We start from the raw sequence: 57671 nt of genomic DNA on the forward strand, positions 1-57671 counted from the left end.
CGAGCTGAGCATTCTGAAAAACGGCATCAACGCCATGGCGATGTCGCTCACCGCCTATCACGAAGAGATGCAGCAGAACATCGATCAGGCGACTTACGATCTACGTGAAACGCTGGAGCAGCTGGAGATTCAGAACGTGGAGCTGGATCTGGCGAAGAAGCGCGCGCAGGAAGCGGCTCGCATCAAATCAGAGTTTCTCGCCAACATGTCGCACGAGCTGCGAACGCCGCTAAATGGCGTGATCGGCTTTACTCGCCAGATGCTGAAAACCGGGCTGAGCACCAACCAGCGCGACTATATGAGCACCATCGAGCGTTCGGCGAATAACCTGCTGAGCATCATTAACGACGTGCTCGATTTCTCGAAACTGGAAGCCGGCAAGCTGGTACTGGAGTCGATCCCGTTCCCGCTGCGCGCCACGCTGGATGAAACGCTGGTGCTGCTGGCGCCGTCCGCCCACGACAAAGGGCTGGAAATTACCGTGTGCCTGGAAAAACAGGTGCCGGACAACGTGATTGGCGATCCGCTGCGTCTGCAGCAGATCATGATCAACCTGATTGGCAACGCGATTAAATTCACCGAGCACGGACATATTGATCTGCGCGTTGAGCTGCGCAGCATCAGCAACACGCGTGCTGAGCTGGAGATTCAGGTGCATGACACCGGCATCGGTATCTCTGAACAGCAGCAGTCACAACTTTTCCAGGCGTTTCGCCAGGCCGATGCCAGTATTTCACGTCGTCATGGCGGCACCGGTTTAGGGTTGGTGATCACGCAGAAACTGGTGAGCGAAATGGGCGGCGAAATTGCCTTCCACAGCCGTCAAAATCAGGGTTCCACCTTCTGGGTGCATATTCATCTCGATCTCAATCCGAACGCACCGGCCATTCCGCGCATGCTGGATGATTTACGTGCCACGCCGCTGGCGTATATCGAGCCACATCCGGCGGTGGCGAAAGCGGTGCAGGAGATGCTGAGCATCACACCGTTGCAGGTGCAGCACTTCTCCAGCCTGGAAGAGATGCCCGATACGCACTTTCCGCTGCTGCTGATGGGCTTGCCGGTCACCGAGCCGCATCCCGCGACGCTGTCGGATGCGTTGATTACGCGTCTGCATGCGCGTGCCGATTCGGTGCTGTTGGCGCTGCCGAGTGAAATGATGCTGTTTGCCGACGACTTGCGCGCGCGCGGCATTGCCGGTTGTATCGCCAAGCCAGTTTCGTTGACGCGTTTGCTGCCAATGCTGCTGGACTTACATGACTGGCAAAGCGATGCGCTGCCGCGTGGCGCACGTCAGCCGTTGACGGTAATGGCGGTGGATGACAATCCCGCCAACCTGAAACTGATTGGCGCGCTGCTGGAGGAGCAGGTGCAGCACATCATTCTGTGTGATAACGCCGAGCAGGCGATTCGCCAGGCGCGCCTGCACAAGCTGGACGTGATTCTGATGGACATTCAGATGCCGGATATCGATGGCATCCGCGCCAGCGAAATCATCCGCAGCCTGCCGCTGCACGCCACCACACCGATTGTCGCCGTAACCGCGCATGCGTTGGATGGCGAACGTGCGCAGCTTATCAATGCTGGCATGAATGACTATCTGGCGAAGCCGATTGACGAGGACAAACTGAGCCAACTGCTGCAACGCTACGCGCCGAACCGGGTCACGCCGCAGCAGCAACCGCCTGAAGTTGCGCCGTCGCTGGATTGGACACTAGCACTGCGTCAGGCCGCCAATAAACCTGACTTAGCCCGCGATCTGCTGCAAATGTTGCTCGATTTCCTGCCAGAAGTGGAAGAGCGCGTTGAGAGTGCGATGGCAAGTAATGATGTGGTGGGATTGCGCGAGATTATTCACAAGCTGCACGGCAGCGCCAGCTACAGCGGCGTGCCGCGCCTGAAGCAGCTGTGCCAGCAGCTGGAGAAGAGTTTGCATCAGGAGAGCGATATCGACGCGCTTGAGCCGGAGCTGCTGGAGTTAAGCGATGAGATGGCGAACGTGGGGCGAGAGGCGAGAAAATTGTTGGCGTTGGGTTAGTGCGGTGATGGACCAGGTCGGCATAAATGCCGACCCTACAACGGTATCATTCGTGCGAATTTGTAGGGTCGCCATTCATGGCGACCAGGCTTACAGCGCTTTACCCACCTTAATCACCGCCGCCACATTGCGCGCCGTCAAACGCACGTTCTGCGCCGCATTGGCCAGCGCGTCTTCCAGCGAACAAATGCTAAACAGCACGCTAAACACCGCATCCAGCCCATGTTGATGCACCACGCCGACATCCGCCGTCAAACTTCCGGCAATGCCAATCACCGGCTTATTAAACTGCTTCGCGACTTTTGCCACACCAATCGGCACCTTGCCGTTGATGCTTTGGCTATCAATGCGCCCTTCGCCGGTAATCACCAGATCGGCATCTTTTACCTGCTCAGCCAGGCCTAAGGCTTCGGTGACAATCTCAATACCGCTGCGCAACTCAGCCTGGCAAAACGCATGCAGCGCCGCGCCCATACCGCCCGCCGCGCCGCCGCCATCAATGTGTAAAACATCAATATCCAGATCGCGATGAATCAGGGTGGCGTAATGTTCCAGTGCTTTGTCCAGCTGCTGCACCAGTTCCGGCGTTGCGCCTTTTTGCGGACCAAAGATCGCCGACGCGCCCTTTTCACCGGTAAGCGGATTACTGACATCACAGGCCACTTCAAAGCGGCACTGCTTAATACGCGCATCCAGCTGTGCGATATCAATGTGCGCCAGCTGCGGCAATGCACCGCCGCCATAGGCAATTTCCTTGCCGTGCTCATCCAGCAGCTGTGCGCCCAGCGCCTGCATCATGCCGGAACCGCCATCATTGGTGGCGCTGCCGCCAATGCCGATGATGATGTGATCGACACCACGATCGAGCGCATCTTTGATCAGCTCGCCGGTGCCAAACGAGGTGGTAATCAGCGGATCGCGCTGTGCGGCAGGTACTAACTCCAGCCCGCTGGCCGCCGCCATTTCGATAAACGCGGTGCGCTCATCGCCTGACAAACCGTAGAACGCTTCCACTGGCTTGCCGAGCGGTCCAGTAACCGTCAGCCGGACAATGTTTCCCTGCGTTGCCGCCACCATCGCTTCAACCGTGCCTTCGCCACCGTCGGCAACCGGTATTTTCACGTAGTCAGCTTCAGGAAAGATCTCGCGGAATCCCGCTTCAATCGCCGAAGCCACTTCCAGGGCAGATAAACTCTCTTTATATGAATCCGGTGCGATGACAATTTTCATAGGCAATCCAGCGCGGTTGATGACGGACATCCGTCCTGCGAAGGCAGCGAGCCGCCCGGCATCCGCAGACGCCGGACGATTGCACTACCGGGTGATCTCAACTTTCGCTAATTTTTCATAATAGCAGGCCAGCGCGCTATGGTCGGAAGTGCCCTGTCCGTCCACCTTCAGCGCCTGCATCATCTCCATTACCGCAGCGGTCAGCGGCAGATGCGCGCCAATCTCGTGCGAAGTATCCAGCGCATTAGCCAGATCTTTGATGTGCAGATCGATACGGAAGCCCGGCTTGAAGTTACGATCCAGCACCATCGGCGCTTTGGCATCCAGCACGGTGCTGCCCGCCAGGCCACCACGAATCGCCTGATAAACCAGCTCAGGATTAACGCCCGCTTTGGTCGCCAGCGACAGCGCTTCTGACATCGCCGCGATGTTGAGCGCCACGATCACCTGATTCGCCAGCTTGGTGACGTTACCCGCGCCAATGTCGCCGGTGTGGACCACCGAACCCGCCATCGCTTTCATGATGTCGAAGCACTGATCGAACACCGCTTTATCACCGCCCACCATCACCGACAGCGTGCCTTCAATCGCTTTCGGCTCGCCGCCGCTGACTGGCGCATCAAGCATTTTGATGCCTTTCGCCGCCAGCGCATCATGCACTTCGCGGCTGGCTAACGGCGCAATGGAACTCATGTCGATAACAATCAGGCCCGGCTTCGCGCCTTCAATGATGCCGTTAGCGCCGAGGCATACCTCTTTAACCTGCGGCGAGTTCGGAACCATGGTGATCAGCACATCCACCTGTTCTGCTACCTCTTTTGGCGTCTTCGCCACGGTGGCGCCTAGCTCCACCAGCTCTGCTTCGTTGCCGACATTATGGTCGCGCACCACCAGCGAATAACCGGCTTTCACCAGGTTTTTACTCATCGGTTTGCCCATGATGCCGAGGCCGATAAATCCAATTTTCATTGCCTTTCCTCTCAGTCAGTTATTTTTTAAATTTGTCGCACAGCGCCTGCGTGGCGTTACGGAACACGCCCAGATCGCTGCCTACCGCCACAAAGCTGGCGCCCCACTCCAGATAGCGGCGCGCATCGGCTTCAACCGGTGCCAGAATCCCGCTCGGTTTCCCCGCCGCTTTGGCGCGTTCGAATACGTGTTTAATCACTTTCAATACTTCGGGATGCGCAGGCTGGCCGAGATAGCCGAGCGCTGCCGAGAGATCGCCCGGCCCCACGAAGATGCCATCGACACCATCGACTGCGGCGATAGCATCGATGTTGTCCACCGCCTGTTGCGTTTCGATCTGCACCAGCACCGTGATGTTATCGTTGATGGTGCTGTTGTAGTCCGGCAGCGTGCCGTACATGTTGCTGCGGTGCGAAACCGAGACACCGCGAATGCCAGCCGGTGGATAGCGAGTAGACGCCACCGCGCGAATCGCCTCTTCCTCGGTTTCCACAAACGGCACGAGGAAGTTGTAGAAGCCGATATCCAGCAAGCGCTTGATGATGATCGGTTCGTTGCACGGCGGACGCACCACCGGCGCGCTGTGGCTGCCCTTCAGCGCCATCAGCTGCGGTACAAAAGTGGTGATGTCGTTTGGCGCGTGTTCGCCATCCAGTACCAGCCAGTCAAAGCCCGCCAGGCCAAGCACTTCGGTGGTTAATGGATTAGCCAGCGCGCACCAGCTGCCAATCAGGGTTTCTCCTGCCAGCAAACGGCGACGAAAAGGGTTCGGCCAGGCATTGCTCATTGTCTTCACTCCTGTCGGTTACAGCAGGCTCCCGCGCGGGGAGCCGGAAAAGTTAGCGCACCAGGCACGGACGCTTGTTATCAAAGGTCCAGTTCGGTACGAGGAACTGCATGGCTTGCGCATCATCGCGCGCGCCCAAACCGTGTTTCTGATACAGCGCGTTGGCCTGCATCACCTGATCCATATCCAGCTCGACGCCGAGGCCCGGCTTTTGCGGCACCTGCACCATGCCGCCTTTAATCTGGAACGGCTCTTTGGTCAGGCGCTGATTGCCTTCCTGCCAAATCCAGTGGGTATCGATGGCAGTAATCGCGCCCGGTGCGGCGGCGGCAACATGGGTAAACATCGCCAGCGAGATGTCGAAATGGTTGTTAGAGTGCGAGCCCCACGTCAGGCCGAAGTCGTGGCACATCTGCGCTACGCGCACCGAACCCTGCATCGTCCAGAAGTGCGGATCGGCCAGCGGGATATCGACCGATTGCAGCGACAGCGTGTGGCCCATTTGACGCCAGTCGGTAGCGATCATGTTGGTGGCGGTCGGCATGCCGGTGGCGCGGCGGAACTCCGCCATCACTTCGCGACCGGAATAGCCTTGCTCGGCACCGCACGGATCTTCCGCATAGGCCAGCACGCCTTTCAGCTGCTTACCGAGCAGAATCGCCTCGTTCAGCGACCATGCACCGTTAGGATCGAGCGTTACGCGCGCCTGCGGGAAGCGCTTCGCCAGCGCCGTTACCGCTTCGGCCTCTTCGCCGCCGCGCAGCACGCCGCCTTTCAGTTTGAAATCGTTAAAGCCATATTTTTCATACGCCGCTTCCGCCAGGCGCACCACCGTATCCGGCGTCAGCGCTTCTTCGTGGCGCAGACGATACCAATCGCATTTGTCGTTTTCCTGGCTCTGATAAGGCAGCGAGGTTTTCTTGCGGTCGCCGACATAGAACAGGTAGCCAAGCATTTCCACGCGGTCACGTTGCTGACCATCGCCGAGCAGCGAGGCGACGTTCACGCCCAGGTGCTGGCCCAGCAGATCGAGCAGCGCCGCTTCAATGCCGGTCACCACGTGAATGGTGGTACGCAAATCAAAGGTTTGGTTGCCGCGCCCGCTGGAATCGCGATCGGCAAAGGTGCTGCGCACCAGGTTGAGGATGTTTTTGTATTCGCCAACGGTTTTCTGCACCACCAGCGCCGCCGCATCTTCCAGCGTCTGACGAATCTTTTCGCCGCCCGGAATCTCTCCCACGCCGGTATGTCCGGCATTGTCTTTAATAATGACGATATTGCGGGTGAAGAACGGAGAATGCGCGCCGCTCAGGTTGAGCAACATGCTGTCGTAACCGGCCACCGGAATGACCTGCAGCGATGTAATTTTCGGTGTCTGACTCATTTCCTGCTCCTTAGACTTAGCCGCGACCCAATGCTGGGCGCTTGCGGTCGAATGACCAATTGGGAACCAGATACTGCATAGCGGTGGCGTCATTACGTGCGCCCGCCGTCAGCGATTTGTACAAAGCGTTGGCCTGATGCAAGCGATCCCAATCCAGCTCGACGCCGAGGCCCGGCTTATCCGGCACGGCGATTTTGCCGTTGCGGATCTGCAGTGGCTCTTTGGTCAGGCGCTGATCGCCCTCCTGCCAAATCCAGTGCGTATCAATGGCGGTGGGTTTACCCGGTGCAGCAGCACCCACGTGGGTGAACATCGCTAGCGAAATATCGAAGTGGTTATTTGAGTGACAGCCCCAGGTTAATCCCCAGTCGTCGCACAACTGCGCCACGCGTACTGCGCCGCTCAGCGTCCAGAAGTGCGGATCGGCCAGCGGGATATCAACGGAATTGAGCATCACCGCGTGGTTCATTTCGCGCCAGTTGGTGGCGATCATGTTGGTGGCGACCGGCAAGCCCGTCGCACGGCGGAATTCGGCCATCACTTCGCGACCGGAATAACCCTGCTCGGCACCGCACGGATCTTCGGCGTAGGTCAGCACATCGCCCATGCCTTTACACAAGCGAATGGCTTCGTCGAGCGTCCAGGCACCGTTGGGATCGACGGTGATGCGCGCATCGGGAAAGCGTTTTTTCAGCGCTGCCGCCGATTCAATTTCCTGTTCGCCCGGCAGCACGCCGCCTTTGAGTTTGAAATCTTTGAAGCCGTATTTGTCCTGCGCCGCTTCCGCCAGCCGCACCACAGATTCCGGCGTTAGCGCCTCCTGATGGCGTAAGTGATACCAATCGTGGCTGGCATTTTCGCCGGTCAGATAGGGCAAATCGGTTTTGCGACGATCGCCGAGATAAAACAGATAACCCAGCACCGTGACTTCATCGCGCTGCTGGCCTGGACCGAGCAGTTCCGCCACCGGCACGCCGAGGCATTGGCCTAGCAGATCGAGCAGCGCGGCTTCCAGCGCGGCCACCGCATTGACGCGCAGCTCGAAGGTCCACGCGCCTTTGCCGAAGGTATCGAAATCCGCCGACTGATTGCCTTTGTGCACCTGCTGCACCAGACGATTCATGCGCGCAACCTGCTGACCTTTCACCTGAGGAATCGCCTCAATCAGCGTTTGGTAGATGGTTTCACCGCCCGGCGCTTCACCGACGCCGGTATGTCCGGCGCTGTCAGTGAGCACCACGATATTGCGGGTGAAGCAGGCGCTATGCGCGCCACCGATGTTGAGCAGCATGCTGTCGTAACCGGCAACCGGAATCACCTGCATGTCGGTGATGACCGGCGTACTTTGCGTAGTCATATTCCGTCCTTATGGCCTGGTTTTCAGTTCGACGCGTTTGATATCGCCGGCAATCACCAGGAAGCTAAATGCGGCGACAAAGGCATGGATACCGACATAAATCAGCGCGCCTTCGAAGGAACCGCTGGTGGCGATGATGTAACCGATAGCGATTGGCGTGACGATGCCGGAGAAGTTACCGAACATGTTGAACAGACCGCCGCTCAAACCGCTGATCTCTTTCGGTGCAGTATCTGCCATCACCGCCCAGCCCAGCGCGCCAATGCCTTTGCCGAAGAACGCCAGCGCCATGAAGAACACCACCACCCATTCGGTGTCGGTGTAGTTACACATCACCATCGAAATGGAAAGCAGCATGCCAAGCACAATCGGCGTTTTACGCGCGATATTCAGCGAACCGGTTTTGCGCATCAGGTAATCAGAAATCACCCCGCCCAATACGCCGCCGAGGAAGCCGCATACCGCTGGAATCGAGGCAATAAAGCCCGCCTTCAGAATCGACATACCGCGCGCCTGCACCAGATAAACCGGGAACCAGGTAATAAAGAAATAGGTTAAGGCGTTGACGCAGTATTGGCCGAGATAGATGCCCAGCATCATGCGGGAAGTCAGCAGCTGTTTGATCTGGAACCACTTCTCGCTCCAGCTCACTTTGCGGTCGTCCTTTTTGACGTCCATGTTGATCAGCGCGCCGCCCTGCTCCATGTACTCCAGCTCAGCTTTGTTAACGCCCGGATGATCGGTGGGATCGTGGATCACTTTCAACCAGATGAAGCTGAGGATGATGCCCAATCCGCCCATGAACCAGAACACGTGCGCCCAGCCCACTTCTGACACCAGCCAACCCATGATCGGCGCGAAGATCACCGTGGCGAAGTATTGCGCCGAGTTGAAGATTGCTACTGCGGTGCCGCGCTCCTGCGCCGGGAACCAGGCCGCAACGATGCGGCTGTTGCCGGGGAAGGATGGCGCTTCAGCCAGGCCGACCAGGAAGCGCAACAGGAACAGCGAAATGATAATGCCAAAGCCGCTGAACAGATCGACGAAGCCCTGCAGCAAGGTGAACAGCGACCAGAGGAAGATGCTCCAGAAGTAGACGCGTTTTGAGCCGAAGCGGTCGAGCAGCCAGCCGCCCGGAATCTGCCCAATAACGTACGCCCACGAGAAGGCGGAGAAGATGTAACCCAGGCCGACCGAATCAAGGCCGATATCTTTGGACATCGCCGAACCGGCAATTGAAATGGTTGCGCGGTCACCGTAGTTGAACGAGGTGACGATAAATAACATCACCACAATCCAGTAACGGGCATTGGTGCGCTTCTGCACCGCTTCCGCTGTCTGGCTGAAACTATTCATGATGCACTCCTGAAATATAGCGAACGCTACATCCACTCTGACTGCATACACATCGCGTTGGGTATCAGAATGATGTTGGGTTAAACACGGCGATTTTTATATTTGGCAATACGATGATGCGTCGTGACGAATAACCTAACGTTGAAGAACGAGAATCAGTATAGGAACAGCCTGGAGGCGAAACACTGGAAGAACGCATGAGGATTAAGGGCGAATGAGAATGATTTTATGGCATCTGCACATAACGCTGCGGCGTGGCTCACGGAACGCTTTTTTCCACCGCGATTTTGCCTGGTAAACGTACAGGCCAAGAGCAGTTTGTGAGTCCCTTCACTTGCGTTTGGATAAACGAACCAAAATCCTCTGATAAATCTCCTTAAAGCCAGTCAGTTGCACAATGCATACGGCAAATACCCCTGCATATACTGAGGCTGGCAAAAAACGATGACGTGATGGACGTATTTTAAACCGCGCTGCTAAGTACAGTGCGACGAACTGGAAGGTGAGCAATGAACCGTCCTCTGACAGAAAAACCGCTCTATATCAAAGTGCACGATGCCGATAACGTGGCGATCGTGGTCAACAATCAGGGATTGCCGTCCGGCACCCGTTTCGACGACGGGCTGCAACTGACTGAGCATGTGCCGCAGGGACATAAGGTCGCGTTGAGTGACATCCCGCAAGCGGGCGCGATCCTGCGCTACGGTGAAGTGATTGGCTATGCGCTGCGTCCGATCCCACAAGGTAGCTGGATTGAAGAATCACTGGTGGCGCTGCCCGAAGCGCCACCGCTCAACAGTTTGCCGCTGGCAAACAATGTGCCGCCCGCGCTGCCGCCGCTGGAAGGTTATACCTTCGAAGGCTATCGCAACGCGGATGGCAGCGTGGGCACGCGTAACCTGCTCGGTATCACCACCAGCGTCCACTGCGTGGCAGGCGTGGTGGATTATGTGGTGCAAATCATTGAGCGTGATTTGCTGCCGCGCTATCCCAATGTCGATGGCGTGGTGGCGCTGAATCATCTGTATGGCTGTGGCGTGGCAATCAATGCACCCGCTGCGGTGGTGCCGATTCGCACCATTCATAACCTGGCACTGAATCCCAATTTTGGTGGCGAAGTGATGATCGTCAGCCTCGGCTGCGAGAAATTACAGCCGGAACGTTTGCTGACCGGCACACCGGACGTGCAGGCAATTTCGCTGGATGACAACGACATTGTGCGTTTGCAGGATGAGCGGCTGGTCGGTTTTGGCGCGATGGTGGATGAAATCCTGCAGGTCGCTGAACGCCATCTGAAAAAGCTCAATCAACGCCAGCGTGAAACCTGTCCTGCATCAGAGCTGGTGATTGGCACACAATGCGGCGGCAGCGATGCTTTCTCTGGCGTAACGGCGAACCCCGCCGTGGGATTTGCTTCCGACTTGCTGGTGCGCTGCGGTGCGACTGTAATGTTCTCGGAAGTGACCGAGGTGCGTGATGCCATTCATCTGCTGACGCCGCGCGTGGTAGATGAAGCAGTCGGCAAACGGCTGCTGGAAGAGATGGCGTGGTATGACGATTATCTCAGCCAGGGCCAAACCGATCGCAGCGCCAATCCCTCGCCAGGCAACAAAAAAGGCGGGCTGGCGAATGTGGTGGAGAAAGCGCTGGGTTCGATTGCGAAGTCAGGTCGCAGCCCAATTGTTGAAGTGTTATCGCCAGGCCAGCGCCCTACCAAACGCGGGCTAATTTATGCAGCAACACCAGCCAGCGATTTCGTCTGTGGCACGCAGCAGATGGCATCGGGCATTACCTTGCAGGTGTTCACCACCGGGCGCGGCACGCCTTACGGTTTAGCCGCCATTCCGGTGATTAAGATGGCAACGCGCAATGCGCTGGCCGAACGCTGGCATGATTTGATGGATATTAATGCCGGAACTATTGCGACGGGCGAAGAGAGTATTGAACAGGTCGGTTGGCGACTGTTTGAGTTGATTCTGGATATTGCCAGCGGGCGCAAACAGACGTGGTCGGATCGTTGGGGGATCCGTAATCAGCTGGCGGTATTTAATCCGGCGCCGGTGACGTGATGACCAGGTTGGCATGAATGCCAACCCTACAACGCTTATGGAGGGTCGCCATTCATGGCGACCTCACCCATTACAGCAACTTACCCCAGCTCTCAACCCAAGGTGACGTCACTGATTCTGGCTCCGGATCTTCCGTCGCATCCACCAGCAGCACCTCGCCGATGCGCTGTGCACTCTGCTCCTGCAAAGTGGCATCGAAGGTTTTACCGGCACCGCAGAAATTGTCATAGCTGCTATCACCCAAGCCAATCACGCCGTAACGCAATTCGGGTTGATAACCCAGCTCATCACGCACCTTAACATACAGGCGGGCAATGTTATCCGGGAAGTCGCCCTGGCCGGTAGTTGAGGTGACAATCAGCACCACCTCTTTACTGTATGCCTGCCAATCCGCCATCGACGGATCTTCAAACACCTTCACCTCGTGGCCCTGCTCTTCCAGCACCGTCTGTGCTTCTTCAGCCACCAGCAGCGCATTGCCGTAAACCGTACCTGTAAAAATGCCAATCTTTGCCATCTTGCCGCTCCTTTATTCTGTTGGCTTATCCTGGACTGCATCAATGGCAAACTCAACCCTGGGAACATCAGGGATCTGATCCTGCCAGCCAAATTGATCAAGCATCTGCTGCCATACGCGATCCAACCCGGCGCGAATCACTAAGGGCTCGCCGGTGACGGGATGGGTAAAGCTAAGTGCGCTGGCGTGCAGCATCAGGCGATTAAGGCCAAAGTGTGCCGCCGCACCACGATTCTGGCGCAAATCGCCGTGCGCGCTGTCGCCAATAATCGGATGGCGCAGATGCACCATATGGCGGCGCAGTTGATGTTTACGGCCGGTGTGCGGAGCCATCTCCACCAGCGTATAGCGCGCGGTGTTATAACGGCTGATAGCGACCGGCATCTCAACGTGTGCCAGCGCCTGGTAATCCGTTACTGCCGGTTGGGCAACAGGCTCCTGAGTGGCGAATTTGTCAGCAATCTTATCCAGCTCTTCCACCAGCGGATAATCCAGCGTCGCGCCGCCTTCCAGCCAGCCGCGCAGCACCGCATGATAGGTTTTCTGCATCTGATGCTGTTCAAACTGCTGCGCCAGTAAATGGGCGACTTCACTCGATAAGGCCATCAGCAACACGCCAGAGGTTGGGCGGTCGAGTCGGTGCACGGTGAAGACATGCTGACCAATCTGGTCGCGCACCGTTTGCATCACCACCACTTTTTCGTTGCGATCGAGCCAGCTGCGATGCACCAGCCAACCGGCTGGCTTATTCACGGCGACCAGCCACTCATCTTGATAAAGGATTTCGAGCATCAGGCGGAAGGTTCCTGGAACAGCGCATCAAACTTATTGAGCGTCAGCAATAATGCCGCATAGCCCGCGGTTTCGGCTGGCAATGCGACTTCATAATAAGGTGTGATAGCGAAATTCTGCGGTAACGGCGCGCCACTTTCGAGCAGCGCATAAAAGCGCGGCATCAATACCCATTGCAGCCATTGCAGCGGCTCCATGGTATCAAGACAGAAAGGTTCGGTACTGGTGAAGGCGCTCGCCTCGGGGGATTGTGACTGCCAATGGCCGTGTTCGCGCATCACCGCTTCGACCTGCTGCAGGCGCTGAAAAATCATTTGCGACGACATGCGCCACCTCCAGAGAAAAATTGGGCGGCAAGCATACCATCAGTCACGCCCGGCGCAAAAATGGCATAAAAAAAGGGAGCACTGTGATTACAGTGCTCCCGGTTTTCGTTTGCAGCATTCCAGCTACTGCTGTGCTCCCTGCTCATCCATGACAACTTTTCCTGCGCTTTCCGTCGCTTGTCATCATGACATTGGTCCTTAGCATCCTGGCCCGCCACATTCCGCGTGGCTCTCATTCTCCGTCCTGGAGGTGTCCCTGACTCAATCCTGAGTGTCCTGCTTCGTCCTGAAGCCTTCCTTGTGCCGTAAACTCCGTTACGTTCCTGCCTCATGGCTGACATTCTCCTGAACGTCTCTTAATCCCCAGCATCCTGCCAGTGGTGACTATTCTCCCAGAAACCATCGCAATAACAAGCCAGTAAGAAGCGTTAATGGATTAAGCCCTGTCTTAATTTTCAGATTGATGCCATAAGTTCATGATTCACAATATTTTTACATTTACGGCTTCCAGAAGTCTGCACGATGATCTAGCGATCTCTCACACGAGACGTGAGAGATCTCTCACAAAGCGCAGCCTGAAAATCTGCAAATCACTGAGTAACCGGTTGTAAAGCATTAAGAAATGTCTTAACGGATGGCGCCAACACTTCACGCTTTTTAGTGCCAGGCTCCTCCAGAATGACCTCACCGGTAAGATTGCACAGCGCAATCACATCATTCTCTGAATCGGTGGTGGCAATAAACAAAGTTGGTGCCTGTCTTAAGCGGCGCTTCATAACCAGATGGCCAATCAGGTTCTCTTGCAGGCGGGTAAAATCCGCTTCACTCCATACCTGCAGCAGGGTAATTGGTCGCTGTTCTAAGGTTGCCGTCATATCGCCGGCAAATTGCGTGGTGTAAAACGCACTGATTTCCGGTTGCAGTTGCAGATCCAGTGCACGCTCTACCGCTTCAAGCGTGGCCGGTAACGTAAACGGCTGCGGCTGCCACAACACGCGGTCATCCAGCGTGCTGATGATGCAGTCGGAGGGAACGCCAAGCAGATCGGCGCTGGCGGGAAAATGTCCGGTTTGTTGCTGCCAATGTTCAACGTAGCGGGCGGTAAAATCACGCAGAGCATCTACGGTTTGCTGCATCATTCATATTCTCGCAGGTGTTAGGTTACACTTAACCACTTTGATGAAATTTAGTGGTAACCGTTATGTCTTCTGAAAACCGGGATCAGGCATTAAGCGGCCTGACCTTAGGTAAGCCCACGGCTTATGTCGATCGTTACGATAACACGCTGCTGCAATCCGTGCCGCGCAGCCTGAACCGTGAGCCGCTTGGGCTGTATCCCGATAATCTGCCTTTTACTGGCGCAGATATCTGGACGCTATACGAACTCTCCTGGCTCAACAGCAAAGGCGTTCCGCAGGTGGCGGTGGGCGAAGTAGTGCTGCGCGCCGATAGCCAAAACCTGATCGAGTCGAAGAGTTTCAAGCTCTATCTTAACAGCTTTAATCAGACAGTTTTCGCCGACTGGGGCGAAGTGCGCCAGACGCTAGAGCGCGATCTCAGCGCCTGCGCGAACGGTCAGGTCAGCGTGGCCCTGTTTCGTCTCAGCGAAGTGGAAGGCCAGCCAATTGGCCACTTCACTGGCGAAGTGATTGATGAGCAGGATATCGAAATCCACGATTACGCCTTCAACGCAGATTATCTGGCGCAGGCCGCAGGCCGCGAGATGGTTGAAGAAACGCTGGTTAGCCATCTGCTGAAATCAAACTGTTTAATCACCAATCAGCCCGATTGGGGCTCGGTAATGATCCGCTACAAAGGCCCGCGTATCGATCGTGAAGCGCTGCTGCGATATCTCATCTCATTCCGTCAGCACAATGAGTTTCATGAGCAGTGCGTTGAACGCATTTTCAACGATGTTCAGCGCTTTTGTCAGCCAGAAGCATTAACCGTTTATGCACGTTACACGCGGCGCGGCGGTCTGGATATTAATCCGTGGCGCAGTAACGTGCCATTCTCTCCCGGTTTTTCCCGCCTGGTTCGCCAGTAGCAGATTGCGAGACGCCTCGCAGGCCGCTGCACGGATGCGCGGTTCCTCTTGAGCATTCACGGCGGACAACGTTACTCTGTTGAAGGCGCGATTGAAGCATGCGCGACCAGGGATTTTCGTCGCTGCGTTAATAAGTTAAGCGCAGCGTCATCAGCCACGCATTTGCGTGTAAAGGAGTTCTCTTGATTACACATATCAGCCCGCTTGGCTCGATGGATCTGCTCTCCCAGCTTGAAGTCGACATGCTGAAGCGCACTGCCAGCAGCGACCTTTATCAGCTGTTTCGTAACTGCTCACTTGCGGTACTCAACTCAGGTAGCCAAACCGACAGCAGCCAGGAATTACTTTCCCGTTTCGAAAACTTTGATATCAACGTGTTGCGCCGTGAACGCGGTGTGAAACTTGAACTCATCAACCCGCCGGAAGAGGCGTTTGTTGATGGCCGTATTATTCGTTCGCTACAGGCGAACCTGTTTGCCGTGCTGCGCGATATTCTGTTTGTGAACGGTCAACTGGCGGCGACCGAACGCTGCCAGAATGATGAACCGGAAGACTCTGCGCATATCACCAATCAGGTGTTTTCGATTCTGCGTAACGCGCGTGCGCTGCATATTGGTGAATACCCGAATACCGTGGTGTGTTGGGGCGGTCACTCGATCAATGCGGTGGAATACCAATATTGCCGCAACGTCGGCACGCAAATGGGCCTGCGCGAACTCAACATCTGTACCGGTTGCGGGCCTGGCGTGATGGAAGCCCCGATGAAAGGTGCCGCCGTTGGCCATGCGCAGCAGCGCTATCATGACAGTCGTTTTATCGGCCTGACCGAACCCTCAATCATTGCCGCAGAGCCACCGAATCCGCTGGTCAATGAGCTGATCATCATGCCGGATATCGAAAAACGTCTCGAAGCCTTTGTGCGTATCGCCCACGGCATCGTGATCTTCCCTGGCGGCGTGGGCACGGCAGAAGAGCTGCTCTATCTGTTGGGTATTTTGATGAATCCACATAACAGCGATCAGGTACTTCCGCTGATTCTGACCGGACCCAAAGAGAGCGCCGACTACTTCCGCGTGCTGGATGATTTCATCGTCAACACGCTGGGTGAAGGCGCACGCAAGCACTACAAAATCATCATTGATGATGCCGCTGAAGTGGCGCGTCTGATGAAGAAAGCCATGCCGCAGGTGAAAGAATATCGTCGCGAAACTGGCGATGCCTACAGCTTCAACTGGTCGATTCGTATCGCCCCCGAATTGCAGGTGCCCTTCCTGCCGACGCACGAGAATATGGCAAACCTGAAGCTGTTCCCGGATCAGCCTGCCGAGCTGCTGGCGGCCGATCTGCGTCGCGCTTTCTCCGGCATTGTCGCGGGTAACGTTAAAGAGATCGGGATTCGTGAAATTCGCGAGAAAGGTCCATACAAGCTGCACGGCGATGCCAATCTCATGCACCGCATGGATGAGCTGTTGCAAGGCTTTGTCGCACAGCAGCGCATGAAGCTGCCGGGCAGCGCCTACACGCCTTGCTACGAAATCATCAAATAACCCACCAGGAAGGCAGCCTGCGGGCTGCCGCTATCGCTATGTCGTTTCATCTTCTTATCATTGATGCACTCAATCTGATTCGTCGTCTGCACGCCGTTCAGGGATCGCCGTGCCGCGATAGCTGCGTTGCTGCTTTGCATCAGTTATTAGGACATACCCAGCCCACGCATGTGGTGGCGGTGTTTGATAGCCATGAGCGTCAGCCTGGCTGGCGCCATCAACTTTTGCCGGATTACAAAGCGGGTCGCCCGCCAATGCCGGAAGATCTGCATCTGGAGATGCCCGCGCTACAGGACGCCTTCCGCGCCGCTGGCGTCAGCTGTTGGGTGGCCGATTTAGACGAAGCCGACGATCTCGCCGCCACGCTGGCGGTGAAAATGGCTGATGCCGGTCATCAGGCAACGATTGTCTCGACCGATAAAGGCTATTGCCAACTGCTGGCTCCCAACATTCGCATTCGCGATTATTTCCAGAAGCGCTGGCTGGATGTGCCTTTTATCGAGCAAGAGTTTGGTGTCTCGCCCGCGCAGTTGCCCGATTACTGGGGATTGTGCGGTATCAGCAGCAGTAAAATTCCTGGCGTGCCCGGCATTGGCCCGAAAAGCGCCCGTGAGCTGTTAATGCAGTTTGGTTCGCTGGATGCGATTTATCAGCAATGGGATCAGGTGCCGAGCAAGTGGCAGGGGAAATTGCAGGAACAGCGGGAAATGGCCGAAATCTGCCGAAAAGTCTCGACGTTAAAACGGGATTTGGTATTGCAAGGCAATCTCAATACATTGAGATATAAGGCGTTGTAGGGTGCGCATTCATGCGCACCAGGTCACCATAAATGGCGACCCTACAAAAACCCAGCATATCCTGCGAAATAATTTGTGCTACAGCAAGGCGGCAAGTGCGTGAGTCCCCGGAAGCATACATCAGTATGTGACCGGGGCGAGCAAACGCAGCCAACGCCGTTGTAGCGCAAAGTATGAAGCAGGCATCCTGCGAAATAATTTGTGCTACAGCAAGGCGGCAAGTGCGCGAGTCCCCGGGAGCATACATCAGTATGTGACCGGGGCGAGCAAACGCAGCCAACGCCGCTGTAGTGCAAAGTATGAAGCAGGACCGCTGTAGCGCAAAGTATGAAGCAGGATTAGCGCTCGTCGCGACGGCCGCCCACTGCCGCCCACAACCGGCGTACGTGAACGGTCACTTCTTCGCGGTCGTGATACAGCTGACGCGCCTGAATCTGGGCATTAATGCCCTGCGCTTTCAGCGCGTCATTAATCATCGCCAGGTTCTGCGTCACTTCTTCGTAGCGCTTTTTCATGGGCAGCTTGAGGTTGAAGATCGCTTCACGGCACCAGCCATTCACCAGCCATTCGGTCATCAGGCTCGCTACGCGCACCGGTTTTTCCACCATGTCGCACACCAACCAACTGATATTGGTACGCGGCGGACGGAATTTAAAACCATCTTCGCGGCAGTGCGTGACTTGTCCGGTATCCATCAGGCTTGGCGCCATTGGGCCGTTATCCACCGCAAATACCCACATGCTGCGTTTCACCAGTTGATAGGTCCAACCGCCGGGGCAAGCGCCGAGATCGACGGCGTACATGCCGCTGGCTAAACGCTCATCCCACTCATCCGCAGGCACAAACACGTGGAAGGCCTCTTCCAGCTTGAGCGTGGAACGGCTCGGCGCATCGGACGGGAACTTCAGGCGCGGAATACCCATGTAGAACGGCGAGTTGTTTTCCGGCAGCGAATAGCCAACGTAGCAGGTGCCCGGCGCAATAAAGAACACATGCACCACCGGACGCTTCGGCGTTTCGTAATTAAGCAGGATTTTGCTTTCACGCAGGCTGGCACGCAGCGGCACGGTTAATTTACGGCAGAACTTGGTGAGCTCTTTAGCTTCATTGGTATCCGGCACTTCAACCCGCAGTTCTCCGCCCTTCTCCACCACACCGGTCAGCATGCCGACAATCGGCGTGATGCGATCTTCTGGCGGCAAATCGCGCAGCAGCTCTCCCACCACCAGCATCTGACGAGCAAAGATCAGCTCGGCAAACGGCAGCGTTTGGATCAGCTTTTCAGCGTCTTCCTGCTGATAGCACTCATACAGCACGTAACCCGAATCATCTTTGACGCGCGGGAAACCGTAAATCTCACGCTCAGCCGCTTTCGCGCTGATTTCTGCCGCGCACTCTTTCTCAAATCCCGGACGGCAATAGAGTAAAACTTTATTCATGGCGATCTGCCTTTCGTTTCAGACGCAGTGCGCCAATCAACATCAAGAACCAGCCAATAAGGAAGCACAAGCCGCCCACTGGCGTAACAAAAACCCAAAACTTCATGTGCGACAGCGCCAGACAATAGAGGCTGCCACTGAACAACACGGTACCCAGCGCCATCGCGGCGCTACTCCAGTAAAACCAGATATTGGCGCGGCGCAGCATGGCGGCACCCAAGCCGATCACCGCCAGCGTGTGATACGCCTGATATTCGAGGCCGGTATGTATCCACGCCATTTCGGCCGGGCCAAGCGATTTGCTCAGCACATGCGCCCCGAAAGCACCAAACGCCACCAGTAAAAATCCACTGATAGCAGCAAAAACAAACATGGCACGACTGGACATCAAAGAATCCTCAAGGTAGTGCGCACATCACTGTGCAGCCATCGATGCATTAGTGATCGTAGCGAAAACGGAATTTTTCTTGTTCATTGGCCGCTTTTTCCAGGATCCACTGACGAAAGGCGGCTATTTTACCCAGTTCTGCCTGGCTGTCATGACAAACCAGATAAAAAGCATTTTTACTGACTAATACGTCATTAAAAGGACACACCAGGCGACCGGCTTCAATCTCACTCTGCGCCATCACATTATTCGCCAGCGCCACGCCCTGACCATGAATCGCCGCCTGCAATACCATGGCGCTGTGACTGAAGATCGGGCCCTGTTGCACATTAATGTGCTGCAAACCCAGCTGGCGCGTATAGGATTGCCAGTCGCGGCGCGATGCATCATGCAGTAGCGTGCAGTGCGCCAAATCAGCCGGTGATTTGAGCGGATTGTCGCCGGTCAGCAACATTGGTGAGCAGACCGGCAGCAAATATTCGGCATACAATTTCTCAACCCGCAGGCCTGGCCAATTGCCGCGACCGTAGAAAATCGCCACGTCGACGTCGTCCGCCAATTTCTCCTCATCGCGGTCCACCGCCTGGATACGCACGTCGATGCCCGGATAAGCCATATTAAAGCTGGAAAGGCGAGGCACCAGCCACTGAATGGCGAAACTCGGCAGCAAACTGACGGTAAGCGCACCTTTGGCGCTGCGCGCCTGCAACTTGCGCGTGGCATCGTTTAGGGCTGAGAAAATCTCCTTGATGTCTAAGTAGTAGCTTTGACCTTCTTCCGTCAGTAAAAGCGAACGATTCCTCCGGCGAAACAGCTTTAAACCTAAGAAATCTTCCAGAGATTTGATCTGATGGCTGACAGCAGCCTGGGTAACAAACAGCTCTTCAGCGGCTTTGGTGAAGCTCAAATGACGGGCAGCAGCATCGAAGACGCGTAAAGCATTGAGCGGCGGAAGGCGTTTAGACATGGTTTTCCGTATCCGGATTGACAAGGTAATACTTCAACTTATACAAAGTCGCTACGTATTAGTTTTTTTAATCCGAGACATTATAATTTGTCCGTTGAGGAAGCTCCAGCAAATACCTATAGTTGCCGCACTTCCTGAGCCGGAACGAAAAGATTTCTGGAAACGTGCGAGAGATCGCAGACTTTTGGAGAGCTTTTGGCTTGTGGTCGTGATGTTGTGTTTGCATTTTGATCTGCCGCTTGCAGATCAAGCTTTTAATTCCTGTAGATTTACCCTGTCTGTCCATAGTGATTTTAAATAGCACCGCAAATTGCGGTGCTTTTTTTTTATCTCTTACTGCCGTTTACTGCCCCATCTCTACCATCTCTTTGACGTCAGAGCGGTTAATCTGCTGCTTATTGCCATTGGCATCCTGATAGCTGATCATACCGGTTTCGTCATCAACTTTAGGTTTGCCATCGGCGACGATGGTGCGACCATCGTTAGTGTGCATCACGTAATTGCTGGAACATGCGGACAGGGTAAAGGCCAGAGTACATACGGCCAGCACTGCGGTGAGTTTATTCATCTTCTATCTCCTTGCAGATTGATTGCATTAAACCACCCGCATGCGCTCACCAAAGGTAGCGCCAGTGAAATCGACTGTGAATAGCGATGCGTTATGCGGGTTTCGGTTCAAACCTTGCAATAATTAGCATAACGCGCTTTTCCAGCTTTGCCAGGCAACGGGCCAGCTTTCAGCCTGGTCCTAATATGATTAACAGTGGGCTGAGTATGACCATTTTTTCCCCAGGCGCCTTCCGCCAGCAGTTCCCCGCAATGAGCGATGCCGGTATCTACCTCGATAGCGCCGCCACTGCGCTCAAGCCGCAGGCGGTGATCGACGCAACCGCACAGTTCTACAGCTTAAGCGCTGGCACCGTGCATCGCAGCCAGTTCGCTGCCGCCCGCGCGCTGACGGAAAAATACGAACAGGCGCGCGGTTTAGTGGCGCGCTGGCTCAATGCTGCGGACGATCGGCAGATTGTCTGGACGCGTGGCACCACCGAAGCGATCAATCTGGTGGCGAACAGCTGGTTGGCACCGCGACTGCAAGCTGGCGATGAAATCGTGGTTAGCGAAGCCGAGCACCACGCCAATCTGGTGCCGTGGTTGATGGTGGCAAAAGCGGCGGGCGCGAAAGTAGTGAAATGGCCGCTGGGCGCCGATCGTTTGCCGGATATCGCGCAGCTGCCGACGTTGCTCAATTCACGCACCCGATTGTTAGCCGTTGGCCAGATGTCGAACGTCACCGGCGGCTGTCCGGATCTGGCGCAGGCGATCCGTTTAGCCCATGACGTCGGCGCCAAAGTGATGGTTGATGGTGCACAAGGCGTGGTGCATTGTCCGCCGGATGTGCAGGCGCTGGATATTGATTTCTATGCTTTTTCAGGCCATAAACTTTACGGCCCGATGGGCATTGGCGTGCTGTATGGCAAGGCGGAATTGCTGGAGGCGATGGATCCGTGGCAAGGCGGCGGCAAAATGCTGACGCAGGTCGATTTTAACGGTTTCACGCCGCAGCCGGTGCCGTGGCGTTTTGAGGCTGGAACGCCTAACGTTGCGGGCGTGGTGGGTTTGAGTGCAGCGCTGGAGTGGCTGGCGCAACATGATGGCAAAAAGGCTGAGATGTGGAGCCAGCAACTAGCAAGCCTGGCAGAAGAGCAGCTGAGCGAGATCCCCGGTTTCCGCAGCTTCCGCTGTGGCAATGCCAGCCTGCTGGCGTTTGATATTGCCGGTATTCATCACAGCGACATCGTCACGCTGCTCGCCGAGCACGGCATCGCGTTACGCGCCGGACAGCACTGCGCGCAGCCGCTGATGGCGGCGCTTGGCGTCACCGGCACGCTGCGCGTCTCGTTCGCCCCCTATAATAATTTGCAGGACGTGGATGCGCTGGTGCGCGCCATGCGCCATGCCGTCGACTTACTGAGTGAATAAGCCCATGACATCAACTCTGCTCGCCCCGCATCCGTTCGGCGATCTGATTACCGCAGCCAGCCTGACGGAAAAATTCACCCATTTCCATCAGTGGGAAGATCGTTATCGTCAGTTGATCCAGCTCAGCCGCCAGCTGCCTGCGTTAGCGGAGGAGTTGAAAACGCCGGATATTGAGCTCACGGGCTGTGAAAATCGCGTGTGGCTCAGCAGCCAATTGTTGAACAACGGCACGCTGCACTTTTATGGCGACAGCGAAGGACGCATCGTACGTGGATTGCTGGCGGTGTTGCTGACGGCGGTGGAAGGCAAAACGCCAACCGATTTGCTACTGCAAGATCCGCTGGCGTTGTTTGATACCTTAGGGCTACGAGCACAGCTGAGTGCGTCGCGCAGCAGCGGCTTACAGGCGCTGGCGGATGCGGTGCAACGCGCTGCACGTCAGCATACTCAGGCCGTTTGACGCGCCGCCTTCGCCAGAAACTTCTTCAACGCATGGGAAACCGCCGCAAACCCGAAAGTGGCGGTAACCATGGTTGCCGCGCCAAATCCGGCGGCACAATCCATACGTTTCGGCCCTTCTGCGGTGGAGCGTGAAGTACACACGCTGCCGTCCGGCTGCGGATACATCAGCGCTTCCGTCGAGAATACGCAGTCGATACCGAGCTTGCCTTTGCTGTTCTTCACCACGCCGAAATCCCCTTTCAATCTTTCACGCAGCTTAGCGGCCAGCGGATCCTGAATGGTTTTCGCCAGATCGCTAACCTGGATCTGCGTGGGATCGATCTGGCCGCCCGCGCCGCCGGTGGTAATCAGCGGGATCTTGTTGCGACGACACCAGGCAATCAACGCGGCTTTGGGCCGCACGCTATCAATCGCATCAATCACGTAGTCGAAACCCGCCGATAACAGTTCGGCGGTATTCTCCGGCGTGATGAAGTCATCGATACAGATCACTTCGCATTCCGGATTGATGGCGCGCATACGTTCCGCCATCACTTCTGTTTTCGCCTGGCCCACTTTGCCCTGCAGCGCATGGATCTGGCGGTTGGTATTGGTGATACAGACATCGTCCATATCAATCAGGGTGATTTTACCGATGCCGGTGCGCACCAGCGCTTCCGCCGCCCATGAACCTACGCCACCAATACCAATCACGCAAAAATGCGCGTCGGCAAAACGCTGTAGCGCGTCCTGCCCATAGAGACGCGCCGTGCCGCCAAAACGTTGTCGCCAGGCGTCGCTTACTACTGTCATAACCAAACCTTTCCGCTAAAACGGGACCTTAATTAGAACCTAACAGCAGCGAACCGTTGTTGCCATTTTGTGGGTTGCTGAACACCGGCTGACCGGTGCCCGGCGCGGCTTTCAGCACCCAGACGCGACCATAATGGTTGTAGAAACCTGCCAGATGCGCCGCATCCGGGCCAACGCCCTGATAGATATCGAAGTGCTGGCCTTTAATCGCGCCGCCCACGTCCAACGCCACCATCAGGCGCATCTCATATTTGCCATTGAACTTGCCTTTCTCGTTCAGCTGCGGCACTTCCGCTAACAGCACGGTTCCGGCTGGAATCAGTGAACGATCGGAGGCAACAGAGGCTTTGGCAATCAACGGGACCGCGCTGGCACCGCGTACCGGCACATACTCTTCCGGCTTAAAGAAGACGAAGGATTGGTTGGTTTCCAGCACCGAACGCACTTCCTGTGGCGAATGCTCTTGCGCCCACTGACGAATCGCCTGCATCGACATATCTTCACGCTTCACTTCACCGCGATCGATCAACTCTTTACCAACGCTGTGGTAAGCCCAGCCATTTTTGCCGCCGTAACCAAAGAAGCGCAGCGGACGACCATCACCAAAATCAACGTAGCCGCTGCCCTGCACATCCATCATGAAGTTATCGATCAGCGAGTTGCTGTAGGCAATGATGTAGCGATCGTCGAGCCCACCACTATATATAGAAGCGCGACTCGGCAGCTTCTGTCCGCGCGGACGCGGCGGCATACGATAAATCGGATACTGGAACTCGCCCTGACGGGTATAACGCGCTTCCACGACCGGCGTGTAGTAGCCGGTGAATTGCACGTTACCGTAATTGTCGGTGCCTTCCATCTGGTAGGCATTCAAACCAAACTGATTAAGCTGACGCGTATCGGCGCCGGACAGCAGCCAGTTTTGCACCGCGCTGTAGGTGCCGTTGTTGCGCCCAAACAGGCCAGACGAGGCGGTTTGAATCTGCACCACCTGATCGCCAAAGTCCTTACCGTTCACCGGACGCCCTTTGGCGTTCGGCTGATTGACCAGCCCGAGCGGTTGCTCCAGCTTGCCATCAATATACTGTTGACCGCGATCGGTCGGTTTAGAACTACAGCCCGCTAACAGCGCGATAAATGCGCCAGTAAGTGCATACTTCGCCCAATGTCCTTTCATAACCTTCTCTTTTTATCGATTGTTTGCCCGGCGAAGATAGCAAAGGGACAGAGAGATTGAAATCTGCCCTAAGCGGTCACGCTCACATCTGTACAATAATTCGCCCGATGGCGAGTTTATTCATCAACTGACTGTAAATTTGGCGTTTTGTCTCAAAAAGGGGTTGCATCGCCGCGCGTCCAGAGTATAGTGCGCATCCACGGACGCGGGGTGGAGCAGCCTGGTAGCTCGTCGGGCTCATAACCCGAAGGTCGTCGGTTCAAATCCGGCCCCCGCAACCAATTCTTCTTAAATGAAGAGACAATGTGAAGTGTCGTGTAACGCGTCAGTCGGACGCGGGGTGGAGCAGCCTGGTAGCTCGTCGGGCTCATAACCCGAAGGTCGTCGGTTCAAATCCGGCCCCCGCAACCAATTGTCTTAAGAAGAATACAATGTGAAAAGTCGCTTAATGCGACAGACGGACGCGGGGTGGAGCAGCCTGGTAGCTCGTCGGGCTCATAACCCGAAGGTCGTCGGTTCGAATCCGGCCCCCGCAACCAATAATTTAAACACCTTAACGGGTGTTTTTTTGTTTTTACGAATGCCCTTCATCATCCTCAACACTCCTCTTTTTCTCTTTCTTCAATTCACTCCAACACATTTATTATCCTAAAAATTTCTTAAACAGCCTGATTTGTTTAATTAAAAACAACACTCTAAACATTTTAGTTAATTTTTATCGGGACAAATCTCAATCTCCCCAGCCTGAATAATTTACATACTTCTGGCATAGATAACACAAGGTGTGTTGTCATGACACAGTGAGAAATAAAAATGGCTTATACTAATGGATATAAATATTCCGGTTATTATCAAACACAGTTCGGTTGGAAGCCATATATTCCAAATGGTACAGTCTATCTCGATGACATTAGCCATAAAGTAGACTCTCTATGGTCATCTATTAACCCTGGTGCAGTTGATAACACCGGTACACTATCATTGTCAGGATTTGCCAATGGATATAAAAAAATTGAAATTTATGACAATGGCAAGTTAATCAAAACCGTTGAATCAAACAAGTTAGGCGTGTGGGTTGCTGATTTGTCAGATGTGCTTAATGCTGGACCTCACAACTTCACCATTAAGCAAGAAGGTTTCGGTTTTTCAGGCGGAGAACCTATTCACATTGTGGTTCAGGGAAATAATGGCCCTATTCCCGTTGAAATAACTCAAGTTTATGATGATGTCGGCATTCATAAAGGTATCATTGAGCAAGGCAAAACCACCGATGATTCACGTCCAACCTTTAGCGGAAAAGGTCCTGCAAACTCGCTGGTAACGCTTGTCAATGAAAGCAACAATGTTATTGCCCAGGGCTACAGTGATAACTATGGCAACTGGAAGATCACACCAGAATTTGATATTGCTGATGGCAGCCATAATATCCGCGCATTCGTTAATGGCAAATTTAGCTCAGATTTCAATATCACCATTGATACCGCGCCTGCTCAATATCCTGTAACGTTCACGGGTGCTTTTGATTATTTAACAGCAAGCACTATTCCTGAGAATGGTGTTACCAGCGATTCACGCCCAGGTTTTTCAGGTAAAGCATCACCTAACTCTTATGTTTATTTATTCATTGAAGGCAGTAATGAACCGATTGGTGGATCGGTTTCTAATGCGTCTGGTAGCTGGACCATTACACCATTTAAAGATCTGGCAGCAGGCACACACACTTTTGAAGTTCGAGTGAATGGTGAAACCGCTAAATATACATTGACCATCGGTGCAGATTCTTCAATTGAGCAACCGCTGGTGATTGATCATCTCATTGACGGTCAATCATTCGATATCATCCCTGAGAATGGTCAGTCTTCAGATACCACTCCGTGGATCAGTGGTAAAAGTGAGCCTTTCGCGAATGTTGTCTTATTAGAAGGTTCAAAATTCATTGGTTATGCGCAGGCTGATGCCAGCGGTAAATGGATTTATGAAATAAGCAGTGAGCTTGAAGCGGGTCAACATCTCCTGACCGCACACTCAAATAACCAGGTTAGCGAGCCATTCGCCTTCAGCATCGCGGCACCGCAGGCATCCGGTGGTTACTGGGGTTGGGGCAGCTTTAGCGTTAATGCGGTTACCGATGTTTATGACACTAATGACCAGCCAGAAATCGCTGCCGGTAAAGCATTCAACCAATTCTCTCTGAATGAATTGTTGATCAACGAAGAAGCATCGCTCTTCGCCGAGATCAGCGAGCAGCAAGAAGCACCAGCACTGATTCTGACCCAGGCAGAGTTGAGCACAGAAAGCCTTTCTACCGGCGTAGAACTTAACTCAGATTCCTTCACATCATCAATCACGGAAGAACCGCAGCACACGCAATACGCGTAAGTCCCGGTTTGAATGAAACTCAACGGATGGCATATGCCATCCGTTTTTTCATTATCTATGCGCCAGCGCCGCACCCTTATCAAAATACGCCTTAATCCCATGCAGAATCGCCTCAGCTACCTGATGCTGATAGCGCGACGTGCGCAACTTGCGCTCCTCTTCCACATTACTGATAAACGCGGTTTCCACCAGAATCGAGGGAATATCCGGCGCTTTCAGTACGGCAAATCCCGCTTGATCGACCGTGCGCTTGTGCAGGTGATTGATATGCCCCATGCGCGACAGCACCTCTTTACCAAACTTCAGGCTGTCGCTGATGGTTTGCCGCTGCACCATGTCGAACATGGTATGGTCGAGATAGCGATCGCCGCTCATGCTGACGCCGCCAATCAAATCGGCTTCATTCTGCGTTTGCGCGAGGAAGCGTGCCGCTGCAGAGGTAGCGCCGCTGGTTGAGAGCGCAAACACCGATGAACCGCGTGCGGCTCGGCTGGTGAAGGCATCGGCGTGGATCGAGATAAACAGATCCGCGCGCTGCTTACGCGCTTTTGCTACGCGGACACGCAGCGGGATGAACACATCCTCATTGCGCGTCATATAGGCTTTCATGTTGCGCTCTTTATCGATCAGCGCCTTCAGATAGCGACCAATCTTCAACACGATATCTTTCTCACGCGTTTTGTATTTGCCATGCGCGCCAGGATCTTCACCGCCATGTCCGGGATCGATCATGATGATAATCGGGCGATCGCGCCCTGCTTTCCCAGGCAGCGCCGCCTGCACCGGCTGATCGCGCTCCAGATCGCCCTGATTGTAATCCTGCAGTAATGCCAGTAGCGGATCCTCTTCCCGTGATTGCTGATTGGGATAGAGATCGACCACTAAGCGGTGCTTGATGCCCGCCACCGGCGCCAGGGTGAAAGTCTTAGGTGCCGTGCTGCGCTTCAGTTCCAGCACCAGTCGCACCGTATTGGCATCAAATTGACCCACGCGTGCAGTTTTAATGAAGGGATCGTCTACGCGCACCAGTTTATCGACCCCTTTCAGGACCGGATTGATGTGCATATTTTCGATATCGATAACCAGACGATCGGGATTACTCAGCGTGAACTGCTTGTACTTGAGGGGAACGTTGGATTCCAGTGTAACGCGGGAGTAAGTCGATGATGGCCAGATGCGCACCGCCACAATATGCTGGCTGGCAGCCAGCCCGGTGCGTGTGACGCTCAGCATTAATAGTGCGCCTGCGCCCTGTAATAATCGTCGTCGTGTGAAAGCTTCGGACATGCCGCTCCAACTGCTGTGTTATGTCTAAAAAATCGTCACTTGATGGCAAGAAAGTGAAAACTTTGTTCGATGAGAATTGTCTTGTCTTGCCGGAAAAACCAGATAATGCAGGCTGTTAGCGCGTGTTGCATCAGGAAAATCGTAAAGTAACGTCAGGCCCGGCGCTTGCAATAAGGGGCAAAAGAGCATAAAAATACGAAAATTACGAATAAACATGCACAGAGGGCTTTGCCGTGAAGGAACGCAGTACAGAACTGGTTCAGGGTTTTCGCCATACCGTTCCCTATATAAATACCCATCGTGACAAGACCTTTGTCATCATGTTGGGTGGCGAGGCCATCGAGCATGAGAACTTCTCAAGCATCGTTAATGACATCGGTCTGCTGCATAGCCTCGGCATTCGCTTAGTGGTGGTTTACGGTGCGCGTCCGCAAATTGACGCCAGCATGGCCCAGCAACAGCTGGAACCGATTTACCACAAACACACCCGCGTGACCGATGCGCAGTCACTTGAGTTGGTGAAGCAAGCCGCAGGTCGTTTACAGCTGGATATTACCGCGCGTCTGTCGATGAGCCTCAATAATACGCCGCTGCAAGGTGCGCACATTAATGTGGTGAGCGGCAACTTCATTATCGCGCAGCCTCTGGGCGTGGATGATGGTGTTGATTACTGCCACAGCGGCCGTATTCGTCGTATTGATGAGGAAGCGATTCATCGTCAGTTGGACAACGACGCGATTGTGCTGCTCGGTCCGGTGGCGGTTTCTGTTACTGGCGAGAGTTTCAACCTGACGTCTGAAGAAGTGGCGACGCAGCTGGCGATCAAGTTGAAAGCCGAGAAGATGATTGGTTTCTGCTCTGAACAGGGCGTGACCAATCGCGAAGGCGCGATTATTTCTGAACTGTTCCCGAACGAAGCCCAGGCGCGTATCGATGAGATGGAAAGCGATGGCGATTTTCTTTCAGGCACCGTGCGTTTCTTGCGTGGCGCGGTAAAAGCCTGCCGCAGTGGCGTGCGTCGCAGCCATCTGATCAGCTATCAGGAAGATGGTGCGTTGCTGCAAGAACTGTTCTCGCGCGACGGTATCGGTACCCAGATTGTGATGGAGTCAGCCGAGCAGATTCGTCGCGCCAACATCAACGATATCGGCGGCATTCTTGAGCTGATTCGCCCGCTGGAGCAGCAAGGTATTCTGGTACGTCGTTCCCGCGAACAGCTGGAGATGGAGATTGATAAATTCACCATTATTCAGCGAGATAATTTAACCATCGCCTGTGCCGCGCTCTATCCGTTCCCGGATGAGCAGATTGGCGAGATGGCTTGTGTGGCGGTGCATCCGGATTATCGCAGCTCGTCGCGTGGCGAACTGTTGCTGGATCGCGTGGCATTGCAGGCGCGTCAGATGGGGCTGAAGAAGCTGTTTGTGTTAACCACGCGCAGCATTCACTGGTTCCAGGAGCGTGGCTTTACGCCAGTGGATATTGAGTCGCTGCCTGAGAGCAAGAAGCAGATGTATAACTATCAGCGCCGTTCAAAAGTGTTGATGGCGGATTTGGGTTAAGTGCGGTTTGTGTGATTGGTCGCCATAAATGGCGCCCCTACAAAACCCCTTCCCCGTAGGGTCGGCATTCATGCCGACCAGGTCCATCACCGCACCACATTTACTCCCCGCTCAACCGCTCCAGCAATCCACTGCGTCGCTGGGTACGCAACTGCACAGCGCGACGGAACACGCTGTCATCGCTATACAACGTCAGCTGCTTACGTGCGCGGGTAATCGCGGTATAAATCAGTTCGCGCGTTAACACCGGCAGAAACTGTGCCGGCATCACCAGCGCCGTGTGATCAAACTCCGAACCCTGCGATTTATGCACCGTCATCGCCCACGCGGTATCGTGCGTCCGCAATCGGCTCGGCTGCACCGCTTTAATGCTGCCATCCGGCAACGGGAAGAACACTTTCAGCAGACCTTCCTCGTCAAACAGCGTGATGCCAATATCGCCGTTAAACAGACCCAACGCACTGTCGTTACGCGTCACCATTACCGGACGTCCCTGATACCAGCGACTGCCGCCGGTTGGACGACGAATCAGCTGCAACTGCATCAGTTTCTGCTCAATACGCTGGTTCAATCCCTGCACACCAAACGGTCCTTCACGCAGTGCGCACAACAGCTGATAACGGCCAAACGCTGCGATAATCTCAGCAGGATCCGCACGTTGACTGATGAGTTTCAGGAAAGACTGATAACCGGCGGCAATCTCCGTCAGCATCGCCTGATACGCCTCCGCATCCTGCAGAGGTTTACGGCTGATATCGCTGAACCCGGCCTGGAATGCCGCTTCAACCGCCTTTGCATCACCGGCATTAACCGCTGCGGCCAGTTGGCCAATGCCGGAGTTGGCGTCAAAGCGGTAGCTTTTGCGTAGCAGGCAAATCGCATCGCGCACGGCGGGCGCGCTGCTGTCATCGATACCCGCTACCTCGCTGCCGGTGAGCGCGCTCAGCTGCGCAGCACGCATCGGGCTGTATCCTGCTTCGGCACAGCGACAGATATCACCGAGCACCGCGCCCGCTTCCACCGACGCCAGCTGATCGCGATCGCCAAGGAACACCACGCGCGCCTGCGCTGGCAATGCGGCAATCAGATTCGCCATCATGCCGAGATCGACCATTGAGGCTTCATCCACCACCAGCACATCCAGATGCAGCGGATTCCCGGCGTGATAGCGCAGGCGCTGCGTTTCCGGCTGCGCGCCCAACAAGCGGTGCAGCGTGGTGGCGTCGGCAGGAAAGCGCTGCCGCTCCGCCTCACTCACCGGCAGCTTTTGCAGCGCTTTGCCCAGCGATTCGGTAAGACGCGCTGCCGCTTTGCCGGTTGGTGCAGCCAACTGAATACGTAACGCGCCTTCACTGAGACGGATCAGCGCCGCCAGCAGTTTTGCTACCGTGGTGGTTTTACCGGTGCCGGGACCGCCCGAAATCACTGCAGTTTTCTGCGTTAGCGCCACCGCCGCCGCAATCTTCTGCCAGTTATCCGGCTCGGTGCCAAACAGCTGATCCAGCACTTGCCGCACCTCTTCAGCCGCAAAAGGTTGTGCTGTCGACGGTGACAGAAAGAAGCGTGCCACCTGCCCTTCGTTGTGCCAAAGGCGATGCAGATAGAGACGATCTTCGCTCAGCACGATGGGCGCCGCTTGCTCGCTGCTACTCAGCGCCGACCAGCCGCCTAAAATGGCAGGCCAATCCTGCGGTTCTCCCGCCGCTTGCCAGATGGCCTGCGCCAGCTCCGCATGACGCCCTTTAAACAGGTTGTCGCGGCTTAGCTGTGATAACGGCAAACAGACATGCCCATCTCCCGCTTCCGCGCTCAGGCACGCCGCCAACAGCAAACGCGCCGGTTGCTCGTCATCGGCCAGCAGTTGAGCGAACTGGACATCCAGCGAACGCAGCAAACGCAGCTCAGCCGCCTGTGCTAAAAGCGCTGTCATACCGCTCATGCTGTCGCTCCCGGCCCGCGAAACAGGCTATCCAGTTGTGAAACAAAATCGAACGTCGGACGGGTGTGGAACACGCCGTTGTCTGGCGAACTGCCGTCCATGCCACGCAGGAACAGATAAAACACGCCGCCGAAATGCTGCTCATAATCGTAATCCGGCACGCGATGTTGTAAATAGCGGTGCAGCGCCAGCGTGTAGAGTTGGTACTGCAAATCGTAGCGGTGGTCGATCATCGCCTGCTCCATTGCCTGCGGCGTGTAAGCTTCATGGCTGTCGCCGAGCCAGTTGGATTTGTAATCCAGCAGGTAATATTTGCCCTGCCAGCGGAACACCAGATCGATAAAGCCTTTCAGCATGCCCTGCACCTGACGGAAATCGAGCGGTGGGGCCTGCGCCGATAACGCATCCTGAGAAATTAACGCGCTCAGTTCATGCGCGGTCAGCACGTTGTCAATTGGCAGATAGAACGCCATCTCCACCAAACGATCGCTGCTCTGCACCTGCGCCAGATGAATGCCCTGTGCGTTGAGCGGCGTGCTCAATACGCGCGTAATCCACGCGCTGAGCATCGGCTGCCAGTGCAGCGGATAGCCGTTTTGCTGCAGATGTTGCGCCAACATCTCTTCGGAAGGCGGCTGCGGGAAATCCAGCGATTCGAACAGCTCATGTAAAAACGTTCCCGGCGCAGCACCGCGTGGGAAGTGATGTGGCGTTAGCGCCGCTTCGCCTTCCTCTTCACGCTCCTCTTCGCCTGCCGCTTCCACATCAAAATTCGGCATCACCTCAAGCAGACGATGAGAACTGTGCTGCTGCAAACCGGAATAACTGGTGACGCGCCACGGATCGGCCAGCACGCGTGTTACGGATCGCGCGCCCAATTCACTATCAGCGATAGCCTCAACCTGCCAGCGCTCGGCTTGCATATCTTCTGCCAGCACCACATCGGTGCCCGCCGCGTCCATGTCATGCAGTAACGCACCGAGCTGTTCGGCCGTCGCCGCTTCGCCGCGCTGCAACAGAAAACCGAGCGCGCTTTTATGCAAATCGCTCTCGCCCTCTTTCTTGCGCGTGCCGCGAAACAGCGGTGCCACGCCGACGCTGCAGTGAAAGATCGAACGGGTCAACGCCACGTAGAGCAGGCGTAAATCCTCTGCCAGACGCTCCTGTTCGGCCAGCGCCAGGCTCTCCTCGTCGGCTTGCAGATCCAGCACCGCGTCAAAGTTCTCACGATCGTGATAGAGCGCGGTATCGGCCTCGCGGAAACCGACGGCAAACGGCAGCCACACTAACGGATATTGCAGGCCTTTAGATTTGTGGATGGTGACGATCTGCACCAGATGGCGATCGCTCTCCAGACGCAGCTGCTGGCTGGCAGACTGGCTGTCCGGACGCGCGATCTGCTGTGCCAGATGGCGCACCAGCGCATGCGGGCTATCCAGTTGTGCAGCCGCTTCCTGCAGCAGTTCGCCCAGATGCAGTAAATCCGTCAGCCGACGCTCACCGTTCTCCGAGGCCAGCAGATTTTCCGCCAGCTGGCGCTCTAGCATCATCTCGCGCAGCATCGGCAAGACGCCACGCTGCTGCCACACCAGCTGCCAGCGGGCAAAGGTATCCACCAGTTCATCCCAACCGCGCGCATCCTGATCCAGCGCATCCAGCTGCGAGGCATCAAAGGCAAAGAGTGAAGTTGCCAGCGCGGTGCGCAGCATACGCTCCTGCTCCGGCGCCAGTACCGCCTGCAACAGCCATAACAGCTCACGCGCTTCAGGCGTGGTGTAAACGCTGTCGCGATTCGACAGGTAAACCGACGGAATGCCCAGCAGATTCAGCGCTTCACGAATCAGGCTGGCTTCGTTACGGCTGCGCACCAGCACGGTGATGTCAGAGGCTTGTACCGGCCGCAAATTGGGAGCTTTGCCCAACATCGCGCGCTGCTGCTGCCCGGCCTGCAACCAGCGACTTATATCGGCCGAACACTGCTGCGCCATACGTTGTTGATAATCGCCAACGCTGCAGCCTTCGCCCGGCTGCAGCCAGAAGCGTAACGCCGCTTGCTCAACCTGATCGATGCTAAGAGACAACGGCTGGTTCGGTGGCGCGAACTGCACCGGCAGAAACGGGATCTCGGCGAACAGGAAGGGCGCGTCGAGGCGTGCAAACAGCTGGTTGACGCTGTTAACCATCGCTGGTGACGAGCGCCAATTGGTGTCCAGCGTGTAGTGCGCACTGACTTCACTGCGCGCGCGGATATAGGTAAAAATATCCGCGCCACGAAAGGCGTAAATCGCTTGTTTGGGATCGCCAATCAGCAGCAGCGCATGCGCTGGCTGATTGATGTAAAGCGTACGGAAGATGCGGTATTGCAGCGGATCGGTGTCCTGAAACTCATCAATCAGCGCCACCGGGAAACGCTGGCGAATCGCCTGAGCCAGCTGCTCACCACTCGGCTGTTGCAGTGCTTCGTCGAGGCGGCTCAGCAGGTCATCAAAACCCAACAGTGCCTGCTGACGTTTCTCTTTGCGCACCGCAGCGCGAACCTCTACCAGCGCGCGCGCAATCACCAGATCGCGCAACGACAGCGGTTGGGCAAGGAACGTGTCGATGGCGTCAAACACAGTGTGATGCGGCGGATTGCCCTTTTTGGTCTTCTCTTCAAGCATGCGCTGACCGAAGCGCGCCAGTTCGGCAGGCACCTGATAATCACGCGTTTCGCTCTGCGCCCAGAAGCTGACTTTGTTGACCCAGACCGGCAAATTTTTGCTGCTGTAGCTGCGCTTATCCACATCGGATTGCCCCACCAGCGTCAGCACCTCTTCACCCACCGCCAGCCATTGCGCTTTCATCGCGGCGATACGCGCCAGATTTTCGCTGTGGCGCGAAGCCAGAGTTTCACTGTCGGCAGGCGGCAGACGCAGGCTGGGCGATTCGCCCTGCAACCACGGACGCAAAGTGGAAAGTAACTGCTCTGGGCCGCTCCATTCGCTGACAATCACCCGCGCGACATCCAGCGTCAGCGGATAGCAGTGACGACGCCAGAAATCGGCGGTCGCCTGGCGCAGCAGCAGCTGTTCATCCTCAATCAGCTGTTGTTCAAACAGCATGCCGGACTCAAAGGCGTTGAGATTCAGCATGCGCTGGCAGAAGCCGTGAATGGTAAAGATGGCGGCTTCATCCATCTGGCGTTCAGCGGCCAGCAGCAGCGAAGCGGCATCGGCGGGTTGCGGAATTTCCTGCAGCAGCTGCATCAGCATCGGGTTGCTGCTGACGCCGCGCAGGCAGGCCAGCCGCAGCTCGTGAATGTTGGCGCGAATACGCCCGCGCAGCTCAGCGGTAGCAGCCTCGGTAAAGGTCACCACCAGAATCTCTTCTACCGACAGCGGACGCGAATAAGCATGTTCTCCGCCCAATCCCAGTAACAGCCGCAGATAGAGCAGCCCGATGGTAAAGGTTTTACCGGTTCCGGCTGAGGCCTCAATCAGACGCTCACCGCGCAGCGGCAGCGTCAGAGGATTGAGCGATTCAGGTAGCAGACTCATTGCGCGTCACTCTTCACGGGCAACGATTGCTGCAGCTTCTGGACCTCATCCCATGTGGTCCAGGCCGGCAGCTGTGCGTAGTCATCTTTGGTCGCGCCATCATGGCTGCCGCCAATCTGCGAAATCATCGCCATGCCTGTTTGTGCTAAGACCGCCTGATGGAAGAAGTCGGCCAGACCGGCTGGCGTCAGTTGCTGAATTTGCTCAATCGCTTTTTCACGCGTATCGAAAGCAAAGTTCTGACGTTTAAAGTCACGGTTAAAGCGGTTCGCCTCTTCATCCAGCGTTTGCGGGCGCTGCTTCATATCGTTGATTAGCGCCTGCTGATACTGGGCAAAATCTTCCGCTTTCATGCTGCGCAGACGCTGTTCCGCCTGCGGATAAAACGCCTGGAAGCGTTGCAGTAAGAACGCCGGCTGCTTGCTGTTACTTTGCAGCAGGAAACCGATGCCCCATTGGCGACCAATCGGCATCTGATACGCAAACACCGCGTAGCCGAGCTGCTCTTCGGTGCGCAATTGGTTGTAGAACCAGGGTTGGACGATCTGGCTCAGCATGGTGCTATTGGCCATGCTTTGATATTCGCTGTAGCCCAACGGCACATACAGCGCGGCCAGCGCCGAATCGGTGCTGCTGCCGGCTTTTTGCAGGTTGGCCTTCATCGCTTTATCCACCGTCACATAATCACTGTGCCAGTAGCCGTGACCATCGCTCTGCAACTGCTGCTGCAGTTCATCGCCGAGCTGTTTCACGCGATCGGCGGAGAGATTACCCACCACCATCATCTCTGGCGTTGCATGATGAATCAGCGCATCGCGGTAATCGGTGACCTCTTTCAGCGTGATGTCCTTCACCAGTTTGCGGCGCGTTTCACGCTGGGTGTACGGCAGCTGCGACAACATCTGCATCGGCTGAATCGCCTGTTCAAACGCTTTGCCCTTCTCTGCCGCCTCCAGTCGATCCAGATACCAGGATTTGGCCTGCTCCAGCTGCTGCTGATCCGGCGTAAAGGTGGCGTAACCTTCCACCAGCTTTTTCAGCAATTCCGGCAAACGTTGGGTAAAACCGCTGGCGCTAAACACGATGCCATCATCTTCCCCGGTGGAGAAACTGATGCCGCCAACCGAGGCCTGCGAATTCAATTCATCCAGCGCCAGGCTGGAGAGATAGTCATTCAAGCCAAACAGCACCTGCTGGCGCGCATCGCTAATCGCCGATTTGTTACGCAGCGCCAGGGTGATAGCGGCTTTCGGTTCACTGGCAAACATCTGACTTGGCATCCAGTAAATACGCATGCTGTCGCCATTGGTTAGTGCTACCGGATGATCGTAGGTTTTGCCATCGGAGGGAATGATGGAGAAATCCGAAGGAATGTAGGGATTCAGCGTGGGCATCGATAGCTGAAGCTGCGCGGCGCGTTGCTGCCAGTCGCTGAACTGGGCGTCGCTGATTTTGTCCACCTGATACGGCGCATTCACAAAGTAGGCCTCTTTGTTATGCGGCTCCTGCGGGCTGATGTACCAGATACGCGCGTTCTGCGGCGTCATTTCATCAAGGCGCATTTTGATTGCGGCGGGATCGAACTGATCGGCCAGATACGGCGCATCCAGCGTGTGTTCAACCGGCACCCGCAGCATGGTATCCACCAGCCATTCGATGTAATCCATATCGCGGGTAATTGATGGATAACGGAAATCCAGCGCCAGCACGTGGGAGACTTCATCAAAGTACTCTTTGCTGATGCCTTTGCTGCGCAGCATATCGAGGTAATTAAACACTGCAGCGACCACTTCATCGCGCTGCGCCAGACCTTTGTCGGTTAACGAGACGCTGATAGCAAAGACGCCGCTATTTCGCTCGGTCATTGGGTCAGCACCTGCACTAACGCCATCCGCCAGCCCCTGTTTTTGCAGCCAGTCGTTCAGGGTATTTTTGCTGCGATTGCCGAGAATGTAGCTGATCAGCGTATCGGTTTTACTGCGGAACTGGCCGCTGTTGTTCGGGATGCGGAACTCAATTTTTAACTGCTTGCGCGGCTGGGCGGGCACGTAATGGATAATGATGCCCTTCTGCGCGTCGGTCACCACCGGCACGTCAATCTCTGGCACGGTGGTCTGATGATTAGCCACCCGACCAAAGGTTTGTGCCGCAATGTCGGCCATCTCGGGCAGCGGTTTGTTGCTGTAGATCACCGCCTTCATCAGATTGGCGGAATAATGGCTGTGATAAAAATCGGTCAGCGCCTGATGTAATTTGCTGTCCGGCTTGTCACTTAACGTATCGAGGTTGCCGCCGGAATAGCGCGAACCCGGATGCGCAGGGTTAAGGGTTTCTGCGCCCACCTGCGCCATGCGCAAGCCATCGCGTGAGCGAGCCATGGTGAGTTCTGCGTTGACCGCATGGCGTTCACGATCGGCATTAACCGGATCGAGCAGCGGTTCAGCAATCGCATCGGCCAGTCGGTCTACCGCTGGCTGCAGCGCACTGTTTTCCACTTCCAGATAGAACGCCGTGCGATACGACGCGGTGCTGGCATTGTGGCTGCCGCCATTTTTTTTCAGGAATTCGGCGAGATTATCAGGCTGCGGATAACGCTTTGAACCCATCAACACCATGTGTTCGAGATAGTGCGCCAGACCCAGTTGCTGATTAGGATCGTCCAGCGAACCGATCGGCAAGGTCAGCGCCGCCAATGATTTAGGCGCTTCGGCATCCGAGACCAGCAGCACGGTCATGCCGTTGTTTAACGTAATCGCCTGGTAACTGCGTGGATCGTGATCGCTTTTACGAATGGTGTCATTGATGGGTTGCCAGCCGCGATCGGTATCGGCAAAGGCATTCAGCGCTAACGTGCTCAGCAGCAGCGCTCCAATCCAGCGTGCGTAAATCCGCATTTAAACCCCTTACGTTACCCTTTTCCGCTGACTGTGTGCCCAGCGGTGAAATAGACAAACTTTCTTATCGTGTCAGGAACAACCTCAAACGAGGCCGTATTCCCTTGCTATTCATCATTTTGATGCGCCAGGCGCACCGGCAAATACCATTGGCGTGCGGCGGCAGTTATCGCCTGCACGGCATCATCATCCAATGAGCGACTCAGGCGTTGCAGATAGGGATCGCTGCCCTCGCCTTCCACCTGGAAACCACCCTGCCAGGCTTGCAGCAATTTGTTAAGTGCCTTTTTCTGCGTTGCTTCATCTTCCAGCAACTGCTGCGACTTGCTATCAAAGCTGGCTTCCAGCCAGGCGCCGCCGGATTTATTCAGCAGCATCAGCGGCTGAACTAGTCCGGCCTGATAACCCGCAACATACTCATTCAGCAGCGACAGCGCCTGTTCAGCAGGCAGCGCCGCGAAGCGCCAGTGACTCTGTTTACGGCCGTACATGCGGCTTTCACCGCTGCCGCCCAATGCGCAATACACCAGATGTTCCAGCCATAACAGCAGGCCATCATTCATGTTCAGCACGCCCGGACGCCAGCGCAGCAGGCCATCAGCTTGCACCTGCGTTAGCCAGCCGGTCAATTGCACTGCGCCGAGCGTTAGATTGATTTCCCAACTTTCGGCAGGCTGGCGTTGACCGCTCACCTCGGCTGCCACTTCCTGCATCTCTTCGGTCTGGCTCTGCCAGAAAAGTTCCCCGAACGCGCCGTAAGGCAGATTGCCTGCGGCGCGGTGACGCGCATACAGCTGCGCCGGATCGTCACCATTGACCAGCGTATTCAGCAGTTGGGCGTTGATTTGGTAGCGTTCCAGGCTATCAGGCGCGAACGGTTCGCTGTCGGGCAGCTCACTCTCTTCCATCCAGAAAGCCACACCCAAGCGCTGCTGGAACCAGGCGCGCACCGGATGACGCCAGAAACGCAGCAGTTGCTCCAGCGACAAGGTTTCTAACGGTGCAGGCAGCAAGGGCTGCACAAAATCAGGTTGTGCCACGCCGCTGCCGCTGGCCGCTGGCAGCCACTCCGCAGCAAAGCTTTGCCCGGGTGCGCCCGGTTGGAAGTTTTCTGCGGCAAACGGCATGCGGCTATGCAGCTTTTGCAGATGTTCGCGCACGCGTTGCTCGCTGATATCGGGTTCAAGTGCCTCATCACCCGGCAGACGGAAGCTTTGTCCCAGATAATCTACCAGCTCGCTCACTAATACCGATGGATAGCGCTCCGTGTTGTCCTGAATCGCCCGGCCAATGTAGCTGATATAGAGCTGCTGCTGCGCCGAGATCAACGCTTCGAGGAACAGATAGCGGTCATCATCGCGGCGGCTGCGGTCGCCTTTGCGCATCTGTTGCTGCATCAGGTCGAAACCAAGCGGTGCTAAGGTGCGCGGATAGACGCCATCGTTCATGCCCAGCAAACACACCACTTTGAAGGGAATCGAACGCATCGGCATCAGCGTACAGAAGTTGATGGGTCCGGCGAGAAAACGTTGGCTGATGCGCTGTTGATCGAGGCGTGAACGCAGCTCATCACGCAGCAGCGTAACCGGAATCGGCTGTTGATACGCCGCCTGCATGCCTTGTTCGATAATCTGTTTCCACTGGGTTTCAACCAGCAGTAGCGCGGCTTCACTTTCGGCGTCTCCGCTAAAGAAGCACTCAATCAGCTCACGACACAGCGGCTGCCACTCTGCCAGCGTACGTTCTTCTGCCAGACGCGCACGCCACTCTTCCAGTCGCGATAGCAATTCGGCCAGATGACCCGCCAGCTCAGCGATCAAACCGCTGGATTCGTCATACGGCAGAATCCCTTGCCAGTCGCCGTTGCGGCTCTCCAGCGCATAACCGAGCAGCATGCGCTGTATGCCGAAGCGCCAGGTGTGTTGTCCGGTTACCGGCAGCGCCAGCGCTTCCACGCTGGCATCATCCAATCCCCAGCGAATGCCGGATTCCATCACCCAACGGCGCAGCAGTCGCAGCCCGCTTTCATCCACCGAGAAGCGCTGCGCTAATGCGGGAACCTCAAGCAGCGCCAGCACATCTTCGGAGGTAAAGCGACTTTCAGGCAGCGACAGCAAGCTGAGCAGCGCCAGAATCGCCGGGTGCGCCTGACTGGCGCGGCGGTCGGAAATGGCGAACGGCAAATAGCGTTCGCTCGGTGCACTGGCAAAAGCGGCCTGAATAAAAGGGGCGTAGCTGTCGATATCCGCTACCATCACGATGATGTCGCGCGGCTTGAGTTCGGGATCTTCTTCCATCAGCGTAAGCAGATGATCCTGCAGCACTTCGACTTCACGCTGAGCGCTATGACACACCTGCAGCGTGATGGAACGATCTTCTGGATTCAGCTTGCGTTTCTCGGCGCTGTTCGCCAATTCTCCCGCATTAAGGCCAATGACCGCTCTATCGTCCAGATTGAGCAGATCTGCTTGCAAGCTATGCAGCAGATTGTCTTGTGGCATCTCAACGAAGGCATCAATATCGTTAGCGGCAGATTCCATCTGGCTCAGCAGAAACAGGTTATCGCGCCCCAGTTTGCCCCATGACGCCAGCAGCGGATTGGTCAGCTGCTGCTCACCGATATCGTTAAACAATGCCGACGCGCTAGCTGGATCGCGGAACAGCGGCTGCAGCTCATCCGATTGTATGCGGCGGCGCTGGCGGCTTTGCAGCTTCGCCAGGAAGGCATAATCCTGAATGTCGCCCCAATAGTGACGGCAGGGATTGGTGAACAGCAGATGGATATCAATGTGACGGCCCAGCGCTTCCAGCGCCTGCAGATAGACCGGCGGCAGCGCGGAAATACCGCAAATAAACACGCGCTGTGGCAAACCCGGCGGCGGCGTTTGCGCCTGTTCTAGCTTTTGGATGAAGCGCGCATAGAGATTAGCGCGATGCCACATCGGCTGACCCAGGCTTTCGGTAAAGTTGACCAGATCGCACCACAGCGGCGCCTGCCACTGCTGCGATTCGCCCAAGCCATCAATCAGTTCACCGCGCTCCCAGCTGTTGAGCCAGTCCGAGCGATACACCAGATATTGGTCAAACAGGTCAGCAACGCGGGCGCTGAGCTGATACAGCTTTCGCTTGTCGTCGTCATCATTGAGGTAGTGTCGCAGCGGCTGGAAAGCGTCCTGCTCCAGCAAAGTTGGCAAGCGATGCATCAGCTTCCAGCTCATGCTGGCTTTGGTGAAGGCGCTCTCTTCAGGAATATCGGGCAGCACCTTAACGAACATGTTCCAGATGAAGCTGGCAGGCAGCGGGAAATCGATGTTGGCGGCAATGCCGAAACTGTTGGCCAGCTCCATTTGCAGCCACTGCGCCATGCCTGGGCTTTGTACCAGCACCTGCTCAGCCGCCAGCGGATCGGCCAGCGGTTGATTTTCAATCAGAATTCCTGCCAGATTCTTCAACAGATCAAGCTGATTTGAGTGATAGACCCGGAACATATTTCTCCTAAACACAAGACAACAACGCAGCCGAGCCACTCTACCGTTTATCACCTGCGATGCCTACCGCTAGTGGCAATTGAGCTGCGCCAGTGAGGCGGAACGCTGTTGTGGACCCCTAACCGTAATGCGCTCCAGCGTACAGCCGCCCGCCAGGCTCTGCTGTTGGCGCTGACTCTGCCATCCCTCAACGTCACGTCCAAGCAACGCCTGACCGGCAACACGCCACGCCTGACGCTGCTGCCACTGCTGGCTAAAACCCAGCGCCAGCGCGCGATGATATTGCAGCAAGGTGCTGATGGTCATCGCCAGCAATAGCATCGCCACCAGTGTTTCCGCGAGGCTAAAACCCTGCTGCTTCTGGCTGACACAGCGTTGGCTGCGACAGCGGACAGTAATCGATCCAGCCATGCTCTTGCCGCTGTGGTTGCGTGTTGGGGATTGATACCCAACGATAGAGCCACAGCCCGCGCCCTTCTCCATGTCCCGATAACAACGCATTGTCATCCTCCATCCGTAGCAGGCAGCTTTGCCACTGCTCTGCTGTCCATTGCTGGCATTGCCAGCCGGTGGCCTGCGGCCAGTTTTGCACGCTGCCCCACTCTAACGCCGCCTGCGCCTGCCAGAAATCCTGACTGTGCAGCTGCTCGTCAGCCACTAATACCATGCTTTGCGAAAGCTGAGTCCGCGTGGTGTGTAGCGTCAATCCGCCCATCAGCAACATCATCAGCACCATGCCCAGCGTGCTATTGCCGTGCTGCTTCACAGATTGATTCCTTCGATCCAGTTTTCCAGCTCTACGCTTTGGCTGTTGGCGTGTCCCGCCAGTTGCAGCACCAGACGCGTTCCCTGCCGTTCAAGCTTAAAGGCATCGATGGTGAGAAACGCTGGATCGGAGAGTTTCTCCCAGCCGCTGCTGTTGCACTCATCCACGCCACGCTGCATTTCAAGCTGTCCGCTGCGCAGCCGATAGCCGTAATAGTCACTTTCGCTGTGGCCCACGCCTTCCCAACGCCCGTTGCTGTTCTCATCCCAGCGCAGTAAAACGCAGCTGCCGCTGGCGGCGATCGTTAACGCTGAACCGCTACACTGGCCGTGGCAATAGCCGGCACGGCGCAGCGCTTTTTGCAGCGTATTGGCGATCTGCTGCAGCTCCTGCTGCAATTGCACGCGCTGTTGCAGGCGCAAATTCTGCTCCAGCAGCAGCGGTAAAAAACGCCCGACGCTGACCATCAGTACCGCGCCTATCGCCATGGAAATCAGCATCTCCAGCAGGCTAAATCCACTTTGCGCTATTCGCATCCTTTCTCTCCCGGCTGACAGGCACGAATGCGCGCTCTGGCGGAGATGATTAAGCGCCAGCGCCCCGCCGCACTGGCGAGATCGATGCTGCCGGGACGCGCAACATCACGCCGTCCGTAAAAACCGACGTCACCGGTGATGGCGACAATGCGCACACTGTCGTGCGGCGGTTTAAATAACCAGCGCGAGGGCAATGCGCAGCCTTCTGCCGGTTTGGCTCCCGCGCCCAGACAACCGTTTTCACCGCTTTGTAGCCACAGTGTGAGATCGCGATTGTGCCAGTTGGCATGGGCGCGCAGGCGCAGCAGAAACCCCTGCAGTTGCAGTACGCTGTCGCGCAGCTGTTGATATTGCTGCCAGCGCTGCCAGCCTTGCAGCGCACCGACGCTGAGTATGCCGGCGATCACCATCACCAATAACAGTTCGGGCAAGGTGAAGCCGTGGTTATCGTTTCTGTTCATGGCGGGTAATGTGCCCAGCGGCATGAGGTTGAACAAGCGAGGGAAATCAGCGTTGGGAAACGTTTTGCAGGGAATCGGTTGAGGTGTGCAGTGGGATACAGCGTTTTGTGAGGCGGGTTCAGAATTGAGGTGCGGGTGAGTAGAGGTCGCCATGAATGGCGACCCTACGAGAGTGCCGTTAAATTGCCACGGGCGCTTTAATCGCTGGATGCGGATCGTAACCTTCAATCTCGAAATCATCGAACTGATAATCGAAGATAGAGGCTGGTTTACGCTTGATCACCAGCTTCGGCAACGGACGCGGTTCGCGCGTCAACTGCAGGCGTGCTTGCTCTAAATGGTTGCTGTACAGATGGGTATCGCCACCGGTCCAGACAAAATCGCCCACTTCGAGATCGCACTGCTGCGCCACCATATGCACTAACAGCGCGTAGCTGGCGATATTGAATGGCAGACCAAGGAAGATATCGCACGAACGCTGATAGAGCTGGCAAGAGAGCTTGCCGTTCGCCACGTAGAACTGGAAGAAGGCATGGCAAGGTGCCAGCGCCATTTGGTCCAGCTCGCCCACGTTCCACGCCGAGACGATGATGCGGCGCGAATCCGGGTCACGCTTCAACTGCTCAATCACTTTACTGATTTGATCAATCTCTTCGCCCGAGGCGCTGCCCCAGCTGCGCCACTGCTTACCGTACACCGGGCCAAGGTCGCCGTTCTCATCTGCCCATTCGTCCCAGATGGTGACCTTGTTCTCTTTCAGATATCCGATGTTGGTCTCACCTTTCAGGAACCACAACAGCTCATGAATGATCGAGCGCAGGTGCACTTTCTTGGTGGTGACCAGCGGAAAACCGTCCTGCAAATTGAAACGCATCTGGTGGCCAAAGATGGAGATCGTGCCGGTGCCGGTACGGTCGGCCTTTTCTGCGCCTTCATTCAGCACATGTTGCATTAGGTCCAGATACTGTTTCATTTTACCTCACGAGTTTGTTGCTGCGGGCGACGACGATACGCCCAGATCATCATAATCACACCGGCCAGAATCATTGGGATCGACAGAATCTGTCCCATGCTGACGCCGCCTTCAAACAGGCCAAGCTGTGCATCCGGCTGACGGAAGAACTCCACGATGATGCGGAATGCGCCGTAGCCAATCAGGAACAGGCCCGAGACGCTGCCCATGGGGCGCGGCTTGCGAATAAACAGGTTGAGAATGATGAACAGCACGATGCCTTCGAGGCACAGTTCATACAGCTGCGATGCATGACGCGGCAACACGCCGTAGGTGTTCAGCAACTCCTGGTACTGCGGATTGTTGGCCGCCAGCGCGATATCTTCGCTGCGTGAACCCGGGAACAACATCGCGTATTTGAAATCGGGCGCCACGCGGCCCCACAATTCGCCGTTGATGAAGTTACCGAGACGACCGGCACCCAAACCAAACGGGATCAGCGGTGCAATGAAATCCGCCACCTGGAAGAAAGTGCGTTTGGTGCGACGAGCGAAGATCAGCATCACCACAATCACACCAATCAGGCCGCCGTGGAACGACATGCCGCCATCCCAGACCTTAAACAGATACAGCGGATTTTCCAGGAACAGCGGCAGGTTGTAGAACAACACATAGCCGATACGTCCACCGAGGAATACGCCGAGGAAGCCCGCATACAGCAGGTTTTCCACTTCCTCTTTTTTCCAGCCGCTGCCAGGTTTGTTGGCGCGTCGCGTCGCCAGCCACATGGCAAATACAAAGCCCACCAGATACATCAAGCCGTACCAGTGAAGCGAAACCGGTCCGATAGAGAAAATTACCGGATCGAATTGGGGAAACGAAATGTAGCCGTCAGTCATCTTTCACCACTGTTTTTTTCTGCCCTGAAACGGGTCTGGCTAAAGGGTTCACATAATAAAAGGCCGCGCATAATAGCACAGCCACGTTTAACACAGGTCGCGAAGATGTAACCGTTAACGCCCGCCGCGAATCAAACCGCCTAAACCACGGCGCTCCATAAAGGTGGAGACCAGATGGCGCACTTCCGAGGCGGTATGTGCAGCCAGTCCATGCTCGCTGAGCTTCTGCGCCTCTTCAAAGTCGAGATGACGCAGCAAATATTTCACACGCGGCACGTTCTTGCCGTTCATGCTGAGATGGTGATATCCCATGCCCACTAACAGCGCGACACACATGGGATCGCCGGCCATTTCACCACACAAGCAGAGCTCCAGTTTGGCCTGGCGGGCTTCGCTGGCGATGGTATGCAGCGCCCGTAGCATCGCTGGATGCAGTGAATCATACAGGTTCGCCACGCGTGTGTTGTTACGATCGACCGCCAGCAAATATTGCGTCAAATCGTTGGTGCCGACGGAGACAAAATCCACGCGATCCGCCAGATGCGGGATCATAAACAGCATCGACGGCACTTCAATCATGATGCCAATGCGCGGCTTAGGAATCACATAGCCGAGCATCTCTTCCACTTCGCGGCCAGCGCGATCGATCAGACGACGCGCATCATCGATTTCGTCGATATGGCTGATCATCGGCAGCAGAATGCTTAAGTTGCCAGACGCCACGTCGGCGCGCAGCATGGCGCGCACCTGCACCAGGAAGATCTCAGGCTGATCGAGCGTTAAGCGAATGCCACGCCAGCCAAGGCACGGATTCTCTTCGCTGATTGGCATATACGGCAGCTGTTTATCCGCACCGACATCCAGCGTACGCAGCGTCACCGGTTTGTCGTAGAACAGCTGCAGCATGCCCTGATATTGCGCCACCTGCTCCTCTTCGGACGGGAAGCCGTTGTGCAGCATGAACGGAATTTCGGTGCGGTACAGACCGATGCCATCCACCCAGTTATCCAGCGCCTGCTCGTGTTCCGGGCTGAGACCGGCATTCAGCATCACCTGAATGCGCTCACCGCTTTTCAGCTCGCCGGGCTGCTCGACCACGCCTTCAGCCATTTTGCTCAGCGCGTTCTCTTCGCTGATCAAACGCTGATACTCCTGCACCAGCACCGGTTCGGGATCGATCAGCACTTCGCCGCGATAGCCATCAACAATCAGCAAGCGTTTGTTGAGCTGCGCCGGCAGGATATCCGCGCCCATCACGGTGGGAATGCCCATTGCGCGCGTCAAAATCGCCGCATGCGAGTTGGCGGCACCGTCGCGCACGACCACGCCCGCCAGACGCTCCTGCGGCAATTCCGCCAATGTGGTGGCGGTGAGTTCATCAGCGACTAACACGAAGCGTTCCGGCCAGGCATTGGTGCCGACCAGTGAATCATCGAGGTGGAACAGCAGACGTTGACCGAGCACGCGCAGATCGCCGGCGCGCTCGCGTAAATATTGATCCTGCAAGTTGGCGAACTGCTCGGCGAACTTCTCGATCACCGTTTTAACCGCCCACTCCGCTACCGATCCGCGCTCGATCTCGTCAAACAGATCCTTTTTCAGGCGCGCATCGGTGAGCAGGTGCGAATAGAGATCGAAGATCGCCGCGCTCTCTTTCTGCACGCTGGCAGCAAAGCGTTTACTGAAGCGGCGGAATTCGTTGCCGGCCTCGCCCATCGCCAGCACCAGACGCTCGCGTTCACGCTGCACGTCAAGCGTGGAGGCAGCGGAAACCTGGTCGAGCAGCGGCTGGGTTTCATCCACCCAACCGGGCGCAACCGCCACGCCAGGCGCAGCGGCAATGGCTTTTACCCGCGTTTGACGGAATTGACCGAACAGTTGACCGAGCTGCGACTGCGACAGCAAGCCCGCCATTTGCGTGGCGAGCGTGACGAGGAAAGACTCTTCGCTTTCATCAAACTGACGGTGTTCGCGCTGCTGGATAACCAGCACGCCAAGCAGCTGGCGACGGCTGATGATCGGGACGCCGAGGAAGGAGCGATAGCGCTCCTCTTTAACAGAAGGAATGTATTTGAAGCTGGGATGACTTTGCGCGTCGGCGAGGTTGATCGGCTCGGCTAAGCGTCCAACGAGGCCAACAATGCCTTCATCAAACGCCAGCGTGACCGTACGACCACGCGGCTTTTTTAGCCCGCGTGTCGCCATCAGGTAGTAGCAACGACGATCGTGATCGGCGAGATAAACCGAGCAAACCTCGGTTTCCATCGCAAGGCAAATTTCGTTTACCAGAATGTCGAGTGCTTCATTCAGACGTGGAGCACTCGCCACTTTCTCTACAATTTCGCGTAACTGAGTGAGCATAAAGGGCGTGGCCTATCCTCTTTTACGTCGTTGGGCGGCGTTATTCCGCTGCCCCGCACTCTCCTGCATAGACATCACTACGCCCGCGAATTCTTTCATTACGCGGCGATACACATCGCGCTTGAAAGAGACCACCTGACGTACCGGATACCAGAAGCTAACCCAGCGCCAACCATCAAACTCGGGCGTGCTGCTGTGCTGCACATTGATTTCCGCGTCACTACACATCAACTGCAGAAGAAACCACTTTTGTTTCTGGCCGATACACACCGGCTTTGTGTCCCAACGCACCAAACGTTTTGGCAACTTGTAGCGTAACCAGTTTCGGGTTGAAGCAAGTATTCGAACATCTTTGCGGTGTAAACCCACTTCTTCGAACAGTTCGCGATACATCGCCTGTTCAGCAGTTTCACCCGGATTGATGCCTCCCTGAGGAAATTGCCAGGAGTGCTGTCCAAAGCGCCTGGCCCACAACACTTGTCCTTGCCTGTTACAGATTACGATACCAACATTCGGGCGGTAGCCATCATCATCGATCACTGGACTACCTCAAAGCTAAATTTGAATAGCCTGATTGTTTCACACTCCTTACAGGCGGTAAACCACTGGATAGCGGGCCGCAGGCGGAATAAAAACAGGATAACTCACAGAGATTAGCCAAGTTATAAACAGACGACCCCATTTATCGGCGATCTTATTCACGTTTTCTGTGGATAGCTTTGTGCAGAACACGGGAATGAGTTGAATAACCACTTCGGATAAATCTCATCAGCCAGCATGATAACGGCGACAAATACGATATTTTTCATTGGCATAAAACTTATTAACCGTTAAATCACTATCAGGATCAACGGTTATCCTCCGCTCGGTTTTTTCGATCGGTCAAAGATCCATCACCGACGTTTTTATCCACAGATAATGCCCTAAACCTGGTCAAAGAAAGGAAAAAAAGCGTTCAAAACACGAAAGTCAAGGCTGTAAATGGAAACAGGGGTACGGGCAAAGGGGTGTTACCCCACTTTTCTGTGGATAACTAGGTTCAACACCTGTTCATTGTCGATAACAAGCTGGGATAACCTGGCCATATCATCGGATGTCCTCATTCCATTGGAATAAAAAAGCACGCTGAATCATGCTATTATCACAGTTATTCAACTAACTGCCATGTGGACAAACCCGGCCCGCGTTTACTGTTCACTCTTCAACCAATGTGAGTTTTAGCATGCACTCCTCACCGTTATTACCGTCGCCACCTGAAAACGAAGCGGAATTACTGCAGCGCGCACAACAGCTGGCGGGACAGACCTTTGCCGCGCTGGCGGCGCAGATTAACCTGCCGATTCCCGCAGATTTGAAACGCGACAAAGGCTGGGTTGGCATGCTGTTAGAGCTGCATTTGGGCGCCAGCGCCGGCAGTAAAGCCGAGCAGGATTTCGCCCATCTCGGTATTGAGCTGAAAACCATTCCGGTGGATGCGCAGGGCAAACCGCTGGAGACCACCTTCGTGTGTGTGGCGCCATTAACTGGCAATAGCGGTGTGACCTGGCAAACCAGCCATGTGCGGCACAAACTGGCGCGGGTGCTGTGGATCCCGATCGAAGGCGATCGTGCCTTGCCGTTAGCCGAGCGCCGCGTCGGTTCGCCGCTGCTTTGGCATCCGAGTGAAGAAGAGGAGCAACAGCTGCGCGAAGACTGGGAAGAGTTGATGGATATGATTGTGCTCGGCCAGGTGGAGCGCATCACCGCACGTCACGGTGCCTGGCTGCAAATCCGCCCTAAAGCCGCCAACAGCAAAGCGTTGACCGAAGCCATCGGCGAACACGGCGAGCCAATCATGACGCTGCCGCGCGGCTTTTATCTGAAGAAAAGCTTCACCGGTCCGCTTTTAGCGCGACATTTTTTACTGTAAATGCATATTGCTGCCGATAATTTTAGGAATGATGCGATTACTCCTAACGACGAAAGCATTTATTACTACACTTTTGCTGTTGAAGTCGCGAGAAGGAGATAAGAATGAAAGGGTTGGTGAGTGCAGTGGGTTTAGCGTTGATTGCCGTGTTACTGAGCGGTTGTAGCAGTGATTACGTCATGGCGACCAAAGATGGCCGCATGATCATGACAGATGGCAAACCTGCCATCGATAAAGAGACCGGATTGGTACAGTACACCGATGAGAAAGGCCATCAGATGCAGATCAATGGTGATGAGGTTTCAACCATCATTGAGCGTTAAGTGCCAAATTGCCCTGCCTGCACGCGTTTTCCCTTTGTGCAGGCGATTTCCCGAACTTTCCCCTCTTCCTTCCGCGCCGCTTCACACGCTATAGTCCCAAAGGACACAACATTCCCTTTCATAATGAAAAAAGGATGCCGGCAAATGCACTATCACCGTATTCCCCATAGCACGCTGGAAGTGAGTCAGCTGGGGCTTGGAACCATGACGTTTGGTGAGCAGAACAGCGAAGCCGACGCCCACGCACAGCTTGATTACGCGGTTAGCAGTGGTATTAACCTGATTGATACCGCGGAAATGTATCCGGTGCCGCCGCGCCCGGAAACTCAGGGATTAACCGAACAATACATTGGTAGCTGGCTGAAGAAGCGCGGCAGCCGTGACAAAATCATCCTCGCCAGCAAAGTGGCCGGACCGGTACGCGGCGCGGATGCGTCGATTCGCCCGAACCAGGCGCTGGATCGCAAAAACATCCGCGAAGCGCTGGATGCCAGCCTGAAACGCCTGAACACCGATTATCTCGATCTCTATCAGCTGCACTGGCCGCAGCGTCAGACCAACTATTTCGGCAAGCTGGGTTATCAATACACCGATTCCAGCGTGCCGGTGACGCTGCTGGAAACGCTGGAAGCGCTGACCGAACAGGTGCGCGCCGGTAAGATTCGCTACATTGGCGTGTCGAACGAAACCGCGTGGGGCGTGATGCGTTACCTGCAGCTGGCTGAAAAGCATGAGCTGCCGCGTATCGTCACCATCCAGAACCCGTACAGCCTGCTGAACCGCAGCTTCGAGGTTGGTTTAGCGGAGATCAGTCAGCATGAAGGCGTCGAGCTGCTGGCGTATTCCAGCCTGGCATTCGGTACCTTGAGCGGTAAATACCTGAACGGTGCGAAACCCGCCGGTGCGCGCAATACGCTGTTTAGCCGCTTCACCCGTTACAGCGGCGATCAGTCCAATCAGGCGATTGCTGCCTATGTTGAGCTGGCGAAGAAGCACAATATGGATCCGTCGCAGATGGCGCTGGCGTATGTGCGTCAACAGCCGTTTGTCGCCAGCACCTTGCTTGGCGCCACCACGCTGGAGCAACTGAAGATTAACGTTGAGAGTTTCAATCTGACGCTGAACGCCGATGTGTTAGAGGAACTGGAAGCGATTCATCGCCAGTTTACCTATCCAGCCCCGTAAAACCGTAGGGTCGCCATTCATGGCGACCAGGTGCGCATAAATGCGCACCCTACAATATTCTGCCGTAGGGTCGCCATTCATGGCGACCTTTTCAATTCCCGCCCAATCTACCGCCGCCCTTTCCACCACAACACCGCAATCGCCACGGCGAAAATCGCGCCGAATCCGACGCCGGTCGCCACCGCAGGCGCGCCCAGCTTAATCGCCACGGTATACAATCCCAGCATCAGCAGCATCGCGGTATTTTCACCGAGATTCTGTACCGCAATCGCGTTACCTGAACCCACGGACTCCTTGCCGCGCTCCTGCAGCAGCGCATTCAGCGGCACCACAAAGAAACCGCCCAGCGCACCAATCAACATCAGCACCAGATAGGCATTCAGCAAACTGGTTTGCAACGCGAACACCACCACCATCACGCCAATCAGCACACCGGCAGGCATGCAGCGACGCACGGTTTGCAGCGTCACCAGTTTTGCCGCCGCAGCCGCGCCAATCACGATGCCAATCGCCACCATTGCATTCAGCGTGGTTGGGGTTTTGTTGTCGCTGATGCCCAGCGCCACCGGCACCCACAGCACCAGCAGGAAACGTAGCGTCACGCCCGCGCCCCAAAACAAACTGGTACCGAGCAGTGAGAAACGCGTCTCGCCGTTGCGCCACAGCAGCTTCGTGGCCGCGACAAAACTGCGCAGCATGGCAGCAAAATGCCAGCTCTGGCCCGGACGCGCCGCCGTCAGGCGCGGAATAAAGATATTCGCCACCACCGCCATCGCATAGGTCATAGCACACACCACCAGCGCGGCCACCAGGTTCCAGTCCGCCAGCATCCCGCCCGCCACTGAACCCAGCAGAATCGCTGCAATAGTCGAGCCTTCCATCAAGCCGTTAGCTTTTACCAGGCGTTCACCGCTGGTGATCTCCGTCAGGATGCCGTACTTGGCGGGCGAATAGGATGCCGCGCCAATCCCCACCAGCGTGTAACCAAGGAACGGGTTGAAGCCGAAGCAGATGGTCAGCGCGCCCAGCAGCTTGAGGCTGTTGGCGAACATCATCACCCGACCTTTGGCGAAGCTATCCGCCATCTGCCCAACGAACGGCGCGAGCAGAATGTAAGTGGCGACAAACAGCATTTGCAGGATTGGCTGACTCCAGTCCGGATAGAACTGATTTTTCAGCACCGCCAGCGTAACGAACAACAGCGCGTTGTCGCCAAATGCTGAGAAGAACTGCGCCACGATCACTGCCAGCATGTTGCGTGACATTAGCGGTGCATCGTTATTTAACGCCTGGCTCATGCCTGCTCCTCTTCTGCCAGCTGTTTGAGGCTGACATAGTCCGGTTTGCCGCTGCCCAGCATCGGCAGCTGTTTCATCACGCGAATATCGCGCGGCACCGCCAGTTCTGGTGCGCCAATCTCACGCGCTGCTTTCAGCAAGGTATCGCGCCCCAGTTCGCTGTCGGTAGTAAACAGCACCAAAGCTTCACCTCGATTGCCGTCCGGACGCAGCGATGCCGCATGCTGCTTCTCGTTGGAGGCTTTCAGCGCAATCTGCTCCACAATCTCCAGCGACACCATCTCACCGGCAATTTTGGCGAAGCGTTTCGCACGCCCCTGAATCTGGCAAAAACCGCCTTCATCAAAGCTGACGATATCGCCGGTGTCGTACCAGCCTGCTTCCATCTCGCCTTCGCCGTTATCGGCGACCGGCACTTCCAGCACGCCCGGATTCTCCACGCGCAGATAACCGTTCATCACGTTCGGACCGCGCAGCTGCAGGCGACCGCCCTGCTCAATGCCCGGCACCGAAATCAGACGCGAATCCATGCCCGGCAAAATGCGGCCCACGGTGTGATTTTTCGCCGCCATCGGCACGTTGATCGCCACCACCGGCGCACACTCCGTCACGCCGTAGCCTTCGAGAATACGGATGCCGTATTTTTCCATATAGATCTGACGCGTCGCTTCCTGCAATTTCTCCGCGCCCGCCACCACATAGCGCAGACGCGCAAAATCGTAAGGGCTGGCGAAACGCGCGTAGTTGCCGAGGAACGTTGAAGTACCAAACAGTACGGTGCAGTTACGGTCGTAAACCAGCTCCGGCACGATGCGGTAATGCAGCGGGCTCGGATAGAGAAACACCTGCGCGCCGGTCAGCAGCGGCGTAAACAGGCCAACGGTTAAACCGAAGGCATGGAACAGCGGCAGCGCCGACATAAAGCGGTCGCGCGGGGTGAAATCCGCCACGGTACGAATCTGCTCAACGTTGGCTAGCAGGCTTTTATGCGAATGCACCACGCCTTTGGGATTGCCTTCCGAACCGGAGGTAAACAGCACCATCGCTGCATCTTCCGGCTGCTGAGCAACCTGCGCACGGCGCGGCATCAGCAGATGCGTCACGATCCACAATTTGTCCTGCAGCGTAACGGTATCTTTCAGATCTTCCAGATAGATCCACTGCACTTCGTTGAGTCCCTGCGGCAAGTGCCACAGGTTGCCTTTTTCGAGGAACTGACGCGAAGTAAAGACGGTTTTCACCTGCGAAGCGGTCAAGGCCGCACGCATGCCATTTACGCCTGCGGTGTAATTGAGCATCGCCGGAATACGGCCGCGCAGTGAAGCACCAAGAATCGCCGCCGCCGTCACCGTGGCGTTCGGCAGCAGCAGACCGACGTATTCACCTTGCTGGCTGTAGCGTTCGAGAATGCGGCCCACGCCGAGCGCTTTTTTCAGCAAACCGGTGTAGCTATCCGGCTTAAAGTTGATGTCTTCGATGCACGGTTTCATCGCGCCATAGCGCTGACGCGCATTGAGGAAAGCTTCGAACAGCGTTTCACGCGGACGCACCGCCATGCGGGCTTCCATCATCACATGATGCAAGTGTTCGCCCGCCAGCGTACGGCGATCGCGCGCGCGCTTGGCTTCAGGCATCGGGATTACCGTTGGCGGCAGCACCGTTAAGGTGATGCGTGGGAACAGGCGGCGTTTAAACACGCCCGCCAGACGACCAAACGGCGTATATTCCGCGCCTTCGATACGCATCGGCACCACGGTGGCACCGGATTTCGCCGCCACAAAGCCCGCGCCGCTGTAGATCTTCATCAGCGATCCGGTCACGGTGATGCGACCTTCCGGGAATATCACCACCGGACGCCCCTGATTGATCATGCGCACCAGATGTTTGATCGACATCGGCTTGGTGGGATCGAGCGGAACGAAGTCGATAATCGGCTTCAACAGGCGCATAAACCATTGGTCGCTGATCGACGAATAGACCGCGAATACCGGTTTGACCGGCAGAAACAGCGCCACTAATACGCCATCGAGAAATGACATATGGTTGGGGGTGATCAGCACTTTCTCTTTATGCAGTGCCGCGAGGTCGCCGCGCAGTTCCACACGCCATAGCAGGCGGAACAGGAAACGGAAAAAAGTGAGTAGCATGCCAGCTCCTTAGCAGTCGTAAAAAATGGCTCTTACGATGCAGGATCTGGGGATTTTCGACAAGTGGCGCGGTGATTTAAACGCAATTGCGGCCTGCGGCCAGGTGCGCATGAATGCGCACCCTACGTTGTAGGGGCGCCATTCATGGCGACCTGGTTTCACCGCGCATCCACCTGCCATCCGCCGCCCAGCGCCGCGATCAGACCAACGCTGCTGACCCATTGCGTGCTCTGCAGCGACAGCAAACTCTGCTGTGCGCTCAGGCTGCTGTTTTCGGTGGTGGCGACGTCGAGATAGTCGATCATCCCGGCATCATACTGATTGCGCGTCACCCGCGCGGATTCCTGCGCCGCGTCGGTTGCCGCCTGCTGCGAGGCGATTTCGCCCTGCAAGGTATTCAGCTGCACCAGATAATCCTCCACTTCGCCCATGCCCGTCAGCACCGACTGGCGATAGCTGGCGACGCTGGCATCATAGGCGGCGCGTGCCTGTTCGACTTTCGCTGAGGTGGCGCCGAAATCTAACAGCGTGCCGCTCAGTTCCGGTCCCAAAGACCAGACGCGATTGGGCAGCGAGAACAAGCTATTAATCGCCGATGAACTCACGCCGCCGCTGGCGCTCAGCGTCAGGTCGGGATAATAACCGGCAACCGCCACGCCAACCGCCGCATTCGCCGCCGCCACGTTGCGCTCGGCGTAGGCGATATCAGGACGGCGCTGCAACAGCTGCGACGGCACGCTGTTCGGTATCGCGGGCATCGCCGCATCCAGCTGCGCCACCGGCAAGGAGAAATCAGCCGGTGCGCGGCCCAGCAGCAGCGCAATCGCGTGCTCCATCTGCGCCCGCTGCCACTGATAATCCTGCGCTGAAGCGCGGGCGCTCTCCAGCTGCATCTGCGCCTGCGCTAAAGTGGCGCGCGATTCGCTGCCCGCCGCGTATTTGTTTTGAATTACGGTTAAATAGCGCTGATAGGCATCGATACTGCGCTGATAGAGCGCGATTTTCTCGTCGATGATGCGCAGCTGGAAATAATCCTGCGCCAGTTCGGACTGCGCGCTCAGAGTAATATTCGCCAGCTCGGCCTTGCTGGCTTCGGCGCTGGCGTTGTTCTCCTCCAGCGTGCGCCGCAGTTTGCCCCACAAATCCAGCTCCCAGCTGGCGCTGAGATCGGCGGCATGACTGTTGCTGACGCTGCGTTGTCCGGTGGCGCTGGCGCGGCTGCCACTGCGTGTGCTGCTGGCGTCGTAGCCCACCGACGGCAACAACGCCGCGCGTGATTGCCCAGCCAGCGCCTGCGCTTCGCGGTACTGTGCGGCGTAGCTAGCGACGTTCTGGTTGGAGATGCTCACCTGCTTCAGCAGGCTATCCAGCGTGGCATCGTGATACACCTGCCACCATTCACCTTTGCTGTTTGCATCCTGCGGCGTCGCCTGCGTCCAGCCTTTGGCTTCTTTGAAATGGGTCGGCATCGCCATCGTTGGGCGCTGATAATCGGGGCCAACTGCACAGCCCGCCAGCAGCATCACGGTGAGCAACGGCGTAATTTTCAGGGACATTTTCATCTATCGGGATTCCACATGACGCAACCGCAGCCACTGACGTTGCGTGGCGCGGCTCAAACGATCAAGCCAGAGATAAACCACCGGCGTAGTAAACAGAGTCAGCAATTGGCTCAGCGCCAAACCACCGGCAATCGCCAGCCCGAGCGGGCTACGTAAGTCGGCATCGCCGCCGCTGCCCAGCGCCAGCGGCAGCGCGCCGAAGAACGCCGCCAGCGTGGTCATCATGATCGGCCTAAAACGCATCAAACAGGCTTGAGTGATCGCCTGCTGCGGCGTCATGCCTTTACTGCGCTCGGCGTGAATCGCAAAGTCGATCATCATGATGGCGTTCTTTTTCACGATACCGATCAGCAGGATGATGCCGATCAGCGCGATCACCGTCAGCTGCGTATTGGTGAGCAGCAGCAACAGCAGCGCGCCCACGCCCGCCGACGGTAGCGTCGAGAGAATGGTGATCGGATGGATGTAACTCTCATACAGCACGCCGAGCACGATATACACCGCCGCCAGCGCCGCGATAATCAGCCACGGCATGGTGGCGGTAAGCTGGGCGAACGCGGCGGCGGTGCCAGCAAAACCGGCCTGAATGGTGGAGGGTAAACCGAGCTGCGCCATCGCCTGCTTAATCAGCGCCTGCGCCTGCTCCAGCGACACGCCATCATTGAGGTTGAAGGCGATGGTGCTGGTGGCGGATTGGCCCTGATGGGCCACCGACAGCGGCGCGTTACCGCCTGTGAAGCTGGCGAACGCCGCGAGCGGCACGCGATCGCCGCTGTCGTTAATCACGTACAGCTGCTGGAGAATCGCCGGGTCTCGCGTGTAGTTGTCCTGCAACGACATCACCACATGATACTGATTAAGCGTGTGATAAAGCGTGGCGACCTGACGCTGGCTGAAGGCGTTATTCAGCATTGTGTCGAGCATCTGCACGTTCACACCAAGCCGTTTGGCGCGGTCGCGATCGATGTTGATCACCACTTCCTGACCGCCGGTTTGCGAATCAGAATCGACGCTATTCAGCTGCGGGATCGCCGCCAGCGCCGCCTGCACTTTTGGCGTCCATGTACGCAGCAGATCGAGATCGTCGGCCTGCAAGCTGTATTGATAGGTGGCGTTGGCACTGCGCCCGCCGATATGCAGATCCTGCGCCGCCATCAGGAACATCTGCGCGCCGGCGATATGGCTGGTTTTCATACTCAGGCGATTGGCCACTTCGGTGGCGGTGGCATCGCGCTGATCAAAATCCTTGAGTCGCACGAAGAAGTTAGCGCTGTTACGCGAGCCGAACATGCCGCTGCCCATCGACGACATCACGCTATCCACCGCCGGATCCGACTGGATGATTTTGGTGAACTGCAGCATTTTCGGTTTCATCGCCTGGAAGGAGATGTTCTGGTCGGCACGCAGCGCGCCCATCAGCAGGCCGGTATCCTGATTGGGGAAGAAGCCTTTCTGCACCACGGAAAACAGGAACAGGTTAAGCAACACGGTCAGCACCAGGCTGAACATCGTCAGCTTTTGGTGCGCCATCACCCAAGCCAAGCCGCGCGAGTAAGCCGCCAGCAATGCGTTAAGTTGGTTTTCGATAAACTGATACAGCGGATGCGGGCGTTGAGTAACTTTGGGCTTTGGCTTTAACAGGCGCGCGCACAGCATCGGCGTCAGGCTCAGCGAGACAAACATCGAGATCAGCAGCGATACCGTCAGCGTAACGGCAAATTCGCGGAACAAGCGTCCGACGATGCTGCCCATCAGCAGAATCGGGA

General features: G+C 56.1%; 45 protein-coding genes and 3 tRNA genes (2 of these 48 cut by a window edge). 15 read left to right on the forward strand and 33 right to left on the reverse strand.

Features of this window, described 5'->3' with window-relative positions; genetic code table 11:
- Nucleotides 1-2038, forward strand: partial view of a two-component sensor histidine kinase BarA gene (barA, locus tag NR302_RS14995; protein WP_258143819.1) — the 3' portion only. Its footprint begins 692 nt before the window's first position; the window shows 2038 of its 2730 coding nt (coding positions 693-2730); the start codon falls outside the window, past its left edge; it ends in the stop codon at nucleotides 2036-2038.
- A 90-nt stretch (nucleotides 2039-2128) separates the two neighbouring features.
- On the opposite strand, the gene NR302_RS15000 is transcribed toward barA, so the two are convergent.
- The 6 genes from NR302_RS15000 to NR302_RS15025 form a co-directional block, all read right to left on the reverse strand.
- Entirely contained in the window at nucleotides 2129-3268 is a 1140-nt protein-coding gene (locus tag NR302_RS15000) for a glycerate kinase (protein ID WP_258143820.1), read from the reverse strand.
- An 84-nt stretch (nucleotides 3269-3352) separates the two neighbouring features.
- On the reverse strand, nucleotides 3353-4237 hold the full coding sequence (gene garR / locus NR302_RS15005) for a 2-hydroxy-3-oxopropionate reductase (protein ID WP_179452258.1): 885 nt from the start codon (nucleotides 4235-4237) through the stop codon (nucleotides 3353-3355).
- A 19-nt stretch (nucleotides 4238-4256) separates the two neighbouring features.
- Nucleotides 4257-5024, reverse strand: coding sequence for a 2-dehydro-3-deoxyglucarate aldolase (gene garL / locus NR302_RS15010; protein ID WP_061719917.1), 768 nt, complete (start codon nucleotides 5022-5024; stop codon nucleotides 4257-4259).
- Nucleotides 5025-5076: 52 nt separating this feature from the next.
- Nucleotides 5077-6408 carry a glucarate dehydratase gene (gene gudD / locus NR302_RS15015; RefSeq protein WP_008101394.1) on the reverse strand — a complete coding sequence of 444 codons (1332 nt, stop codon included), beginning with the start codon at nucleotides 6406-6408 and terminating at the stop codon, nucleotides 5077-5079.
- A gap of 16 nt (nucleotides 6409-6424) precedes the next feature.
- Nucleotides 6425-7765, reverse strand: a complete 1341-nt coding sequence (locus tag NR302_RS15020; RefSeq protein ID WP_258143821.1) for a glucarate dehydratase family protein — start codon at nucleotides 7763-7765, stop codon at nucleotides 6425-6427.
- Nucleotides 7766-7774: 9 nt separating this feature from the next.
- Nucleotides 7775-9121: an MFS transporter gene (locus NR302_RS15025; RefSeq protein ID WP_008101389.1), complete on the reverse strand. Its 1347-nt coding sequence runs from the start codon at nucleotides 9119-9121 to the stop codon at nucleotides 7775-7777.
- Nucleotides 9122-9630: 509 nt separating this feature from the next.
- Between NR302_RS15025 and garD the strand changes: the two genes are divergently transcribed.
- Complete coding sequence (gene garD, locus NR302_RS15030; protein ID WP_008101386.1) at nucleotides 9631-11190, forward strand: galactarate dehydratase; 1560 nt, start codon at nucleotides 9631-9633, stop codon at nucleotides 11188-11190.
- 70 nt (nucleotides 11191-11260) lie between these two features.
- On the opposite strand, the gene NR302_RS15035 is transcribed toward garD, so the two are convergent.
- The 4 genes from NR302_RS15035 to syd all read right to left on the reverse strand — a co-directional run bounded on the left by NR302_RS15035 (nucleotide 11261) and on the right by syd (nucleotide 13964).
- Nucleotides 11261-11707 carry a flavodoxin gene (locus NR302_RS15035; RefSeq protein WP_008101384.1) on the reverse strand — a complete coding sequence of 149 codons (447 nt, stop codon included), beginning with the start codon at nucleotides 11705-11707 and terminating at the stop codon, nucleotides 11261-11263.
- Between the two features lie 12 nt (nucleotides 11708-11719).
- Nucleotides 11720-12499, reverse strand: coding sequence for a tRNA pseudouridine(65) synthase TruC (gene truC / locus NR302_RS15040; protein ID WP_154192339.1), 780 nt, complete (start codon nucleotides 12497-12499; stop codon nucleotides 11720-11722).
- Nucleotides 12499-12825: a YqcC family protein gene (locus NR302_RS15045; protein WP_258143822.1), complete on the reverse strand. Its 327-nt coding sequence runs from the start codon at nucleotides 12823-12825 to the stop codon at nucleotides 12499-12501. Before NR302_RS15045 ends, truC begins: the two co-directional genes overlap by 1 nt.
- A gap of 590 nt (nucleotides 12826-13415) precedes the next feature.
- A complete protein-coding gene (gene syd, locus NR302_RS15050; protein WP_258143823.1) occupies nucleotides 13416-13964 on the reverse strand; it encodes a SecY-interacting protein in 549 nt (182 codons plus the stop codon).
- A 62-nt stretch (nucleotides 13965-14026) separates the two neighbouring features.
- Here syd and queF point away from each other — a divergent pair, with 62 nt between their 5' ends.
- The 3 genes from queF (at nucleotide 14027) to xni (ending at nucleotide 17216) form a co-directional block, all read left to right on the forward strand.
- Nucleotides 14027-14872: an NADPH-dependent 7-cyano-7-deazaguanine reductase QueF gene (gene queF / locus NR302_RS15055; RefSeq protein ID WP_154192343.1), complete on the forward strand. Its 846-nt coding sequence runs from the start codon at nucleotides 14027-14029 to the stop codon at nucleotides 14870-14872.
- Nucleotides 14873-15054: 182 nt separating this feature from the next.
- Entirely contained in the window at nucleotides 15055-16419 is a 1365-nt protein-coding gene (ppnN, locus tag NR302_RS15060; RefSeq protein WP_154192345.1) for a nucleotide 5'-monophosphate nucleosidase PpnN, read from the forward strand.
- Between the two features lie 38 nt (nucleotides 16420-16457).
- Nucleotides 16458-17216: a flap endonuclease Xni gene (xni, locus tag NR302_RS15065; RefSeq protein WP_258143824.1), complete on the forward strand. Its 759-nt coding sequence runs from the start codon at nucleotides 16458-16460 to the stop codon at nucleotides 17214-17216.
- A gap of 338 nt (nucleotides 17217-17554) precedes the next feature.
- Here the strand turns inward: xni and rlmM are convergent, their stop codons facing one another.
- The 4 genes from rlmM to NR302_RS15085 form a co-directional block, all read right to left on the reverse strand.
- Nucleotides 17555-18655, reverse strand: coding sequence for a 23S rRNA (cytidine(2498)-2'-O)-methyltransferase RlmM (gene rlmM / locus NR302_RS15070; protein ID WP_258143825.1), 1101 nt, complete (start codon nucleotides 18653-18655; stop codon nucleotides 17555-17557).
- The gene (locus NR302_RS15075) at nucleotides 18648-19043 is read right to left on the reverse strand and encodes a DUF423 domain-containing protein (RefSeq protein ID WP_008109570.1); all 396 of its coding nucleotides are present in this window, start codon (nucleotides 19041-19043) and stop codon (nucleotides 18648-18650) included. Before NR302_RS15075 ends, rlmM begins: the two co-directional genes overlap by 8 nt.
- Before the next feature lie 49 nt (nucleotides 19044-19092).
- On the reverse strand, nucleotides 19093-20010 hold the full coding sequence (locus tag NR302_RS15080; protein ID WP_008109573.1) for a transcriptional regulator GcvA: 918 nt from the start codon (nucleotides 20008-20010) through the stop codon (nucleotides 19093-19095).
- A gap of 343 nt (nucleotides 20011-20353) precedes the next feature.
- Complete coding sequence (locus tag NR302_RS15085) at nucleotides 20354-20578, reverse strand: YgdI/YgdR family lipoprotein (RefSeq protein ID WP_008109575.1); 225 nt, start codon at nucleotides 20576-20578, stop codon at nucleotides 20354-20356.
- Between the two features lie 206 nt (nucleotides 20579-20784).
- Here NR302_RS15085 and csdA point away from each other — a divergent pair, with 206 nt between their 5' ends.
- Together csdA and csdE are read left to right on the forward strand one after the other, a co-directional pair.
- Nucleotides 20785-21990, forward strand: coding sequence for a cysteine desulfurase CsdA (gene csdA, locus NR302_RS15090; RefSeq protein WP_154155405.1), 1206 nt, complete (start codon nucleotides 20785-20787; stop codon nucleotides 21988-21990).
- Nucleotides 21991-21994: 4 nt separating this feature from the next.
- A complete protein-coding gene (gene csdE, locus NR302_RS15095) occupies nucleotides 21995-22450 on the forward strand; it encodes a cysteine desulfurase sulfur acceptor subunit CsdE (protein WP_258143826.1) in 456 nt (151 codons plus the stop codon).
- Here csdE and tcdA read toward each other — a convergent pair.
- The gene (gene tcdA, locus NR302_RS15100) at nucleotides 22438-23244 is read right to left on the reverse strand and encodes a tRNA cyclic N6-threonylcarbamoyladenosine(37) synthase TcdA (RefSeq protein ID WP_258143827.1); all 807 of its coding nucleotides are present in this window, start codon (nucleotides 23242-23244) and stop codon (nucleotides 22438-22440) included. The two genes, csdE and tcdA, sit on opposite strands and share 13 nt — an antisense overlap.
- A gap of 28 nt (nucleotides 23245-23272) precedes the next feature.
- Nucleotides 23273-24421: a murein transglycosylase A gene (gene mltA / locus NR302_RS15105; protein WP_008109581.1), complete on the reverse strand. Its 1149-nt coding sequence runs from the start codon at nucleotides 24419-24421 to the stop codon at nucleotides 23273-23275.
- Between the two features lie 204 nt (nucleotides 24422-24625).
- Between mltA and NR302_RS15110 the strand changes: the two genes are divergently transcribed.
- The 4 genes from NR302_RS15110 to NR302_RS15125 all read left to right on the forward strand — a co-directional run bounded on the left by NR302_RS15110 (nucleotide 24626) and on the right by NR302_RS15125 (nucleotide 26800).
- Nucleotides 24626-24702, forward strand: a tRNA-Met gene (locus tag NR302_RS15110).
- Between the two features lie 53 nt (nucleotides 24703-24755).
- Nucleotides 24756-24832, forward strand: a tRNA-Met gene (locus tag NR302_RS15115).
- Between the two features lie 51 nt (nucleotides 24833-24883).
- A tRNA-Met gene (locus tag NR302_RS15120) sits at nucleotides 24884-24960 on the forward strand.
- A 274-nt stretch (nucleotides 24961-25234) separates the two neighbouring features.
- On the forward strand, nucleotides 25235-26800 hold the full coding sequence (locus NR302_RS15125; RefSeq protein ID WP_258143828.1) for an Ig-like domain-containing protein: 1566 nt from the start codon (nucleotides 25235-25237) through the stop codon (nucleotides 26798-26800).
- A 51-nt stretch (nucleotides 26801-26851) separates the two neighbouring features.
- On the opposite strand, the gene amiC is transcribed toward NR302_RS15125, so the two are convergent.
- Nucleotides 26852-28087: an N-acetylmuramoyl-L-alanine amidase AmiC gene (gene amiC, locus NR302_RS15130; RefSeq protein WP_154155401.1), complete on the reverse strand. Its 1236-nt coding sequence runs from the start codon at nucleotides 28085-28087 to the stop codon at nucleotides 26852-26854.
- A gap of 233 nt (nucleotides 28088-28320) precedes the next feature.
- Between amiC and argA the strand changes: the two genes are divergently transcribed.
- Nucleotides 28321-29649 (forward strand): amino-acid N-acetyltransferase, encoded by a 1329-nt coding sequence (argA, locus tag NR302_RS15135; RefSeq protein WP_007891884.1) that lies wholly within the window; start codon nucleotides 28321-28323, stop codon nucleotides 29647-29649.
- A gap of 100 nt (nucleotides 29650-29749) precedes the next feature.
- On the opposite strand, the gene recD is transcribed toward argA, so the two are convergent.
- The 12 genes from recD to rppH form a co-directional block, all read right to left on the reverse strand.
- Complete coding sequence (gene recD, locus NR302_RS15140; RefSeq protein WP_258143829.1) at nucleotides 29750-31588, reverse strand: exodeoxyribonuclease V subunit alpha; 1839 nt, start codon at nucleotides 31586-31588, stop codon at nucleotides 29750-29752.
- Entirely contained in the window at nucleotides 31585-35124 is a 3540-nt protein-coding gene (recB, locus tag NR302_RS15145) for an exodeoxyribonuclease V subunit beta (RefSeq protein WP_258143830.1), read from the reverse strand. Before recB ends, recD begins: the two co-directional genes overlap by 4 nt.
- On the reverse strand, nucleotides 35121-38018 hold the full coding sequence (gene ptrA, locus NR302_RS15150; RefSeq protein ID WP_258143831.1) for a pitrilysin: 2898 nt from the start codon (nucleotides 38016-38018) through the stop codon (nucleotides 35121-35123). The genes recB and ptrA overlap by 4 nt, the downstream gene beginning before the upstream one ends.
- A gap of 107 nt (nucleotides 38019-38125) precedes the next feature.
- Complete coding sequence (recC, locus tag NR302_RS15155) at nucleotides 38126-41506, reverse strand: exodeoxyribonuclease V subunit gamma (protein WP_258143832.1); 3381 nt, start codon at nucleotides 41504-41506, stop codon at nucleotides 38126-38128.
- A gap of 69 nt (nucleotides 41507-41575) precedes the next feature.
- Nucleotides 41576-41917, reverse strand: coding sequence for a prepilin-type N-terminal cleavage/methylation domain-containing protein (locus NR302_RS15160; protein ID WP_258143833.1), 342 nt, complete (start codon nucleotides 41915-41917; stop codon nucleotides 41576-41578).
- Entirely contained in the window at nucleotides 41850-42272 is a 423-nt protein-coding gene (locus tag NR302_RS15165; RefSeq protein WP_258143834.1) for a YgdB family protein, read from the reverse strand. Before NR302_RS15165 ends, NR302_RS15160 begins: the two co-directional genes overlap by 68 nt.
- Nucleotides 42269-42808 carry a prepilin peptidase-dependent protein gene (locus NR302_RS15170; protein ID WP_258143835.1) on the reverse strand — a complete coding sequence of 180 codons (540 nt, stop codon included), beginning with the start codon at nucleotides 42806-42808 and terminating at the stop codon, nucleotides 42269-42271. The genes NR302_RS15165 and NR302_RS15170 overlap by 4 nt, the downstream gene beginning before the upstream one ends.
- Entirely contained in the window at nucleotides 42799-43269 is a 471-nt protein-coding gene (locus NR302_RS15175) for a prepilin peptidase-dependent protein (RefSeq protein WP_036649761.1), read from the reverse strand. The genes NR302_RS15170 and NR302_RS15175 overlap by 10 nt, the downstream gene beginning before the upstream one ends.
- A gap of 178 nt (nucleotides 43270-43447) precedes the next feature.
- Nucleotides 43448-44242 carry a thymidylate synthase gene (gene thyA, locus NR302_RS15180; protein ID WP_008109264.1) on the reverse strand — a complete coding sequence of 265 codons (795 nt, stop codon included), beginning with the start codon at nucleotides 44240-44242 and terminating at the stop codon, nucleotides 43448-43450.
- Entirely contained in the window at nucleotides 44239-45120 is an 882-nt protein-coding gene (gene lgt / locus NR302_RS15185) for a prolipoprotein diacylglyceryl transferase (protein WP_008109262.1), read from the reverse strand. The genes thyA and lgt overlap by 4 nt, the downstream gene beginning before the upstream one ends.
- A 114-nt stretch (nucleotides 45121-45234) precedes the next feature.
- Nucleotides 45235-47481 carry a phosphoenolpyruvate--protein phosphotransferase gene (gene ptsP / locus NR302_RS15190; protein ID WP_258143836.1) on the reverse strand — a complete coding sequence of 749 codons (2247 nt, stop codon included), beginning with the start codon at nucleotides 47479-47481 and terminating at the stop codon, nucleotides 45235-45237.
- Between the two features lie 12 nt (nucleotides 47482-47493).
- Nucleotides 47494-48021: an RNA pyrophosphohydrolase gene (gene rppH / locus NR302_RS15195; protein WP_007890933.1), complete on the reverse strand. Its 528-nt coding sequence runs from the start codon at nucleotides 48019-48021 to the stop codon at nucleotides 47494-47496.
- Between the two features lie 682 nt (nucleotides 48022-48703).
- Here rppH and mutH point away from each other — a divergent pair.
- The 3 genes from mutH (at nucleotide 48704) to NR302_RS15210 (ending at nucleotide 50898) form a co-directional block, all read left to right on the forward strand.
- Nucleotides 48704-49390, forward strand: a complete 687-nt coding sequence (gene mutH / locus NR302_RS15200) for a DNA mismatch repair endonuclease MutH (protein ID WP_154155385.1) — start codon at nucleotides 48704-48706, stop codon at nucleotides 49388-49390.
- Between the two features lie 104 nt (nucleotides 49391-49494).
- Nucleotides 49495-49713 carry a YgdI/YgdR family lipoprotein gene (locus tag NR302_RS15205; RefSeq protein WP_258143837.1) on the forward strand — a complete coding sequence of 73 codons (219 nt, stop codon included), beginning with the start codon at nucleotides 49495-49497 and terminating at the stop codon, nucleotides 49711-49713.
- A gap of 144 nt (nucleotides 49714-49857) precedes the next feature.
- Nucleotides 49858-50898 carry an NADP(H)-dependent aldo-keto reductase gene (locus tag NR302_RS15210; protein WP_008109256.1) on the forward strand — a complete coding sequence of 347 codons (1041 nt, stop codon included), beginning with the start codon at nucleotides 49858-49860 and terminating at the stop codon, nucleotides 50896-50898.
- Between the two features lie 107 nt (nucleotides 50899-51005).
- On the opposite strand, the gene lplT is transcribed toward NR302_RS15210, so the two are convergent.
- The 4 genes from lplT to NR302_RS15230 all read right to left on the reverse strand — a co-directional run.
- A complete protein-coding gene (gene lplT, locus NR302_RS15215) occupies nucleotides 51006-52196 on the reverse strand; it encodes a lysophospholipid transporter LplT (RefSeq protein ID WP_008109254.1) in 1191 nt (396 codons plus the stop codon).
- Nucleotides 52193-54343 carry a bifunctional acyl-ACP--phospholipid O-acyltransferase/long-chain-fatty-acid--ACP ligase gene (gene aas, locus NR302_RS15220; protein WP_258143838.1) on the reverse strand — a complete coding sequence of 717 codons (2151 nt, stop codon included), beginning with the start codon at nucleotides 54341-54343 and terminating at the stop codon, nucleotides 52193-52195. The genes lplT and aas overlap by 4 nt, the downstream gene beginning before the upstream one ends.
- A 158-nt stretch (nucleotides 54344-54501) precedes the next feature.
- A complete protein-coding gene (locus tag NR302_RS15225; protein ID WP_258143839.1) occupies nucleotides 54502-55905 on the reverse strand; it encodes an efflux transporter outer membrane subunit in 1404 nt (467 codons plus the stop codon).
- Nucleotides 55906-57671, reverse strand: the 3' portion of a protein-coding gene (locus tag NR302_RS15230; protein WP_258143841.1) for an efflux RND transporter permease subunit. The gene runs 1339 nt beyond the window's last position; the window shows 1766 of its 3105 coding nt (coding positions 1340-3105); its start codon lies beyond the right edge, outside the window; it ends in the stop codon at nucleotides 55906-55908. It abuts the gene before it with no gap.

Source organism: Pantoea sp. SOD02 (genome assembly GCF_024707505.1).
Lineage (GTDB): Bacteria > Pseudomonadota > Gammaproteobacteria > Enterobacterales > Enterobacteriaceae > Pantoea > Pantoea symbiotica.

Bases quoted from the DNA above. Each gene is read 5' to 3' on its own strand.
- NR302_RS15000 (WP_258143820.1), bottom strand. From the start codon at position 3,268: ATGAAAATTGTCATCGCACCGGATTCATATAAAGAGAGTTTATCTGCC.
- garR (WP_179452258.1), bottom strand. From the start codon at position 4,237: ATGAAAATTGGATTTATCGGCCTCGGCATCATGGGCAAACCGATGAGT.
- garL (WP_061719917.1), bottom strand. From the start codon at position 5,024: ATGAGCAATGCCTGGCCGAACCCTTTTCGTCGCCGTTTGCTGGCAGGA.
- gudD (WP_008101394.1), bottom strand. From the start codon at position 6,408: ATGAGTCAGACACCGAAAATTACATCGCTGCAGGTCATTCCGGTGGCC.
- NR302_RS15020 (WP_258143821.1), bottom strand. From the start codon at position 7,765: ATGACTACGCAAAGTACGCCGGTCATCACCGACATGCAGGTGATTCCG.
- NR302_RS15025 (WP_008101389.1), bottom strand. From the start codon at position 9,121: ATGAATAGTTTCAGCCAGACAGCGGAAGCGGTGCAGAAGCGCACCAAT.
- garD (WP_008101386.1), top strand. From the start codon at position 9,631: ATGAACCGTCCTCTGACAGAAAAACCGCTCTATATCAAAGTGCACGAT.
- NR302_RS15035 (WP_008101384.1), bottom strand. From the start codon at position 11,707: ATGGCAAAGATTGGCATTTTTACAGGTACGGTTTACGGCAATGCGCTG.
- truC (WP_154192339.1), bottom strand. From the start codon at position 12,499: ATGCTCGAAATCCTTTATCAAGATGAGTGGCTGGTCGCCGTGAATAAG.
- NR302_RS15045 (WP_258143822.1), bottom strand. From the start codon at position 12,825: ATGTCGTCGCAAATGATTTTTCAGCGCCTGCAGCAGGTCGAAGCGGTG.
- syd (WP_258143823.1), bottom strand. From the start codon at position 13,964: ATGATGCAGCAAACCGTAGATGCTCTGCGTGATTTTACCGCCCGCTAC.
- queF (WP_154192343.1), top strand. From the start codon at position 14,027: ATGTCTTCTGAAAACCGGGATCAGGCATTAAGCGGCCTGACCTTAGGT.
- xni (WP_258143824.1), top strand. From the start codon at position 16,458: ATGTCGTTTCATCTTCTTATCATTGATGCACTCAATCTGATTCGTCGT.
- rlmM (WP_258143825.1), bottom strand. From the start codon at position 18,655: ATGAATAAAGTTTTACTCTATTGCCGTCCGGGATTTGAGAAAGAGTGC.
- NR302_RS15075 (WP_008109570.1), bottom strand. From the start codon at position 19,043: ATGTCCAGTCGTGCCATGTTTGTTTTTGCTGCTATCAGTGGATTTTTA.
- NR302_RS15080 (WP_008109573.1), bottom strand. From the start codon at position 20,010: ATGTCTAAACGCCTTCCGCCGCTCAATGCTTTACGCGTCTTCGATGCT.
- NR302_RS15085 (WP_008109575.1), bottom strand. From the start codon at position 20,578: ATGAATAAACTCACCGCAGTGCTGGCCGTATGTACTCTGGCCTTTACC.
- csdA (WP_154155405.1), top strand. From the start codon at position 20,785: ATGACCATTTTTTCCCCAGGCGCCTTCCGCCAGCAGTTCCCCGCAATG.
- csdE (WP_258143826.1), top strand. From the start codon at position 21,995: ATGACATCAACTCTGCTCGCCCCGCATCCGTTCGGCGATCTGATTACC.
- tcdA (WP_258143827.1), bottom strand. From the start codon at position 23,244: ATGACAGTAGTAAGCGACGCCTGGCGACAACGTTTTGGCGGCACGGCG.
- mltA (WP_008109581.1), bottom strand. From the start codon at position 24,421: ATGAAAGGACATTGGGCGAAGTATGCACTTACTGGCGCATTTATCGCG.
- NR302_RS15125 (WP_258143828.1), top strand. From the start codon at position 25,235: ATGGCTTATACTAATGGATATAAATATTCCGGTTATTATCAAACACAG.
- amiC (WP_154155401.1), bottom strand. From the start codon at position 28,087: ATGTCCGAAGCTTTCACACGACGACGATTATTACAGGGCGCAGGCGCA.
- recD (WP_258143829.1), bottom strand. From the start codon at position 31,588: ATGAGCGGTATGACAGCGCTTTTAGCACAGGCGGCTGAGCTGCGTTTG.
- recB (WP_258143830.1), bottom strand. From the start codon at position 35,124: ATGAGTCTGCTACCTGAATCGCTCAATCCTCTGACGCTGCCGCTGCGC.
- ptrA (WP_258143831.1), bottom strand. From the start codon at position 38,018: ATGCGGATTTACGCACGCTGGATTGGAGCGCTGCTGCTGAGCACGTTA.
- recC (WP_258143832.1), bottom strand. From the start codon at position 41,506: ATGTTCCGGGTCTATCACTCAAATCAGCTTGATCTGTTGAAGAATCTG.
- NR302_RS15160 (WP_258143833.1), bottom strand. From the start codon at position 41,917: ATGGCTGGATCGATTACTGTCCGCTGTCGCAGCCAACGCTGTGTCAGC.
- NR302_RS15170 (WP_258143835.1), bottom strand. From the start codon at position 42,808: ATGCGAATAGCGCAAAGTGGATTTAGCCTGCTGGAGATGCTGATTTCC.
- NR302_RS15175 (WP_036649761.1), bottom strand. From the start codon at position 43,269: ATGAACAGAAACGATAACCACGGCTTCACCTTGCCCGAACTGTTATTG.
- thyA (WP_008109264.1), bottom strand. From the start codon at position 44,242: ATGAAACAGTATCTGGACCTAATGCAACATGTGCTGAATGAAGGCGCA.
- lgt (WP_008109262.1), bottom strand. From the start codon at position 45,120: ATGACTGACGGCTACATTTCGTTTCCCCAATTCGATCCGGTAATTTTC.
- ptsP (WP_258143836.1), bottom strand. From the start codon at position 47,481: ATGCTCACTCAGTTACGCGAAATTGTAGAGAAAGTGGCGAGTGCTCCA.
- mutH (WP_154155385.1), top strand. From the start codon at position 48,704: ATGCACTCCTCACCGTTATTACCGTCGCCACCTGAAAACGAAGCGGAA.
- NR302_RS15205 (WP_258143837.1), top strand. From the start codon at position 49,495: ATGAAAGGGTTGGTGAGTGCAGTGGGTTTAGCGTTGATTGCCGTGTTA.
- NR302_RS15210 (WP_008109256.1), top strand. From the start codon at position 49,858: ATGCACTATCACCGTATTCCCCATAGCACGCTGGAAGTGAGTCAGCTG.
- lplT (WP_008109254.1), bottom strand. From the start codon at position 52,196: ATGAGCCAGGCGTTAAATAACGATGCACCGCTAATGTCACGCAACATG.
- aas (WP_258143838.1), bottom strand. From the start codon at position 54,343: ATGCTACTCACTTTTTTCCGTTTCCTGTTCCGCCTGCTATGGCGTGTG.
- NR302_RS15225 (WP_258143839.1), bottom strand. From the start codon at position 55,905: ATGAAAATGTCCCTGAAAATTACGCCGTTGCTCACCGTGATGCTGCTG.